At 67.7% G+C, this 56,554-nt stretch carries 58 protein-coding genes and 1 pseudogene (1 of these 59 cut by a window edge); 36 read left to right on the top strand and 23 right to left on the bottom strand.

Going from position 1 to position 56,554, the window contains the following annotated elements; translation table 11 throughout:
• The 3 genes in view from N536_RS0135545 to N536_RS0135535 are tightly spaced (at most 1 nt apart) and all read right to left on the bottom strand, a layout consistent with a single transcriptional unit that may run on beyond the window.
• Positions 1–782, bottom strand: partial view of an antibiotic biosynthesis monooxygenase gene (locus tag N536_RS0135545; RefSeq protein WP_231514734.1) — the 5' portion only. Its footprint begins 208 nt before the window's first position; only the first 782 of its 990 coding nucleotides appear in the window; its start codon is at positions 780–782; the stop codon falls past the left edge of the window.
• A gap of 1 nt (position 783) precedes the next feature.
• Positions 784–3,507: a molybdopterin-dependent oxidoreductase gene (locus N536_RS0135540; protein ID WP_029117961.1), complete on the bottom strand. Its 2,724-nt coding sequence runs from the start codon at positions 3,505–3,507 to the stop codon at positions 784–786.
• Entirely contained in the window at positions 3,504–4,325 is an 822-nt protein-coding gene (locus N536_RS0135535) for a xanthine dehydrogenase family protein subunit M (protein WP_029117960.1), read from the bottom strand. The genes N536_RS0135540 and N536_RS0135535 overlap by 4 nt, the downstream gene beginning before the upstream one ends.
• Before the next feature lie 224 nt (positions 4,326–4,549).
• Between N536_RS0135535 and N536_RS0135530 the strand changes: the two genes are divergently transcribed.
• Together N536_RS0135530 and N536_RS0135525 are read left to right on the top strand one after the other, a co-directional pair.
• Positions 4,550–5,956, top strand: coding sequence for an amidohydrolase family protein (locus N536_RS0135530; RefSeq protein ID WP_029117959.1), 1,407 nt, complete (start codon positions 4,550–4,552; stop codon positions 5,954–5,956).
• An 8-nt stretch (positions 5,957–5,964) separates the two neighbouring features.
• Positions 5,965–6,927: an antibiotic biosynthesis monooxygenase gene (locus N536_RS0135525; protein WP_029117958.1), complete on the top strand. Its 963-nt coding sequence runs from the start codon at positions 5,965–5,967 to the stop codon at positions 6,925–6,927.
• 7 nt (positions 6,928–6,934) lie between these two features.
• Here N536_RS0135525 and N536_RS0135520 read toward each other — a convergent pair whose 3' ends face one another.
• Positions 6,935–7,339, bottom strand: coding sequence for a hypothetical protein (locus N536_RS0135520; protein WP_029117957.1), 405 nt, complete (start codon positions 7,337–7,339; stop codon positions 6,935–6,937).
• Positions 7,340–7,468: 129 nt separating this feature from the next.
• Here N536_RS0135520 and clpB point away from each other — a divergent pair, with 129 nt between their 5' ends.
• The 6 genes from clpB (at position 7,469) to N536_RS0135490 (ending at position 14,466) form a co-directional block, all read left to right on the top strand.
• Positions 7,469–10,015 (top strand): ATP-dependent chaperone ClpB, encoded by a 2,547-nt coding sequence (gene clpB / locus N536_RS0135515; RefSeq protein ID WP_029117956.1) that lies wholly within the window; start codon positions 7,469–7,471, stop codon positions 10,013–10,015.
• Positions 10,016–10,163: 148 nt separating this feature from the next.
• Positions 10,164–10,967 (top strand): trehalose monomycolate transport factor TtfA, encoded by an 804-nt coding sequence (gene ttfA / locus N536_RS0135510; protein WP_029117955.1) that lies wholly within the window; start codon positions 10,164–10,166, stop codon positions 10,965–10,967.
• 45 nt (positions 10,968–11,012) lie between these two features.
• Complete coding sequence (locus tag N536_RS0135505; protein ID WP_029117954.1) at positions 11,013–11,789, top strand: SDR family oxidoreductase; 777 nt, start codon at positions 11,013–11,015, stop codon at positions 11,787–11,789.
• Between the two features lie 12 nt (positions 11,790–11,801).
• A complete protein-coding gene (locus tag N536_RS0135500; RefSeq protein ID WP_029117953.1) occupies positions 11,802–12,695 on the top strand; it encodes a hypothetical protein in 894 nt (297 codons plus the stop codon).
• Entirely contained in the window at positions 12,688–13,332 is a 645-nt protein-coding gene (locus N536_RS0135495) for an RNA methyltransferase (protein WP_029117952.1), read from the top strand. The genes N536_RS0135500 and N536_RS0135495 overlap by 8 nt, the downstream gene beginning before the upstream one ends.
• Before the next feature lie 15 nt (positions 13,333–13,347).
• Complete coding sequence (locus N536_RS0135490) at positions 13,348–14,466, top strand: glycoside hydrolase family 76 protein (protein ID WP_029117951.1); 1,119 nt, start codon at positions 13,348–13,350, stop codon at positions 14,464–14,466.
• On the opposite strand, the gene N536_RS0135485 is transcribed toward N536_RS0135490, so the two are convergent.
• Both N536_RS0135485 and N536_RS0135480 read right to left on the bottom strand, forming a co-directional pair.
• A complete protein-coding gene (locus tag N536_RS0135485) occupies positions 14,463–15,113 on the bottom strand; it encodes a 3-oxoacid CoA-transferase subunit B (protein WP_029117950.1) in 651 nt (216 codons plus the stop codon). The genes N536_RS0135490 and N536_RS0135485 overlap by 4 nt on opposite strands.
• Positions 15,110–15,877 carry a CoA transferase subunit A gene (locus N536_RS0135480; protein ID WP_029117949.1) on the bottom strand — a complete coding sequence of 256 codons (768 nt, stop codon included), beginning with the start codon at positions 15,875–15,877 and terminating at the stop codon, positions 15,110–15,112. Before N536_RS0135480 ends, N536_RS0135485 begins: the two co-directional genes overlap by 4 nt.
• A gap of 206 nt (positions 15,878–16,083) precedes the next feature.
• Here N536_RS0135480 and N536_RS0135475 point away from each other — a divergent pair, with 206 nt between their 5' ends.
• From N536_RS0135475 to N536_RS0135465, 3 genes are read left to right on the top strand one after another with little or no spacing between them, the layout of a single operon-like run.
• On the top strand, positions 16,084–16,851 hold the full coding sequence (locus tag N536_RS0135475) for an IclR family transcriptional regulator (RefSeq protein ID WP_029117948.1): 768 nt from the start codon (positions 16,084–16,086) through the stop codon (positions 16,849–16,851).
• A 41-nt stretch (positions 16,852–16,892) separates the two neighbouring features.
• Entirely contained in the window at positions 16,893–18,719 is a 1,827-nt protein-coding gene (gene nhaA, locus N536_RS0135470; RefSeq protein ID WP_029117947.1) for a Na+/H+ antiporter NhaA, read from the top strand.
• A gap of 7 nt (positions 18,720–18,726) precedes the next feature.
• The gene (locus tag N536_RS0135465) at positions 18,727–19,422 is read left to right on the top strand and encodes a hypothetical protein (protein WP_155948877.1); all 696 of its coding nucleotides are present in this window, start codon (positions 18,727–18,729) and stop codon (positions 19,420–19,422) included.
• Here N536_RS0135465 and N536_RS41950 read toward each other — a convergent pair.
• On the bottom strand, positions 19,414–20,580 hold the full coding sequence (locus N536_RS41950; RefSeq protein ID WP_081809525.1) for a glycosyltransferase: 1,167 nt from the start codon (positions 20,578–20,580) through the stop codon (positions 19,414–19,416). The two genes, N536_RS0135465 and N536_RS41950, sit on opposite strands and share 9 nt — an antisense overlap.
• 200 nt (positions 20,581–20,780) lie before the next feature.
• On the opposite strand from N536_RS41950, the gene N536_RS41945 reads away from it, so the two are divergent.
• The gene (locus tag N536_RS41945) at positions 20,781–21,572 is read left to right on the top strand and encodes an alpha/beta fold hydrolase (protein ID WP_197040316.1); all 792 of its coding nucleotides are present in this window, start codon (positions 20,781–20,783) and stop codon (positions 21,570–21,572) included.
• Positions 21,573–21,722: 150 nt separating this feature from the next.
• On the top strand, positions 21,723–22,628 hold the full coding sequence (locus N536_RS0135455) for an LLM class F420-dependent oxidoreductase (protein WP_029117944.1): 906 nt from the start codon (positions 21,723–21,725) through the stop codon (positions 22,626–22,628).
• A 13-nt stretch (positions 22,629–22,641) separates the two neighbouring features.
• Here the strand turns inward: N536_RS0135455 and N536_RS0135450 are convergent, their stop codons facing one another.
• Both N536_RS0135450 and N536_RS0135445 read right to left on the bottom strand, forming a co-directional pair.
• Positions 22,642–23,433, bottom strand: coding sequence for a superoxide dismutase family protein (locus N536_RS0135450; RefSeq protein ID WP_064751624.1), 792 nt, complete (start codon positions 23,431–23,433; stop codon positions 22,642–22,644).
• A 56-nt stretch (positions 23,434–23,489) separates the two neighbouring features.
• Positions 23,490–24,170: a DedA family protein gene (locus tag N536_RS0135445; protein ID WP_029117942.1), complete on the bottom strand. Its 681-nt coding sequence runs from the start codon at positions 24,168–24,170 to the stop codon at positions 23,490–23,492.
• 98 nt (positions 24,171–24,268) lie between these two features.
• Between N536_RS0135445 and N536_RS0135440 the strand changes: the two genes are divergently transcribed.
• Positions 24,269–25,282, top strand: coding sequence for an alcohol dehydrogenase catalytic domain-containing protein (locus N536_RS0135440; RefSeq protein ID WP_029117941.1), 1,014 nt, complete (start codon positions 24,269–24,271; stop codon positions 25,280–25,282).
• Positions 25,283–25,294: 12 nt separating this feature from the next.
• Here the strand turns inward: N536_RS0135440 and N536_RS0135435 are convergent, their stop codons facing one another.
• Complete coding sequence (locus N536_RS0135435; protein WP_029117940.1) at positions 25,295–25,579, bottom strand: hypothetical protein; 285 nt, start codon at positions 25,577–25,579, stop codon at positions 25,295–25,297.
• 165 nt (positions 25,580–25,744) lie between these two features.
• Between N536_RS0135435 and fbaA the strand changes: the two genes are divergently transcribed.
• The gene (gene fbaA / locus N536_RS0135430; protein WP_029117939.1) at positions 25,745–26,782 is read left to right on the top strand and encodes a class II fructose-bisphosphate aldolase; all 1,038 of its coding nucleotides are present in this window, start codon (positions 25,745–25,747) and stop codon (positions 26,780–26,782) included.
• A gap of 69 nt (positions 26,783–26,851) precedes the next feature.
• On the opposite strand, the gene N536_RS0135425 is transcribed toward fbaA, so the two are convergent.
• A complete protein-coding gene (locus tag N536_RS0135425) occupies positions 26,852–27,589 on the bottom strand; it encodes a DUF4878 domain-containing protein (RefSeq protein ID WP_029117938.1) in 738 nt (245 codons plus the stop codon).
• A gap of 103 nt (positions 27,590–27,692) precedes the next feature.
• On the opposite strand from N536_RS0135425, the gene N536_RS0135420 reads away from it, so the two are divergent.
• Complete coding sequence (locus N536_RS0135420; RefSeq protein ID WP_029117937.1) at positions 27,693–28,109, top strand: DUF3151 domain-containing protein; 417 nt, start codon at positions 27,693–27,695, stop codon at positions 28,107–28,109.
• Here the strand turns inward: N536_RS0135420 and N536_RS40470 are convergent.
• From N536_RS40470 to N536_RS0135400, 4 genes are all read right to left on the bottom strand, one after another.
• Positions 28,106–29,860, bottom strand: a complete 1,755-nt coding sequence (locus tag N536_RS40470) for an FUSC family protein (RefSeq protein WP_155948876.1) — start codon at positions 29,858–29,860, stop codon at positions 28,106–28,108. The two genes, N536_RS0135420 and N536_RS40470, sit on opposite strands and share 4 nt — an antisense overlap.
• Complete coding sequence (locus N536_RS0135410; protein ID WP_029117936.1) at positions 29,857–30,753, bottom strand: cation diffusion facilitator family transporter; 897 nt, start codon at positions 30,751–30,753, stop codon at positions 29,857–29,859. Before N536_RS0135410 ends, N536_RS40470 begins: the two co-directional genes overlap by 4 nt.
• A gap of 70 nt (positions 30,754–30,823) precedes the next feature.
• Positions 30,824–31,615 carry a site-2 protease family protein gene (locus N536_RS0135405; protein ID WP_029117935.1) on the bottom strand — a complete coding sequence of 264 codons (792 nt, stop codon included), beginning with the start codon at positions 31,613–31,615 and terminating at the stop codon, positions 30,824–30,826.
• Positions 31,616–31,625: 10 nt separating this feature from the next.
• The gene (locus N536_RS0135400; protein WP_029117934.1) at positions 31,626–32,240 is read right to left on the bottom strand and encodes a hypothetical protein; all 615 of its coding nucleotides are present in this window, start codon (positions 32,238–32,240) and stop codon (positions 31,626–31,628) included.
• Positions 32,241–32,343: 103 nt separating this feature from the next.
• On the opposite strand from N536_RS0135400, the gene N536_RS0135395 reads away from it, so the two are divergent.
• The 3 genes from N536_RS0135395 (at position 32,344) to N536_RS0135385 (ending at position 35,058) form a co-directional block, all read left to right on the top strand.
• Entirely contained in the window at positions 32,344–33,639 is a 1,296-nt protein-coding gene (locus N536_RS0135395) for an adenylosuccinate synthase (protein WP_029117933.1), read from the top strand.
• The gene (locus N536_RS0135390; RefSeq protein ID WP_029117932.1) at positions 33,636–34,256 is read left to right on the top strand and encodes a PaaI family thioesterase; all 621 of its coding nucleotides are present in this window, start codon (positions 33,636–33,638) and stop codon (positions 34,254–34,256) included. Before N536_RS0135395 ends, N536_RS0135390 begins: the two co-directional genes overlap by 4 nt.
• Positions 34,257–34,371: 115 nt before the next feature.
• Positions 34,372–35,058, top strand: coding sequence for a hypothetical protein (locus N536_RS0135385; RefSeq protein ID WP_231514733.1), 687 nt, complete (start codon positions 34,372–34,374; stop codon positions 35,056–35,058).
• On the opposite strand, the gene N536_RS0135380 is transcribed toward N536_RS0135385, so the two are convergent.
• Both N536_RS0135380 and N536_RS0135375 read right to left on the bottom strand, forming a co-directional pair.
• Positions 35,021–35,209, bottom strand: coding sequence for a ferredoxin (locus N536_RS0135380; RefSeq protein ID WP_029117930.1), 189 nt, complete (start codon positions 35,207–35,209; stop codon positions 35,021–35,023). The genes N536_RS0135385 and N536_RS0135380 overlap by 38 nt on opposite strands.
• Before the next feature lie 5 nt (positions 35,210–35,214).
• Positions 35,215–36,420, bottom strand: coding sequence for a cytochrome P450 (locus N536_RS0135375; protein ID WP_029117929.1), 1,206 nt, complete (start codon positions 36,418–36,420; stop codon positions 35,215–35,217).
• Between the two features lie 83 nt (positions 36,421–36,503).
• Between N536_RS0135375 and N536_RS0135370 the strand changes: the two genes are divergently transcribed.
• Positions 36,504–36,758, top strand: coding sequence for a hypothetical protein (locus N536_RS0135370; RefSeq protein ID WP_036438831.1), 255 nt, complete (start codon positions 36,504–36,506; stop codon positions 36,756–36,758).
• A 3-nt stretch (positions 36,759–36,761) separates the two neighbouring features.
• Here the strand turns inward: N536_RS0135370 and N536_RS0135365 are convergent, their stop codons facing one another.
• Complete coding sequence (locus N536_RS0135365; protein ID WP_369798505.1) at positions 36,762–37,577, bottom strand: alpha/beta fold hydrolase; 816 nt, start codon at positions 37,575–37,577, stop codon at positions 36,762–36,764.
• 18 nt (positions 37,578–37,595) lie between these two features.
• Positions 37,596–39,191, bottom strand: a complete 1,596-nt coding sequence (locus N536_RS0135360; protein ID WP_029117926.1) for a Na+/H+ antiporter — start codon at positions 39,189–39,191, stop codon at positions 37,596–37,598.
• A gap of 42 nt (positions 39,192–39,233) precedes the next feature.
• On the opposite strand from N536_RS0135360, the gene N536_RS41940 reads away from it, so the two are divergent.
• The 9 genes from N536_RS41940 to N536_RS0135320 are packed head-to-tail and all read left to right on the top strand — an operon-like array spanning position 39,234 to position 46,535.
• Positions 39,234–39,542, top strand: coding sequence for a UBP-type zinc finger domain-containing protein (locus N536_RS41940; protein ID WP_081809522.1), 309 nt, complete (start codon positions 39,234–39,236; stop codon positions 39,540–39,542).
• 24 nt (positions 39,543–39,566) lie between these two features.
• A complete protein-coding gene (locus N536_RS40465; protein ID WP_036438827.1) occupies positions 39,567–40,664 on the top strand; it encodes an ATP-grasp domain-containing protein in 1,098 nt (365 codons plus the stop codon).
• A 38-nt stretch (positions 40,665–40,702) separates the two neighbouring features.
• On the top strand, positions 40,703–41,095 hold the full coding sequence (locus tag N536_RS0135350) for a nuclear transport factor 2 family protein (RefSeq protein ID WP_051575014.1): 393 nt from the start codon (positions 40,703–40,705) through the stop codon (positions 41,093–41,095).
• A gap of 31 nt (positions 41,096–41,126) precedes the next feature.
• Entirely contained in the window at positions 41,127–41,543 is a 417-nt protein-coding gene (locus N536_RS0135345; protein ID WP_029117924.1) for a rhodanese-like domain-containing protein, read from the top strand.
• Positions 41,540–42,763, top strand: a complete 1,224-nt coding sequence (locus tag N536_RS0135340; RefSeq protein ID WP_029117923.1) for an O-succinylhomoserine sulfhydrylase — start codon at positions 41,540–41,542, stop codon at positions 42,761–42,763. Before N536_RS0135345 ends, N536_RS0135340 begins: the two co-directional genes overlap by 4 nt.
• A 2-nt stretch (positions 42,764–42,765) precedes the next feature.
• Positions 42,766–43,161 (top strand): hypothetical protein, encoded by a 396-nt coding sequence (locus N536_RS0135335; protein WP_029117922.1) that lies wholly within the window; start codon positions 42,766–42,768, stop codon positions 43,159–43,161.
• An 18-nt stretch (positions 43,162–43,179) separates the two neighbouring features.
• Positions 43,180–45,828, top strand: coding sequence for a LuxR family transcriptional regulator (locus N536_RS0135330; protein WP_029117921.1), 2,649 nt, complete (start codon positions 43,180–43,182; stop codon positions 45,826–45,828).
• Between the two features lie 24 nt (positions 45,829–45,852).
• Positions 45,853–46,131: a type II toxin-antitoxin system Phd/YefM family antitoxin gene (locus tag N536_RS0135325; protein WP_029117920.1), complete on the top strand. Its 279-nt coding sequence runs from the start codon at positions 45,853–45,855 to the stop codon at positions 46,129–46,131.
• Positions 46,128–46,535 carry a type II toxin-antitoxin system VapC family toxin gene (locus N536_RS0135320; RefSeq protein WP_029117919.1) on the top strand — a complete coding sequence of 136 codons (408 nt, stop codon included), beginning with the start codon at positions 46,128–46,130 and terminating at the stop codon, positions 46,533–46,535. Before N536_RS0135325 ends, N536_RS0135320 begins: the two co-directional genes overlap by 4 nt.
• On the opposite strand, the gene N536_RS0135315 is transcribed toward N536_RS0135320, so the two are convergent.
• Entirely contained in the window at positions 46,532–47,383 is an 852-nt protein-coding gene (locus N536_RS0135315) for an SDR family oxidoreductase (protein ID WP_029117918.1), read from the bottom strand. The two genes, N536_RS0135320 and N536_RS0135315, sit on opposite strands and share 4 nt — an antisense overlap.
• A 130-nt stretch (positions 47,384–47,513) precedes the next feature.
• Between N536_RS0135315 and N536_RS0135310 the strand changes: the two genes are divergently transcribed.
• Together N536_RS0135310 and N536_RS0135305 are read left to right on the top strand one after the other, a co-directional pair.
• Positions 47,514–48,008: a GNAT family N-acetyltransferase gene (locus N536_RS0135310; protein ID WP_029117917.1), complete on the top strand. Its 495-nt coding sequence runs from the start codon at positions 47,514–47,516 to the stop codon at positions 48,006–48,008.
• Positions 48,005–49,120, top strand: a complete 1,116-nt coding sequence (locus N536_RS0135305) for an LLM class flavin-dependent oxidoreductase (protein ID WP_029117916.1) — start codon at positions 48,005–48,007, stop codon at positions 49,118–49,120. Before N536_RS0135310 ends, N536_RS0135305 begins: the two co-directional genes overlap by 4 nt.
• Positions 49,121–49,125: 5 nt before the next feature.
• Here N536_RS0135305 and N536_RS40460 read toward each other — a convergent pair whose 3' ends face one another.
• Positions 49,126–49,776, bottom strand: coding sequence for a DUF998 domain-containing protein (locus tag N536_RS40460; protein ID WP_081809521.1), 651 nt, complete (start codon positions 49,774–49,776; stop codon positions 49,126–49,128).
• 150 nt (positions 49,777–49,926) lie between these two features.
• On the opposite strand from N536_RS40460, the gene N536_RS0135295 reads away from it, so the two are divergent.
• On the top strand, positions 49,927–50,217 hold the full coding sequence (locus N536_RS0135295; protein ID WP_029117915.1) for a hypothetical protein: 291 nt from the start codon (positions 49,927–49,929) through the stop codon (positions 50,215–50,217).
• A 4-nt stretch (positions 50,218–50,221) separates the two neighbouring features.
• Here the strand turns inward: N536_RS0135295 and N536_RS0135290 are convergent, their stop codons facing one another.
• Positions 50,222–50,950: an MBL fold metallo-hydrolase gene (locus N536_RS0135290; RefSeq protein ID WP_029117914.1), complete on the bottom strand. Its 729-nt coding sequence runs from the start codon at positions 50,948–50,950 to the stop codon at positions 50,222–50,224.
• A 60-nt stretch (positions 50,951–51,010) separates the two neighbouring features.
• On the opposite strand from N536_RS0135290, the gene fgd reads away from it, so the two are divergent.
• Genes fgd through N536_RS0135270 form a run of 4 tightly spaced genes read left to right on the top strand, consistent with a single transcriptional unit; the run spans position 51,011 to position 56,206 of the window.
• On the top strand, positions 51,011–52,021 hold the full coding sequence (gene fgd / locus N536_RS0135285) for a glucose-6-phosphate dehydrogenase (coenzyme-F420) (RefSeq protein WP_029117913.1): 1,011 nt from the start codon (positions 51,011–51,013) through the stop codon (positions 52,019–52,021).
• An 18-nt stretch (positions 52,022–52,039) separates the two neighbouring features.
• Positions 52,040–54,106 (top strand): phosphate acetyltransferase, encoded by a 2,067-nt coding sequence (gene pta / locus N536_RS0135280; RefSeq protein ID WP_029117912.1) that lies wholly within the window; start codon positions 52,040–52,042, stop codon positions 54,104–54,106.
• Positions 54,103–55,245 (top strand): acetate kinase, encoded by a 1,143-nt coding sequence (locus N536_RS0135275; protein ID WP_029117911.1) that lies wholly within the window; start codon positions 54,103–54,105, stop codon positions 55,243–55,245. Before pta ends, N536_RS0135275 begins: the two co-directional genes overlap by 4 nt.
• A 58-nt stretch (positions 55,246–55,303) precedes the next feature.
• Positions 55,304–56,206 carry a cytochrome c oxidase assembly protein gene (locus tag N536_RS0135270; protein ID WP_051575010.1) on the top strand — a complete coding sequence of 301 codons (903 nt, stop codon included), beginning with the start codon at positions 55,304–55,306 and terminating at the stop codon, positions 56,204–56,206.
• A gap of 79 nt (positions 56,207–56,285) precedes the next feature.
• On the opposite strand, the pseudogene N536_RS42755 reads toward N536_RS0135270, so the two are convergent.
• A pseudogene (locus N536_RS42755) lies at positions 56,286–56,554 on the bottom strand (IS481 family transposase); the annotation flags it as partial.

Below are 56,554 nucleotides of genomic sequence, written 5' to 3'. Positions count from 1 at the left end.
AGCATGCCGAGCCACAGCGGCATCTTCAGCGGTGACAGGACCAGGGTGAGGATCACGACGGTCGGGTAGAGACCCACCCACACCGCGATGGACGACTTGGTGTCCGACGGCGGTGCAGCCACGTTCCCCTTGTCGTCGAAGGCGAACCAGTTGCCGAACGAATTGTCCACCGTGCGCAATACGAAGTCGTGGAACTTCTTGCCATCCTCGAGCAGGACCTTCCGCTCCTCGGAGGTCAGCCACGTGTCGAGCGCGGCCGCGTTGTCATAGCGGTACATCGCCGTCCACTCGTCCTGTACGCCCTCGATGGGCCGGAACAGCTCGGAGCCGCGGTACCCGTCGAACTGGCTCTCGGCCAGTCGAAGTCGGTCCTGCCACGCCAGGAATTCGTCCACCTGATCCGGCTTGACGCGGTGCGTCACCACGACCGTGACCAGCTGATCGGTCGGCTTCGCGGCGCCGCCGACGACCTGTTGTGTGGCCGGGCCGTCGAGGTACTGGCTGCCGACAACGAGCCGGTCCTGCCGGGTGGCGCTGTTGATCCAGGCTTGGACGTTCGCGACCGAATCGAACCGGTACACCACCACCCAATCCGGTTGCACCGCCGTCGGCGCGCTGACTTCGGCGCCGAGGAAACCGGGGTAATGCGTTGCGGCGTCGTTCAATTCGTGTTGCCAGGTGACGAAGTCCTCGACGCATTCCGGTCGGACGCGCTGGCCGATGATCACCGTGGCGGCGTCGGTGGTGACGGGTTCGCCGTTGAGGGACACGTCCTTGGTCACGTCAGGTTGCCGGGATCAGTCGGCTGGCGGCGAGCCTGGCGTAGATGCGTTCGGGCGTCAGCGGCAGCTCGCGGAACCGCACCCCGGTGGCGTCTTCCAGAGCGTTCGCCAGCGCCGGCGCGACCGGATTGATGCAGCACTCCGCCATTCCCTTGGCGGCCATCGGGCCCACCGAATCCGTCGAGTCGACCAGCAGCAGCTCGGTGCGGGGCACGTCGGCATACGTGGGAATGCGGTAGTTGCGCAGGTTAGGGTTCGTCATGACGCCGTTCTCGTCGACGTGGAAGTTCTCCGTCAACGCGAAGCCGACGCCCATGGCCACGCCGCCGTCGACCTGACCACGCACCTGGGCGGGGTTGATCACCACCCCCGCGTCGGTGGCCTGCACGCTGTAGAGGATGCGAATCTCACCGGTCACCTGGTGCACCGCGATCCGGAAGCCCTGCGCGTTCGACGTGACGCTGCGCGGGGAGCCGTAGGCCTTGCGCGACTCCGTGAACCGGATTCCGCGCGCGCGTCCGGCCGCGAGGAGATCAGCGAGGGACAGGCGCGTGTCACCGCACACGATCCCGTCGTCGTCCATCGCGCAGTCGGCGACGTCGACGCCGACGTGGGCGGCGGCGAACCGCAGGATGCGGTCGCGCAGCGCCCTCGACGCATAGTTCACCGCGTTGCCCGCGACGAACATGCCGGCACTGGCGAAGGCACCGGTGTCGAAGCCCGTTCTGTCGGTGTCCGACTGCACCAGGTGTATCCGCGACGGTGTGGTCCCCAGGTTCGTCGCCGCGATCTGGACGTGGACGGTCGACGTTCCCTCGCCGAACTCGACCGTGCCGACGGCGATCTCGTACGTCCCGTCGTCGCGCAGCGTCGCCCACGCGTCCGAGATGTGATCGGTCGGCGGCGCGGTCTCGTGCAGGGAGCTTGCGGCGCCGACACCGATCAGCCAGTCGTCGCCGAGCGCTTCGCCGTTCGACGCCGCACTGCTGCGCAATGCCGCGTCGACGAGGTCGATGCATTCGGTCACACCGTCCTCGGTGAACGACACGTCGTCGGGGTGATCGCCGATGCCCAGCAGCGAGTCACCGGGCTTGACCACGTTGCGCCGTCGCAGCTTGAGCGGATCCATGCCCAGCTTGACCGCCAACTCGTGGATGGCCGACTCCACCGCGAACGCCGGCTGAGTCATGCCATAACCACGCAAGGCACCGCTGGGCACGGTGTTGGTGTACACCGACCAGCCGTCGAATTTCTTGTTCGCACAACGGTATAGCGCGATCGCCGCGCCGGCCGCGAACAGCGTCTCGCCGCCGTGATTGCCGTAGGCGCCGGTGTTGGAGACGTTGTGAAACGCGAACGCCGTCAGGGTTCCGTCGGCCTTGGCGCCGAGTCGGACCGTGCACTTCATCGGATGCCGCGGTGAGGCCGTGGTGAATTCCTCTTCGCGGGTGTACTCCCAGCTGACCGGGCGGCCGGTGTCGATGGTGGCCAGCGCGGCCAGGTCCTCGGAGATGAGTTCCTGCTTGCCACCGAAACCGCCGCCGACGCGCGTGCAGAACACCCGTAGCTGATCGGGACGCAGGTCGAACAGATGGGACAGCTTCACCTTGGCGATGGACGGTGACTGCGAACTGGTGCGCACGTTGAGGCGACCGTCGTCCATCCAGGCGATGGTCCCGTGCGTCTCGAGGTGCGCATGCTGCACCCGCGGCGAGAAGTAGGTGCCCTCGTGGATCACGTCCGCCTGGTCGAAACCGGCTTGGACGTCGCCGATTTCGGCGTGCAGCTCGAACAGCACGTTGTGGTGCTTGTCGTGTGCGAAGGGGTCTTCGTAGCTGTGCAGTTGCGGGGCGCCGTCGGCCATCGCCTCCTCGGGATCGAAGACCGCAGGCAGTACTTCGTACTCCACGACGACCTTGCCGCATCCCTCGTCGGCGGCGTGCACCGAGTCGGCGAGCACCGCCACCACCCGTTGGCCCGCGAAGCGCACGACGTTGTCCAGCACGTAGGTGTCGTCGGGGTCGACCAGGTGGTCGGTGTGGATCGCGGTGCTGAACCGCTTCCTCGGCACGTCCTCCCAGGTGTACACCCGGTGCACACCGGGGACGGCCAGCGCGGCGGACTTGTCGATCGAGACGATCCGGGCGTGGGCGTGCGGCGAGTGCAGCACCTTGAGGTGCAGCATGCCCTCCATCTCGGTGTCCATGGTGAACTCGACGGTGCCGGTCACGACACCCGTTGCCGCCGGTGCGCCGACACTGGTGCCGACGGCCTGCCCGGGCTTGGCCTCCTCGATCGACGCGACGCCGTTGATGGCGTCCTCGATGGCGCGGTAACCGGTGCAGCGGCACAGGTTTCCCTTCAGCGCGCGCGGCAGGTCCTTCTTCTGGTCCTCGGTGAACGTCGCCGAGGTCATGATCATGCCTGCCGTGCAGAAGCCGCACTGGAAGCCGGGCGCGTCGCGGAACTGCCGCTGCATCGGGTGCAGGTTCTCGGGTGTGCCGAGACCTTCGATGGTCGTGACCTCGTGGCCGTCGGCGCGGAACGCCGGAGTGATGCAGCTGTGCACGGGCTTGCCGTCCAACCACACCGTGCAGGCACCGCAATCGCCTGCGTCGCAACCCTTCTTGACCCCGTACCAGCCGAGTGACCGAAGATGGGTGCGCAGGCACTGGCCCGGCCGCGGCTCCTGATCGAATGTCTCACCGTTCACGGTGAAGGTCATGACGGGCTCCCCAGCTCGGCGCGGATCTCTTCGGCGTAGTACGCGGCCAGGTGGCGGCGGTGGTCTGGTGCGCCGTTCGGGTCGTCGAACCAGACGTCGTCGCCCAGTGCGTCGATGGCGTCCTGCAGCGTGCCTGCATCGGGAACGGTGTCGAACGCCAGCCGTATCGGGTGGGTGGTGCCCGCGGTGATCGTCAGCAGCAGGTCCCTCCCGCCGGGTTCCTGGGTGGCGATCATGAAGATGGTGGAGCGCCCCAGGTGCGTCAACGTGAACCGGCGGTGCGTGTATCGCTTGCGCAAGGCGCTGGCGGGGACGCGGATTCGACGCAACACCTCGCCGGGATGCAGCGCGTTCGCGTGGTTTCCGGTGACGAAGTCGACGGCGTCCAGCACGCGTTCCGATCCGTCCGGTGCCAGCAGGGTGTAGGCGGCTTCGAGCGCGACCGTCATCGTGATCATCGGGCCCGCGGGCAGCGCCATGCAGATGTTGCCGCCCACCGTGGCGGAGTTCCACACCTTGAACGACGCGAGGAACGCCTCACAACTCGTCCGCAGCAGCGGCGCGACCGGCCAGTCCGAAGTCGCCGCGAACTCGTACAGGTCGGCGATGGTGCACATGGCACCGATGTCGATGCCCTCCGCACCGGTGGCCAGGGAATTCCAGCCCAGCGGCATCAGGTCGATCAGTCGGCGCAGCTCGGGTTGGCGGTCGGAGAACAGCCACGTCCCTCCGGCGAGCCACGCGTCACCCGGCTGCCACTGCGCGCCGGGAGGGTCGCTCGGGTGGCGGACGACATCGGTGATCGTGGTGATGTCCATGTCGCTGGTCCTTCGGGTTGCGCCGCGATCCGGCGCAGCGGACCCGCGTCGACAGCCCGACTGTAGGGCACCGCCACGTTTGCCGGTGCCGATTCTCCCAACTGCCATGACACCGCGGTAAATTGTTTGCGTTGTCACCCATCGAACTTCCGCGTCGGTGAAATGATCTTGTGCTGCAGCCGATCTGACCTGGGTCGTCACGATCCCTGAACGAGGAGAATTCGATGGCCAGTCAGGTTCATCTCGGTCACGTCCACCACATCGCGGGCAGTCCGACGGTCACCGGCGCGGCGGGGGCACTGGTCTCGATTCCCGACGGCGCGGTGGTGGTCGACGACGCGGGCGTCATCACCTACTGCGGTGAGCGGGAGGCGCTTCCGGCAGGTGCCGAGTCGGCGACCGTCGTCGACCATCGGCCCGGTTTCCTGTTGCCGGGTTTCGTCGACACCCACGTCCACTTTCCGCAGACCTACGCGGGCGACTCCTACGGTGGCGGGCAGCTTCTCGAGTGGCTGAACCTGTGCATCTTCCCGTCCGAATCGCGTTTCGCCGATCCCGAATTCGCGCAGCGGGCTGCCGTCGAGTTCTGTGGTCGCCGCATCGCCGCGGGCACCACCGCCGCCATGGTCTTCGGTTCGGCCTTTCCCGACGCCCAGGACGCGTTGTTCACCGAAACGCAGCGCCGGGGTCTGCGGTTGGTCAGCGGCCGCGGGATCCAGACCGTCGGTGGTGAGACCGCGCAGCCGCTGCTGACGTCGGAGGACGACGCCATCCGACTGACCCGCGAGGAAATCGACAAGTGGCACGGCGCCGACACCGGAAACCCCGACACCGCACTGCTGCACGTGGCGATCGTGCCCCGGTTCTCGCTGTCGGTCACGCCGGAGACGCTGAAAAACCTTGGCGAACTCTATGATTCGGTGCAGAGCCGCGGGGTTTTCGTACACAGCCACCTCAACGAGAACAACCGCCCCGGCACCGGCGAGGTCGACTCGACCAAGCAGGCGTACCAGGTGAATTCCTACCTCGACACCTACGACGGCAAGTTCCTGCCCGGTTCCCGGGTCGGTGGCAAGAGCCTGCTGGGCAGGCGCACCATCCTGGCGCACGGCGTGCACTGCCAGGACGTCGAATTGGCGCGAATGGCGGAGACGGGCACGTCCATCGCGCACTGTCCCATCTCCCAGCTGTTCCTCGGTTCGGGCACGATGCCGTGGAAGCGGACGGTGGCCTCGGGTGTGAACGTCGCCGCGGGAACGGATTTCGGCGGCGGCGACGAGTGGCTGATCCCGCGCGTGCTCGGCGATGCGTTCAAGGTGCACATCAGCGAACCGGGCGACGACGGCGTGAGCATGCACCCGGCCGAGATGTTGTTCCTCGGCACCCTGGCCGGCGCGCGTGCACTGGACATGGAGAACAGGTTCGGCAACTTCGACGTCGGCAAGGAGGCCGACTTCGTCGTCGTCGACCCGTCGGCCACCCCGGCGCTGCACGCCACGCTCACCCACGCGGTCCGCGCGGCCGACCCCAAGCTGGCGACGGAGCAGGGCCTGTTCGCGCTGTTGATGGGAATCCGAGAATCGTCGATCGCCCGGGTGTACGTCCAGGGCCGCAACGTCACGGGAAGCTGAGGCACGTCATGGCGTCGACCACTGTCGCCACAACCACAGCCGTCACGGTCTTCCATCCGGCGCGGGACGCGGCGGGCTTCGATGCGTGGTTGGCCGAGTTGCGGGCGTCCGCGCGCGCTGACGGTGCGGTGGCCACCAGCGTGTCGGTCCACGACGAACCCGACCTCGACTGGGGCTTCGCCGCCACCTTCTCCTCCGAGCAGCGTCTGCACGACTGGCTCGACAGCCCCGGTCGCCGGTCGGTGCTCCAGGCGGGACAAGATCGTGGATTCTATTCCTGCTCAGGCGATTTGGTGCTCGCCGACGGCAGCGAAGCGCCTCCGGGCACGAGTGCATTCCGGCACGACGTGGCTGTTGGCAAGGAGTCCGACTTCAGGGCCGTCCAGGCTCGACTGGTCGCGGCGAGCTCTCGGTTCCCCGGCTACGAGGGCACCGTTCTGCTGCCTGCCGAATCCGGCGGCGAATGGCTGTCGGTCCTTAGGTTCAGGACGGCCGCCCAGCTGTCGGCGTGGTTGGGGTCGAAGGAGCGGGACGAGGCGCTACCGGGTTTGCGGTCGAGCCTGACCAAGGGCTTCTCGGCCGTGTCGAGCACCACCCCGTTCGGCACGACCGTGCGGGTGCAGGACGGCCGGACGTTGATGACGCCGAACTGGAAGTCGGCGATGGTGGTGCTGCTGGTGCTCTATCCGACGGTGATGATCCTGTCGCGCTTCGTCGGGCCGGTTCTGGACGGCTGGGGCGCCCAACCGTGGTTGGCGTTGTGGCTCAGCCAGGTGGTCAGTGTCTCGCTGTTGCAGTGGTGGCTGATGCCGCAGGTGTCGCGATGGTTCGGGCGCTGGCTGGATCCGGTCGACGGCGCGGGACTGCGGACCAGTGCGGTGGGTGCGGCCGTGGTCGTGGCGCTCTACGTCGTGACCTTGACGGCGTTCGCGACGGTGACATGGCTGCAGTACTGGGACTTCGCCGACTGAGCGGCACTCAGTATTCACACCACTTCCAGTCGCCGTCCTCGCGGGCGAACTCGATGTCGTCGGGGTCTTCACCGTCATTCAGGATCGTGGCGGTCGCCCCGTCGCCGTCGATGACGAGATCGGCGATCGTGAGGGTCAACGTGCCAGCCATCTCCCGCATCTCCTTCATCTCGCTCGGACCGAACTCGGCATCGTTGCGCATGTCCTCGCACAGGATCTCGGACATCGCGTCGAAGTCCGCGTCGTTCCATGACTGCTCGAAGCGGTCGACGACGTCGCGCACCTGATCCTCGTCGGAGAATCCCAGCGCGCCCGCCGGCGCCATTGCCACCCCAGGGGTTTCCCGGGAGCACCCGACGACCATCGCCGCGAGCACCGCTATGAGCAGGACGATCTTGTAATTGACGCGCACCGCAACAGTGTGGCCGAAACCACGTCCCTACCGATCCCAAATTGGCTAGAGTTGAGCGGAACAGACTCAACCTTGACGACGTTGTTCATCACGACGAGCATTTTTCCCAAGAAAGAGAACGGAGGCGTCGTGGACTCGTTCAACCCGACCACGAAGACCCAGGCGGCACTGACGTCGGCATTGCAGGCGGCCACGGCCGCAGGCAACCCGGAGATCCGTCCTGCCCACTTACTGATGGCGCTGCTGACGCAGAACGACGGCATCGCCGTCCCGCTACTCGAGGCGGTCGGCGTCGATCCCGCGACGGTTCGGGCCGAGGCCCAGGGCCTCGTCGACCGACTGCCGTCGGCGACCGGCGCCAACTCGACACCACAACTATCCCGTGAGTCGCTCGCGGCGATCACCGCGGCCCAGCACCTCGCCACGGAGATGGACGACGAATACGTCTCCACCGAGCACCTGATGGTCGGCCTGGCCACCGGCAGCTCCGACGTCGCCAAGCTGCTGACCGGCCACGGCGCCTCACCACAGGCGCTGCGCGAGGCGTTCACCAAGGTCCGCGGCAGCGCCCGCGTGACGAGCCCCGATCCCGAGGGCACCTATCAAGCGTTGGAGAAGTACTCCACCGACCTGACCGCCGCCGCGCGTGAAGGCAAGCTCGACCCGGTCATCGGTCGTGACAACGAGATTCGTCGCGTCGTACAGGTGCTGAGCCGGCGCACCAAGAACAACCCGGTGCTGATCGGCGAGCCCGGCGTCGGCAAGACCGCGATCGTCGAGGGCCTGGCCCAGCGCATCATCGCCGGCGACGTCCCCGAGAGCCTGCGCGACAAGACCGTCGTCTCTCTCGACCTCGGCTCGATGGTGGCAGGCGCGAAGTACCGCGGCGAGTTCGAGGAACGGCTCAAGGCCGTCCTCGACGACATCAAGAACTCCGCCGGTCAGGTCATCACGTTCATCGACGAACTGCACACCATCGTGGGTGCCGGCGCGACCGGCGAGTCCGCGATGGACGCGGGCAACATGATCAAGCCGATGCTGGCCCGTGGCGAGCTGCGGATGGTCGGCGCCACCACGCTCGACGAGTACCGCAAGTACATCGAGAAGGACGCGGCCCTGGAGCGCCGGTTCCAGCAGGTGCTGGTGGGGGAGCCGTCGGTGGAGGACACCGTCGGCATCCTGCGCGGTCTGAAGGACCGCTACGAGGTGCACCACGGCGTGCGCATCACCGACTCCGCACTGGTCGCGGCGGCCACGCTGTCCGACCGCTACATCGCCGCACGCTTCCTGCCGGACAAGGCCATCGACCTCGTCGACGAGTCGGCGTCGCGGCTGCGGATGGAGATCGACTCCCGGCCCGTCGAAATCGACGAGGTCGAACGCCTCGTGCGTCGCCTCGAAATCGAGGAGATGGCACTGGCCAAGGAAGAGGACGCCGCGTCGAAGGACCGGTTGGAGAAGCTGCGCGCCGAACTGGCCGACAAGAAGGAGCAGCTGGCCGAGCTGACCACCCGGTGGCAGAACGAGAAGAACGTCATCGACGTCGTCCGCGACCTCAAGGAACAGCTGGACACGATGCGCGGTGAGGCCGACAGGGCCGAACGCGACGGCGACCTGGCCAAGGCCGCCGAGCTGCGCTACGGGCGCATCCCCGAGGTGGAGAAGAAGCTCGACGCGGCGCTGCCCGTGGCCGAAGCCCGCGAGAACGTCATGCTCAAGGAGGAGGTCGGCCCCGACGACATCGCCGAGGTGGTGTCGGCGTGGACCGGTATCCCCGCCGGGCGGATGCTCGAGGGCGAGACCGCGAAGCTGCTGCGCATGGAGACCGAACTGGGCAAGCGCGTCGTCGGCCAGAAGCGGGCCGTGCAGGCGGTGTCGGATGCGGTCCGCCGCACCCGCGCCGGTGTCGCCGACCCGAACCGGCCGACCGGGTCGTTCATGTTCCTCGGGCCCACCGGCGTCGGCAAGACCGAGCTGGCCAAGGCGCTGGCGGAATTCCTGTTCGACGACGAGCGCGCGATGGTCCGCATCGACATGAGCGAGTACGGCGAGAAGCACTCCGTGGCCCGCCTCGTCGGTGCCCCTCCCGGTTACATCGGTTACGACCAGGGCGGTCAGCTGACCGAAGCGGTGCGGCGTCGTCCGTACACCGTGGTGCTGTTCGACGAGATCGAGAAGGCCCACCCGGACGTGTTCGACGTACTGCTGCAGGTGCTCGACGAGGGTCGGCTGACCGACGGTCAGGGCCGCACGGTCGACTTCCGCAACACCATCCTCATCCTGACGTCGAACCTCGGCGCCGGGGGCTCGGAGGAGATGGTGATGGCGGCGGTGCGCTCGGCGTTCAAGCCGGAGTTCATCAACCGGCTCGACGACGTGATCATCTTCGACGGGCTCAATCCCGAGGAGCTGGTGTCGATCGTCGACATCCAGCTGGCCCAGCTGCAGAAGCGGCTGAGTCAGCGTCGGCTGCAGCTCGAGGTGTCGCTGCCCGCGAAGCGCTGGCTCGCCCAGCGCGGCTTCGACCCCGTGTACGGCGCGCGGCCGCTGCGCAGGCTGATCCAGCAGGCCATCGGCGACCAGCTCGCCAAGCTGCTGCTGGCCGGTGACGTGCACGACGGCGACGTGGTGCCCGTCAACGTCGCCCCGGACGGCGAAGGCCTGGTCCTGGGCTGACACAACCCGCGTCGACACTGCTGCCAGATCGCGAATCCTCGCCGAAACGCGATCTGGCAGCAGTCTCGCCGGGCCATGTCGCTTGGTGATGAGGTTGTGATCCATTCGAGTTCGAGCGAAAGCGGTACCAGCCAGTAGGCTGGGGGCAATGGTCCCGCTCTGGTTCACGCTGTCCGCACTCTGTTTCACAGGTGCGGCGGTGTTGTTGTACGTCGACATCGACAAGCGCCGTGGCCTGGGCCGTCGGCGCAAGTCGTGGGCCAAGTCGCACGGCTTCGACTACGAACACGAATCGGCCGACATCGTAAAGCGCTGGAAGCGCGGCGTGATGTCCACGGTCGGCGACGTGACCGCCAAGAACGTGGTGCTCGGCCAGATCCGCGGTGAAGCGGTGTTCATCTTCGACCTCGAGGACGTGGCGACGGTCATCGCGCTGCACCGCAAGGTCGGCACCAACGTCGTCGTCGACGTGCGCCTCAAGGACATCAAGGAACCACGCGAGAGCGACATCTGGCTGCTGGGCGCCATCGGCCCGCGGATGGTCTACTCGACCAATCTCGACGCCGCCCGCCGCGCCTGCGACCGGCGCATGGTGACGTTCGCGCACGCGGCGCCCGACTGCGCCGAGATCATGTGGAACGAGCAGAACTGGACGCTGGTCAGCATGCCGGTGACCAGCACCAGGGCGCAGTGGGACGAGGGTCTGCTCACCGTCCGTCAGTTCAACGATCTGCTGCGTGTCCTGCCGCCTACTCCGCAGACCGGCCCGAGTGGCAGCGCAGGCCCGGCCGTGGCCCGGCGCGGCGGATCTCCTGGCCGTCCGGTCGCCCCACCCCGTGAGCTGCCCGCCGGTCGGACCGACCAGCCCGCCGGCCGCGCCGACGTCGGCCGCTACACGCAGCCGCGCCCGCCAGCGCGCAACGGCCGTCAGTCCCCGCACTATCAGCGCTAGCTGACGCCTCGCCTGCGCCCGATGGGCGCCAAGTAACCTGTCGGCATGTCCCGCCCCGTCGCAATGATCACCGGACCGACGTCGGGTCTCGGGACGGGATTCGCCCGCCGCTATGCCATCGACGGTCACGACCTGGTGTTGGTGGCCCGTGACGTCGACCGGCTGCAGAGCCTTGCCGCCGAGCTGCACGACGAAGCCGGCGCCGAGGTCGAGGTGCTGCCCGCCGACCTGGCCGTCGCCGCCGATCGCGAGAGGGTGGCGGAGCGCCTGACCAAGGGCGTGCGAATCCTGGTCAACAACGCGGGATTCGGCACCTCAGGCGAGTTCTGGACCGCCGACTTCGCCTCACTGCAATCCCAGCTCGACGTCAACGTGACCGCGGTGATGCAGCTGACGCACGCCGCTCTGCCGCCCATGTTGGCGGCAGGCGCGGGCACCGTCATCAACGTCGCCAGCGTCGCGGGGCTGCTTCCCGGCCGCGGCTCGACCTACTCGGCGTCGAAGGCCTGGGTGGTCGCGTTCTCCGAGGGTCTGGCCAACGGGCTCGGCGGCACCGGTGTCGGCGTGCACGCGCTGTGCCCCGGCTTCGTGCGCACCGAATTCCACGAGCGGGCGGGCATCGACATGGCGGGCACGCCGTCGTTCCTGTGGCTCGAGGTGGCCGACGTGGTCCGCGACTGCCTAGCCGACGTGGCGAAGGGTCACGTCGTCATCGTGCCCGGGCTGCAATACAAGGTGCTGACCACCGGTGGCCGCATGGTGCCGCGAAACCTGGTGCGCGCCATGACGAAGGTCGTTGGCCGCGGCCGTGGACGGACATAGACCAGCGTGTCGGTGCGCGCAGTAGTCGCGGGGCTGCTCGCGGCGACCCTGCTTGCGGCCTGTTCCAGCAGCACCGACGACGGCGGTCCGTACGGCACGCAGGCCGCGAAGATCGGTGAATCCCTTGCGACGCTGGGCTGGAACATGTCGGTGTCCAATCTGCGGTTCGACGGCGACTATGTCCTGGTCGACGTCGACGCCGCCGCGTCGACGCCCGGCGGGCCGCACGCCAAGCCGGAGTCGCTGCGGTTCGGTCTGTACGGTGCGCTCGCCCATCCGATCGAGTCCAACGCGGTGGGCGGCTGCTCGGGGGTGACCAGTCTGAACCTTCAGCCCGCGTCCGCGCCGAACCCCGAGAAGCTCACCGGCACAGTGTGTTTGGGCCCGCTGCGGGATCAGACCCAGGTGCGGGGCGTATATGCCTACTCGCCGCAGGACCGGATGCCGGGCACGACGGTGGCCTATCCGGCCGCCTTCCCCGTCGGCCTGCTGCCCACCAACGAGAACGACACCGGCATGGTGCTGCAGACCACCAGCGTCGACGCCTTCCACGGTGACGGCGCCCAACTCGATCCGACTGCGCTCGGCGACCAGGCCGCCTTCACCGGTTCCGGCTACATGCTGCTGGGTCTCCAGATCGACGGCGCCGCAGCGCGATACCGCGAGGACTCGGCACGCCGCGGTGGCCCGTTGATGGTCGTGGTGGCGCCGACGCTGCCGGGTGCGGGGCTGTCCTACTCGTGCTCGGTGTACGGGGCGTCGATGCTGGTGCTGCCGGACTCGTCGCTGGAGGCGGTGTCGGTGCGGGCGTCGCTGTGCACCCAGGGCGAGATCAACGCGGCGCTGCTCTATGCCACGGTCTCGGTGATCGGAACGCACGCGGCGCTGTGGACCAAGGGTGAGTGAGATACCAGGCCCCACCGAATGGGGTGAGGCGCCCGGCGTCGGCCCATGGGAGGGGCCGCTGCCGGACGACCCCCGATACGACAGGGATCTGTTGCGTGACGGGGACACCCGCAACGTCGTCGACGCGTATCGGTACTGGACGCGGGAGGCCATCGTGGCCGACATCGACACGCGCCGCCACGCGCTGCACGTGGCGATCGAGAACTTCGGCAACGACGCCAACATCGGCAGCGTGGTTCGGACGGCCAACGCGTTCGCCGTCGATACCGTGCACATCGTCGGTCGTCGCCGCTGGAACCGGCGCGGCGCCATGGTGACCGACCGCTACCAGCGACTGCGCCACCACGACACCACCGCCGAGTTGCTGGCGTTCGCCACCGACGCGGGCCTTGAGGTGATCGCCGTCGACAACGTCCCCGGCGCGGTCCGCATCGAACGCGTCGCCCTGCCGCGCGACTTACTGCTGATCTTCGGTCAGGAGGGGCCCGGCATCACCGACGACGCCAGGGCGGGCGCCGCACGGACCGTGTCGATCGCGCAGTTCGGCTCCACGCGCAGCATGAACGCCGCCGTCGCCGCGGGCATCGCGATGCACACCTGGATCGAGCAACACGGCGACCTCGACGCGGCCTGGTAGGGCAGGATCAACAGGATGGACCAGCTATGGGGCAACCGCGCGGCCAGCGCCGAGGCCGCCGTCGTCAAGCGGCACCTGCGGCGGTTGTGGCAGTTTCCGGGGACCCAGCTCGGCGTCGTCGCGTGGCCGGCCACGCGCAAGCAGCTCCTGTTCGGCACCTGGCACTACTGGTGGCAGGCCCATCTGCTGGATTGTCTGGTCGACGCCCAGGTGCGCGACCCGCAGCCCGACCGCAAGCAGCGCATCGAGCGGCAGGTCCGCTCACACCGGTTGCGCAACAACATGTCCTGGGTCAACGACTACTACGACGACATGGCGTGGCTGGCTCTTGCGCTGGAGCGCGCGGCCCGGCTCGTCGGCGTGGAACGGCCGAAGGCGCTGCACAAGCTGGCCGACCAGTTCCTCAACGCGTGGGTGCCCGAGGACGGCGGCGGCATCCCGTGGCGCAAGCAGGACCAGTTCTTCAACGCCCCGGCCAACGGTCCTGCGGGCATCTTTCTGGCCCGCTACGAGGAGCGGCTCCGCCGCGCCCAGCAGATGGCCGACTGGATCGACGAGAACCTGATCGACCCCGAGACCCATCTGGTGTTCGACGGAATCAAGGCCGGTTCGCTGGTTCGCGCGCAGTACACCTATTGCCAGGGCGTCGTGCTCGGCCTCGAGGTCGAGTTGGCCGCCAGGACCGAGGACCCCGACCATGCGCTACGCGTGCATCGCCTGGTAGACGCAGTCCGGGACAACATGGCCCCCGACGGCGTCATCCAGGGCGCAGGCGGTGGTGACGGCGGACTGTTCAACGGCATCCTCGCGCGCTACCTTGCGCTGGTCGCCACGACGCTGCCGGAGAACACGCCGCAAGACACCTCCGCCCGCGCCACCGCCAAGGAGCTGGTGCTGAAGTCCGCGCAGTCGGCGTGGGACTACCGGCAGAACGTCGACGGACTGCCGCTGTTCGGGGCGTTCTGGGATCGCAACGCCGAACTGCCGAAGGCCGGCGGCAACGACGCCCAGTTCGTCGAGGGCGCCGTGAACGCCTCCGCGATCCCCGAGCGGGATCTGTCGGTACAGCTGTCCGGATGGATGCTCATGGAGGCAGCCCACACGCTCAGCGACGAGGACGACGAACCCAGTTAGGCCAGCTCGATCACCAGGTCGACGCCGGTCGCGGCGACGATGTCCTCCTCGGTGACGCCGGGGGCGAGTTCACGCAGCACCAGGGTTCCGTCGCCCGGTACGTCGATGACGCCCAGGTTGGTGATGATGCGATCGACGACGCCCTGGCCGGTGAGCGGCAGGGTGCAGGTCTGGACGATCTTCGGGTTGCCCGCGCGATCGGTGTGCTCCATCACGACGATGACGCGGGCCGCACCGTGCACCAGGTCCATGGCACCGCCCATGCCCTTGACCATCTTTCCCGGCACCATCCAATTGGCCAGGTCGCCGTTCTTGGAGACCTCCATCCCGCCCAGCACGGCGGTGTCGATGTGCCCACCGCGGATCATGCCGAATGACAGCGCCGAATCGAAGTACGCCGCACCAGGATTGACGGTCACCGTCTCCTTGCCCGCATTGATCAGGTCGGGGTCGACGTCGTCCTCGTCTGGATACGGACCCGTCCCGAGGATGCCGTTCTCGGAGTGCAGGGTGACGTGCACGTCGCCGGTGAGGTAACCCGGGATGAGTGTCGGGAGCCCGATGCCGAGGTTGACGTACTCGCCGTCGATCATCTCCGCGGCCGCACGCGCGGCCATCTCGTTGCGGTTCCAGCCTGGGCTGCTCACTGGGCCGTTCCCTTCGATTCGCTGACGGTACGTTTCTCGATCTTCTTGTCCTGCGGACCGGTGTGCACGATGCGTTGGACGAAGACGCCCGCGAGATGCACTGCGGCCGGGTCGATTTCGCCGGGCTCGACCAACTCCTCGACCTGCGCGATGGTGATGCGGCCGGCCATGGCGGCGAGGGGGTTGAAGTTCATCGCCGTCTTGTTGAAGACGAGATTGCCGCTGGTGTCACCGAGTTTGGCGTGCACCAGCGCGAAGTCGGCGTTGATCGACTCCTCCAGCACGTAGCGCTTGCCCTTGAACACCCGGATCTCCTTGGGCGGTGACGCGACGGCGATCGAACCGTCGGGTGCGTACCGCCACGGCAGACCGCCGTCGGACACCGGGCTGCCGACGCCGGCGGGGGTGAAGAACGCGGGGATGCCGGCACCGCCCGCGCGCATGCGTTCGGCGAGGGTGCCCTGCGGCGTGAGTTCGACCTCGAGTTCACCGGCGAGGTACTGGCGCGCGAATTCCTTGTTCTCGCCGACGTAGGACGCCGTGACTCGACGCACGCGGCCGAGCCCCAGCAGCACGCCGAGCCCGACGCCGTCGACGCCGCAATTGTTCGAGAACACCTCGAGATCGGTCGCCGACGTTTGCGCGATGGCCTCGATCAACTGGTCCGGGATGCCGCACAGGCCGAAGCCGCCGACGGCCAGCGTGGCGCCGTCACCGATGTCGGCGACGGCGTCGGCCGCCGATTGAAAGACCTTCGAGGACATGGCTCTCCTTCGTCCGGGACGTTCATTCTGCAAACGCCGGGATTTTCATGGCGCGGGCGTTGCATCGCCAGTTGATTTGCCTGATACCTACTGAACATCGAACGTTTGGGTCGAATCAACCCTATCCGAGTACCGATGGCAAATTGTTCGCAGAGTGAGCACTGAAGGTCTTGGTGTTCACTGTGTGAACGTCTACGCTTGACTCCGTGGTGGCACAGGTGCCCGGGGCGAACGTCGTCGCGCGGGTCGGCGCGGTGTTGCGGGCGGTCGCCGCCGCGGAGCCCGACGGCGCGTCGACCACCGATCTCGGGAAGGCTGCGGGGCTGGCCCGGCCGACCGCGCATCGGCTGCTCGCGTCGCTGGCCGCCGAGCACCTGGTGGCGCGCGACTCGAAGACGGGGCGATGGTCGCTGGGGCCGGAGCTCTATCTCCTCGGGGTGGGCGCCGCATACCGCTACGACGTCACCGACCAGGCGCGTGCTGTGGTCACCCGGTTGGCCCGCGACACCGGCGAGAGCGCGTTCTTCTCGACCCGCCGAGGCGACGAGACGGTCTGCGTCCTCGCCGAGGAGGGCAGCTTCCCGCTGCGTTCGCACGTGCTGCACGTCGGGATCCGATTTCCGCTCGGCGTGGCCAGTGCAGGTCTGGCGATCCTCAGCCACCTGTCCAACCGCGACATCGACGACTACTTCAGCCGGGTTCGGCCGGAGTCGGAGTGGGGCCCCGAGCACTCCGAGGCGTCGATTCGCGCGCGCATCGAATCCACCCGGCGCACAGGCTATGCGGTGAATCCAGCGTTGATCGTTGACGGGAGCTGGGGAATCGGCGCGGCCGTGTTCGACCGGACCGGGCGGCCGGCATGGGCGCTCAGCCTCACCGGTGTCGAGACCCGCTTCAGGCCGGAGCGTCACCTCGAGTTGGGCACGCTGCTGCTCGAGCAGGCTCACCAGTTGTCGGGACGACTGCGGTCCTGACACGTTTAAGGTGAAGTCGTGTCCGACCGATCCACGCGCACGTGACCTCGCAGGCCCCGCACGCGCCGAGCAGGCTCGGGCGCGATCCGACGGCCGCCCGCAGCGGCGAGAACACCGCAGCGGCGCTGCTGCTGATATTCACCGTCGTGGCCATCCTCTGGGCCAATTCACCGTGGGCGCAAAGCTATTCGGACTTCTGGAGCACCCACGTCGGGCTGACCTTCGGAGACATTCACGCCGAGTTGACCGTCAAACACCTGGTCAACGACGGCCTGATGACGTTCTTCTTCTTCGTCGTTGGGCTGGAGGTGAAGAGCCAGTTCACCATCGGTGAGCTCACCGACCGCGCCCGCGCCGCAGTGCCCGTCATCGCCGCATTCGCCGGGCTGATCCTGCCGGCGATCATCTTCCTGCTGCTCAACCCGTCGGGTGACGACGCGCGTGCGTGGGGCGTGGTGATCTCCACGGACACCGCGTTCCTGGTGGGCGCGTTGGCGATCATCGGCCCGAAGTACCCGGCCCGGTTGCGCACCTTCCTGCTCACTCTTGCCGTCGTCGACGACGTCGGGGCGCTGCTGGCGATCGCGTTGTTCTACGCCGACGAGGTGCGGTTCGTGCCGCTGCTCGTTGCGCTGGTGCTGGTCGGGGCCATCGCCGCGGTTCGCCTCCTGCCCGTCGCTCGTGGCCTGGCGTATTCGGTGTTGGGGTTCGGGTTGTGGCTGGCTCTGTTCATGGGCGGAGTGCACCCCACGCTGGCCGGTGTTGCGGTGGCCCTTCTCATCCCGGTGTTCACGCCGGAACGCCAGCGGGTGGAGGAGGCCGTTGAGGTGATCCGCGCCTTCCGGCAGTCGCCGAACTCGAACTACGTGCGGGCCGCGACTCGCAGTCTGCGCGAGTCGATCTCGATCAACGAACGGCTGCAGACGGCGTTCGGGCCCTACGTCTCGTTCGTCGTGCTCCCGTTGTTCGCGTTGGCCAACGCGGGTGTGCACCTCGACCGTGACACGATGACCGCAGCTGCGCACTCACCGCTGACGTGGGGTGTGATCGTGGGTTTGGTGCTCGGCAAGTTCGTCGGCATCACCGCCGCCACCGCCGTGGTGCGCGCCACCGGCATCGGGCAACTGGCCCCTGGTTTGACGTTGCGGCGCGTCGCGGGCGGCGCCGCACTGTCCGGAATCGGTTTCACCATCTCGCTGTTCATCATCGACCTGGCCATCGAGGATCCGGCCAAGCAGGACCAGGCGCGCGTCGGCGTGCTGGCCGCATCGGTGCTCGCGTTCGTCCTCGGCTGGGTCACCTTCCGCATCACCGACTGGCTCAGCCCCCCGATTGCGGTGGGCGCGAAGCTGATTCGCGACGTCGACCCGGACCGCGACCACATCCGGGGCAATCCCAACGCCCCGCTCACGCTCGTCGAGTACGGCGACTTCGAGTGCCCGTTCTGCAGCAGGGCGACCGGAGGCATCGACGAGATCCGCGCCTACTTCGGTGACGAACTGCGGTACGTGTGGCGGCATCTGCCGCTGGAGCGCGTGCACCCGCACGCGATGGACGCTGCGCGCGCCAGCGAGGCCGCCGCGTTGCAGGGCCGGTTCTTCGAGATGGCCACCCGGATGTTCGAGTTCCAGGACTACCTCGAGTGGGAGCACATGTACCGCTACGCCGACGGTGTCGGTGTGGACATCAACAAGTTCGACGAGGACCTGCACTCGCCGAAGGTGCTGCACCGGGTGCAGGACGACGCCCAGGACGCCGAGCTGATGGATCTCAATTCGACGCCGACCTTCTTCGTCAACGGGCGGCGGCACGAGGGCCCGTGGGATGCGGCCAGTTTGATCCGCGCGCTGGAGGCGGCGCGGGCATAGTTGGCTGGTGGCGGGGTTCGCACACTGGTTATTTGGTCAAGTACGATCGACGACACTGTGGCTGTGGAACATTCGCAGAGGGGTGGCTGTGTCGGATCGATCACATGCTGACTTTCCTCTTGCGGATCTCTACGCCGTGGAACGCGAAGCTGGGTCGGCAGTACAGACAAACCTTGTCGTAATCTGGGTGGCTGCAACGACATATCTGATCGCTGCAGCAAGCGCCCTTTCGGTGTTGGCGGACGATAAATCACGGCTAGACGAATTTTGGATCGTCCTGTATCTGTTGCCCTTTCCGGCGTGTGCTCTTGCCGGCTATCACTTGATCTTGTTCGGTACTGGTGTCGTAAGGTCGAAATCCATCGAAATGGTCGAGGCTGAACTGAAGAGACGCGTCACTCTAAGCAGTTCGAGGCACAGTGAAATCGATTTCGACTGGAAGAAGTACGGGTCGGCGGCGGAAACTGGTTGGAACGATCCAGGCAAAGGTCCCGCAGCGATGCTGCCCGTTTCATTCGGTGCGTTACTTGTCCCATACCTTTCTGCCATAGCGCTGGTGGTGTATTGCTTTGTTTTGCTCACTGCGCATATCAGCCGGATGAGTTGTGCTTTCATCATACCTTTATTGGCGTACAGCTCGTACGGATTCTTCATCGCGTGGCTGGCCGTGGAGACATTTAGAAAGCAGGGCGATTCACGTTGATCGGCGAATTTCGGATCCGGTGGCAGCTTCTTCGTAAAGCGACTCAAAGGCGTTTAGCGTATTTTTGATATCGTGCGTCCGGACGCGGTTGAGGCTGGCAACTCCGTAGGCTCGGGCACGGTCTGCATCCGTCAGGACCTTCTGCAATCCCATTGCGAGACCGTTGATATCTCCTGGTCGGAATAGTTCACCGTTTCTGCCAGGCGTTACGAGTAAGGGCAGGGCATGAGCATTGGCAGCGACGACGGGAAGGCCGGATGCCATGGCTTCGAGCGTTGCGATGCTCTGCAGCTCTGCGGTTCCGGGCATACAGAACACGTCAGCCTGGGCATATTCGTCACGGACTTCGTCATCGCTGAGCTGGCCCAGGAAATCGATGCGAGTGTCGACGCCGCGGCTGACAGCGTGGCGCCGTAGAGCACCTTCGGTCGACCCTTGCCCGACTATTCGCAATCGTGTGGCCGCGTCAAGCATCGGTAATGCGTCGATGATGTCGTCGACGTGCTTCTCGCGGTCGAGTCGGCCGACGAACAGAACTGTTGGAACCGGATGATGGCCAGTTTGACCTGTTGGCCGGTAAGCCTCAATGTCAACACCGCATGAGATCGCTTGCGCTCGTTCAATCCCTGTTTTCCGGCGTAGTAAATCGACCGCATAAGGGGTCGGGGCAGTAATAAAGTCAGCGCGCTGGAGGACGTTGCCGAGGTCCCGCCAAGCGAGTGCTGCTGCAGCGCGGTACACATGCTCGGGCAGTGGCATTGGGGAGTAGCTTCGGAGATTCTCGGGCATGAAGTGGTTAGTCGCGACCACTGGAATGCCTAGCGTTTGGGACTCGCTGGACACACGGCGACCCACAACGAGATGTGCTTGTAGGTGCACGATGTCGGGCCGGACATCCCGCATGATACCGGCGACTGCGCTCGAGACCTTTCGAAAATCGGCGATGTGGAATGTCGCGTGCCACGGGTACTTGTATGAAGGCACACGGTGCAGGCGGACGCCCGCCAAGTCTTCCTGATAGGAGTGGCCGAGCGGAGACGGGCTGATGACATGGGTCTCATGCCCTCGGTAAGCCAAGCCTTCTGCCAACCGGCGCGCGAAAACGGCGGCGCCGTTAACGTCGGGGCTGTATGTCTCGCATGCCATGACGATTCTCATCGGTATGTCTCTTGCCCTGCCCCCGGCTTAAACTCCATACAACGGGTCGCCATCTGATAGAGCCTAATCGCGTACTGCGCGGGCCCGATCTCACAGAGGGGTGCTATCTGAGCCGCTACCGAAGCTTGACGCTTCTGGATGGGTCGGCCGTGGTAATTGCCGACACAGGTCCTACGGCCGAGCCAGTTACGGTGCTCGCCGTGCCCGGGTGGAAGGGTTCGGACATCGGATTGCGAGGACTGATCGCCGGTACAGTCGATATGGGCTTTCGGGTAGTGACCGTGAACCTGCCCGGGGCAGGGATATCGCCGAGTTCTCCAGGCGGCCAACGCGGCCTCAATGAGCTTGTGCACACGATCGAACAGATCCTCTTCGCGATTGCCCCAATGGATACGCCGATCTTGCTTGGCCATTCGTTCGGCGCCACGGTTGCTGCTGCGGTGGCGGCCCGACGCAAGTTCGCGGTTGCGGGCGTACTGCTTGTTTCACCAGTCGTGGTGAGCAGTCCATCTCGACCGACGGGGTTGGTGGGCAGAATGCGCGCACTTGTGGTGGAGGCGACGAGCAAAAGCCTGCGGTCGCTTCCTCGTGGGCTCGCCGATGCTGCGATTCGATCCAGGTTGGCTGAAGGTCTGGTCAACACCACGCTGGCCCGGCGGGGCGTTCGCGGAGTAACCCGGATCCATGTTCGGTCCAAGGCGGAACGGAGTCTTGCTGCCGATCCTCGCGCGATGGGTAGTCAGTTCCTGATCGCGGCGAGGCATGGTTGTTTGGAATCAGCGGCCAATCTACTCGCGCCCACAATCATTATCGCCGGGGACCGAGACCAGTTTTCGACCGTCGACGAACTCCGAAAACTCTGCGCGGCGCTGTCCCACGGGCATCTCGTCCTAGTTCCTGGAGCGGGACATCTAGCCCACCACGAAGACACCGAAACCTTAAGTCGCTTTGTCGCCGAACAAGTTTCGGAACTGACCATGAGTCGCGGGTAAGTCGCGACCTGCAGGGGGGAGATGCCGGGGCTCAAGCCGACACACCGGCCCCCGAACTATCGCCTCGACGCACTGCGGCGTCGTGATGGACTGGACCAGACGCCAGGTTCCGCGAACTGTCGACATGCAGGCGGCATTAGCATCGAGGCCGTGACCGACACCCAACGCCCCCGCATCGACTTCCCCGGCCGAATCGGCGTCTGGTGGGCCAGCGACAGCTGGTCGACACCGAAGGCGCAAGACGTGGCGCGCGAGATCGAAGCCCTCGGGTATGGGTCGCTGTTCCTCCCCGAGGCGATGGGCAAGGAGTGCCTGTCGCAGTCCATGGCGTTCCTGTCGGTCACCGAACGACTCGTGGTCGGCACCGGCATTGCCAACATCCACGTCCGGATTCCGCTGGCGGCGGAGAGCGGCGGCCGGCTGCTCAATGCGTTGTTCCCCGGCCGGTTCGTCCTCGGCCTCGGCGTGAGTCACGGGCCGCTCGTCGAGCGCGCGCTGGGCGGCAGCTACGCCAAGCCCCTGGCCACCATGCGCGACTATTTGGAGCGGATGGCCGCCGTCCCCGAGATCATCGAGCCGGGTGCGGCCCGCCCGGTCCGGCTGCTGGCCGCGCTGGGTCCCAAGATGATCGAGCTGTCCGGTACGCACGCCGACGGCGCGCATCCCTACCTGGTGGTGCCCGACCAGACCGCTGCCACGCGCGCGATCCTCGGCCCGGACAAGTGGATCGTGTCCGAGCAGGCCGTCACCGTCGGCGGTACTGCCGACGAACAACTGCAATGGGCGCACGGGCATCTCGACGGCTATTCCGGTCTCCCGAACTACCGGAACTCGTGGCTGCGTCAGGGCTTCGACGAATCCGACCTGGTGCGCGGCGGTTCCGACCGGCTGGCCCGCGCACTGGTGGGGATGGGGTCGGTCGACGACGCGGCGGCGTCGGTGCGCGCGCACCTCGACGCGGGCGCCGACCACGTCGTGGTTCAGGTGCTCGGCGACGATCGGACGGGCGATCCACGGCCGGCGTTGCGCACCCTGGCGAAGGCGCTGGAGCTGTAGGGCTCGTGTGACGTCAGCCGCCGTTGGGGCTGGGCGGCAGATTTCCGGGCACCGTGATGGGCGGCAGGCTCGGTTGGATCACGGTGACGGTGCTGGTGCTCGTGCTGACGCTGCTGCTCGAGGTCGGCGACGTCGGTGAGGGCGTCTCGGTGATGGTGGCGGGCGGGACCGAGGTGCTGGCGGTGGTGGTGATGGTGGACGTCGAAATCGACGTAGAGACAGACGTGGAGACAGTTGTGCTCGCGGTGCTCGCCGGACTGAGCACCCCGCAGGCGATGCGCTTGTCGACGTCGGCTGAGCCTTGGCCGGCGATGTCGGTGCCTTCGTGCACGACGATCGACGAACCTTCGGAGCCCTTGAGCTGATCCTCGGTGAAGGCGTCGCTGGTGGCGACGAGTTTCCCGGCGCCATCTGAGCGCACGAGCAGTGGCGGCAGGTCTCCGCTGGCCGGCTCCCCGGTATGCCCCGGGGCCTGGAAGTGGTCGCCTGCCGAGGCAAAGTCAGCGGATGCACCGCCGGTGGGCGGGACGGAGTTGGCCTCGCAGCTGCCAATCGCGTGAATGTGCAAACCGTGGAAACCCGGGGCGAGGATGCCGCCGGAGACCGTCTCGACGGTGACCGTGGCGTACCCACTGCTGAAGTCGACGGTGGCATCGGCGACGTGCGTGCCGTCGGCGGTGTTCAGCTGTGCCGTCAGGGTTTGTGCGCTGGGCGAGGTCGTCGGCGTCGAGGAGTCGTTCGAAGCCTGGCCCGAGCAACCGCCCATCGTGACGACGGCCAGGGCGAGCAAAGCCGCGCGCTTCATCATGGACCCGGGCGTACCCTCGTGATCCGCGCCACAAACGCGGAACCGTCGCCCTGCTAGGTCTGTTCGACCGGGCCGGCGGCGCGCTTGGCTGCCTTGCGCCGCTTGTACCACTCGATGAAGATCGGGGTCACCGACGCCAGCGCGATGAAGATGAAGATCGGTTCGATCAGTTTCTGGATGATCTCGAACTGCCCGAGCCAGTACCCGAGCAGCGTCAGCCCGACGCCCCACGCGACGGCACCGATGACGTTGAACAGGGTGAACACCGCGTAGTTCATCCGGGCGGCGCCTGCGGTGATCGGCGCCAAGGTGCGCACGATCGGCACGAAGCGGGCAAGCACGATCGCGAAGGGTCCGCGCGCCTCGAAGAACGCGTGCGCCTCGTCGAGGTAGCGCTGCTTGAGGAACCGGGCGTTCGGCTTGAACATCGACGTGCCGATGCTGCGACCGATCCAGTACCCGACCTGGCTGCCGAGGACCGCGGCGATGGGGATGAACAGCAGCAGCTGCCACAGCTTGAAGTTGGCGTCGACGGTGTCGGCCTGGGCGGCCGTTCCCGCGGCCAACATGCCCCCGACGAACAGCAGCGTGTCGCCGGGTAGCACCGGGAACAGGACGCCCGACTCGACGAAGACGACGATCAGCAGCCCCACCAACGCCCAGGTACCGAAGTACCCGATGAGCGTCACCGGATCCAGGAAGTCCGGCATGAGCGCAAGGGTCGTGGTGGTCATGGCACACCAAGATACCGGCGTCACCTGCGCGTGCCGGACGGCGAGCAAGATCAAGCCAGACATTCCCTGGTAGGTGCCGACGTGGTTAGGGTCGTGGAATGCCTACTCACAAAGCCGTTCACGTCGAAGCGGCCGGTCAGCCCCTGACGCTCACCGACGTCGAAACCACGTCGCCGCCACGCGACCACGTCCGCATCGCCGTCGCCGCGTCCGGCGTGTGCGGCACCGATCACGCCGTCGTCAACGGCGGCTTTCCCGGGCTGTCGTGGCCCGTGACGCCCGGCCACGAGGCCGCGGGAACCATCGCCGAGATCGGCGACGGCGTCGAGGGCTTCGCGGTGGGCGATCGGGTCGCGGTCGGCTGGTTCGGCGGGAACTGCAACCGGTGCGTGCCCTGCCGCAAGGGGTTCTTCATGCAGTGCGAGCGAGCGCAGGTGCCGAGCCTGCACTACCCGGGCGGTTACGCGGAGTCCCTCGTCGCGCCCGCGACTGCGTTGGCGCGGATACCGGACGAGCTGTCATTCGTCGAGGCGGCCCCGATGGGCTGCGCCGGCGTGACGACGTTCAACGGGCTGCGCAATACGCGGGCCAAGGCCGGCGACCTGGTGGCCGTGCTCGGCATCGGCGGACTGGGGCATCTGGGCGTGCAGTTCTCCAGGGCCATGGGCTTCGAGACGGTGGCGATCGCGCGCGGCGCGGCGAAGGCCAACGACGCCCGCGAGCTCGGCGCGCACCACTACATCGACTCCAACGAGGCTGATGTCGCGTCGGCCCTGCGTGACCTGGGTGGCGCGGTCGTCGTGCTGGCGACGGCGGCGAACTCCGAGGCGATGGCGGCGACCGTCGGCGGCCTCGGACCGCAGGGTGAACTCGTCGTCATCGGCGTCACGCCGGACAACCTTCCGATCAGCCCGCTGGACCTGATCACCGGTGGCCTTTCGGTGACGGGACACCCGTCGGGCACGTCCCGCGACGTCGAGGAGACCATGCACTTCGCGGTGCAGACGGGGGTGCGCGCGGTGGTCCAGGAACGCCCGCTGGCGGAGGCCGCCGAGGCTTACGAAGCCATGGACACCGGCAAGGCGCGCTACCGGATGGTGCTGACCGTTTAGCCCTGAGGCCGCTCAGACCTTGATCGTTCCGTTCTGACCGTCCAACCGGCAGCCGACGACGCGGCCGGCCTTGTCGACCTTGACGGTCCCATTGACGACGAGGCAGCAGTCGAGCATGCTGCCCGCGCCGCGGTTCCTGTAGCAGTGCCCGAAGGTCGTGCCGTCGTCGGTGGCCTGGGCCACGGCTGTCGAGCCGAGCGTCACGCCGACGACGGTGGCGGTGACGAACAGGATTCGCCGTGCGGTGCGGCCGATCGAACGGATCGACGCGGTGTTGTTCGTAGGTCTGGCGTTCATGGTGTGCTCCTCGGTGTTCGTCGCGGCCAGTCGCCGCGTTCACCGGTGGGAGTTCTCCGAGCCGCCGAATCCCTCACTTTTCCGTTCGATCCGCACCACGGGTATCGGGCCGTATGGCTTCTTGCGATACTGGGCGCGATAGCCGAAACGCCGAGAGGAATCCCCATGCCCATCGCCACGCCCGAGATCTACGCCGAGATGCTGGGCCGTGCCAAGGAGCACTCCTTCGCGTTCCCCGCCATCAACTGCGTCGGGTCGGAGAGCGTCAACGCCGCCATCAAGGGCTTCGCGGACGCCGGCAGCGACGGCATCATCCAGTTCTCCACGGGCGGAGCGGAATTCGCGTCGGGCCTGGGGATCAAGGAGATGGTCACCGGTGCGGTGGCGCTCGCCGAGTTCGCCCACGTCGTCGCGGCCAAGTACGACATCACCGTCGCGCTGCACACCGACCACTGCCCGAAGGACAAGCTGGACACCTACGTCCGGCCGCTGCTGGCCATCTCGGCCGAGCGCGTTGCCAAGGGCGGCAACCCGCTGTTCCAGTCGCACATGTGGGACGGCTCCGCGGTACCGATCGACGAGAACCTCGAAATCGGCAAGGAATTGCTCAAGCTTGCCGCCGAGGCCAAGATCATCCTCGAAGTCGAGATCGGCGTGGTCGGTGGCGAGGAAGACGGCGTCGAGGCCGAGATCAACGAGAAGCTCTACACCTCGGCCGAGGACTTCGAGAAGACCATCGAGGCGCTAGGCGCCGGTGAGCACGGCAAGTACCTGCTGGCCGCGACGTTCGGCAACGTGCACGGCGTCTACAAGCCGGGCAACGTCAAACTGAAGCCCGAGGTGCTGGCCGAGGGCCAGGCCGTCGCGGCGAAGAAGCTCGGCCTGCCCGAGGGCTCCAAGCCGTTCGACTTCGTGTTCCACGGCGGCTCCGGATCGCTGAAGTCCGAGATCGAGGACTCGCTAAAGTACGGCGTGGTCAAGATGAACGTCGACACCGACACCCAGTACGCCTTCACCCGCCCGCTCGCCGGCCACATGTTCGCCAACTACGACGGCGTGCTCAAGATCGACGGCGAGGTCGGCAACAAGAAGGTCTACGACCCCCGCAGCTACCTGAAGAAGGCCGAGGCGTCGATGTCCGAGCGCGTCGTCGAGGCCTGCAACGACCTGCACAGCACCGGCCGCAGCGTCACCGCGGGCTAGCTGCCCAACGTCCGGCGGTTTCGGCGTGTTGTGTTTCGGTCAGCGTGACGGAACACGCCGAAATCGCTGTTACTGGGGCGCCTGGCAGATCTTCCACTGCTCGTCGCGGAACTCCAGGTCGAAGCTGCGCGTGGACCGCGTGGACGGGTCGAACGCCATGAACGACGTGACGTTGGCCTCGGCGTGGCCGTCGTTGACCACCACCTGATCGATGCTGGCCACCACCGGGTACTGCCGGGCCGCCGCGACGCGGGCGTGGATGTCCTTCCACCGCGCGTCGTCGTACTTGACGTAGCTGTCGGCCGTCTCGCCGCACGTGATGCTGCGCAGCGTGGCGAGGTCGCCCTTCTGGATCGCGGTGTCGAAGTTCTGGATCGTGGTGCGGACGCGGTCCTCCTGCGAGACCTTCGGCGCGTCGTCCCGGGTGAGTAACACGGTGCCGAGGATCGCCACGGCGACCAGCGCCGCGATCACCAGCACCAGTGCGATCACCCAACCCCAGCTTCGGCGCTTTCGCGGCGGTGCGGGCGCGTCGCCCCTCGGCGGAATGATCTGCGGCGCAGCGATATTGGCCTGCGGGAACTGTTCGGTGGGCGCACCCGACGCGGCCATGCCCGCGGGCGCGTCCGATACTGACAGGATCTCGGTGGGCGGCCCGGTCTCGATGATCTGGGTGGAGCCGGCGTCCGATGGCGACGGCGCGGTGAACCGACGCTCGGGCTCGTTCGGCTCGGCCTGCTCCGTCGAACCGGGCCCCTCGTTCGGAGCGGGCTGCGGGTTCTCGTCGGGCCCTGATGGGTTCGACATCTCTAGTCTCAGTCCTCCCTCGACACGGTCTTCACGAGCTTATCCATCGCCGCCCGGCCATGCCCCGGGCCGTCGTGCAGGATCCGCACGGCACAATAGGCCCATGACGCGTATGGGTGATCTTCTGGGGCCGGATCCGGTGTTCTTGCCTGGCGATACCGAAGCAGAGGCAGCGCTTGCCGCGGGTGAGAATCCGACCACCGTCGCGGCGTCGCATCCATCCGCGTCGGTGGCATGGGGGACCTTGGCCGAGGAGGCCCTCGACGACGACCGGGCCGTCACGGCCTACGCCTACGCCAGGACGGGCTATCACCGGGGCCTGGATCAGCTCCGGCGCAACGGCTGGAAGGGCTTCGGCCCGGTGCCCTACGCGCACGAACCGAACCGTGGCTTCCTGCGCTGCGTGGCCGCGCTGGCCCGCGCCGCCGACTCCATCGGTGAGACCGACGAATTTCAGCGGTGCCTGGATCTGCTCGACGATTGCGATCCCTCCGCACGCGTGCAGCTCGGCCTCGGCTAGGTAGCCGGCACGATCTGCTGCACGGCCCTGCCGAGGGCTGTGACCTCCGTAGCGACGAAGCCCGGCGCATCGCCGATCTCGGGCGGGGCGGTGCCCGCGCGCAGGGCGGCAGCCAGCGCGTGCAGCCGCGCCCGGTAGGCCTCCGCGGCCTCGGGCGAACACAACGGACTCGACGTGGTGGTCTCGAGTGCCCAGCAGCCAGCAATGGTGCGGTAGGCGAGGTGCTCGGTCGCCTCCACCACGGGCCGCAGGTGCGCCTCGGCGACGCGCTGTGCCCGCGAGCCGGCAGAGGCGGCATCGGCCGCGTCGCGCATCTCGATCGCGGCGATCTGCAGGTCCCGACGGGCTGCCCGGGCCGGCAGCGCGGAGGCGTCGGTGCCCGCAAGATGAGCCGAGGTAACCGCTATGGCGTCGATCGAGTCGGCGATGGCCTCCACCAACCTCGTCGATTCCTGAAATCGGCTGGTGACGAGGAAGACCGCGACACCCACCGCGCATCCGACCAGCGTGTCGCTGCCGCGGGCGCGGAGTAGCTCCGGTATGTCCACCTGCCGAGTGCCGGTGGCGATCGTCAGCGCGGCCGCGGTGATGAAGACCGACGCCAACCCGTAGTTGCGGACGACGAGCATCTCGATGACGAACTGAAGGCCTGCCAGAACCGCCGCAAGCCACACACCCTGGGGATGCAACGACAGGATGCCCGCGGCGAGAACCAACCCAACCCACGTCCCCGACAGGCGTTCGATGCCACGGCGCAACGTATGGCTTCGGTCGGCGCCTTGGTGGAGCACCAGCACCGCAGCGGCGATCGCCCAATAGGGGTGACCGATGCCCAGCAGCATCGCGCCGGCTCCGGCCAGTGGTGCGGCGAGCGCAACCCGCACCATGACGTGGCGGACGTGCGAGCCCGGCGCAAGCGCACGTTGCAGCAGGAGCGCCACGGCCGGTCGGCCCAGCGGTATCCGTTCGGGATCGCGGGCCGAGACCGTCTCGGGCGCCGCCTGAAGATCACCGATCCGGCGCGCCGTCGAGGCGGCCGCCGGGCCGCCGCCCGTGGTGCTCGCCGACATCGAGTCGGCGAACAAGACGTGCAACGCGTGGTTCGCGGCGCGGAGTCGATCGAGTGTGCCGCCCACTCGGCGGTCGAAGGGTTGAAAGCTGATCAGCACGTTCCACGATCGATGCAATGCGGTCGCCGCGCGGTGTCTGGCGACGTCTTCCCCTGGCGATCCGAGCGCTTCGAGATAGTCGGCGACGGCCACGCCGGCAGCCGAAACTGCCGCCCGCTCAGGCTGTCTCACACCACCTAGGGCGCCGGCCATTTGCACCAGCCACGCCACGGCGCCTCCTGCCAGCACCAGTGCGAAGAGCTGCCACGGCGCCAGATGTGCGGCCGACACGCCCAAGCCCGCGGCGCACGCCAAGACGAATACGTATGCACCGGGCGGTCCGACGGCCAGCGCGTTGCAGAGCCACACGGCGTTGACCGCGACCATGGAGACGACCGTGACTCCGAACCAGGGGACTGCGGCCGCCCACGAACCCAGTGCGACGGCGCCGGCCAGTGTCACTGCGACCACGGCCAGCTGCACGCCGCGGTTGACGTAGGGCCTGCCGGTCCCGAACCGCGAGGTGAACGCGCCGAGCGTGGCGATCAGGCCTGCCCCGACCTGCCCGGCGGCCGATCCCACGACAACCGGAATCGAAGTGCTGACGGCCGCGCGAAGCGCGATCGGCCAGCGGGAGTTCACCAGGTGGTCTGCTTCTCGCAGTCGCCGCTGCCGTCCGGCGGTTCCACCTGGACCGTGGCGTGCTCGAGGCCGCGGGCGGCCAGCACCGCCCGCGCGTCCTCAAGCACCTGGACCGAGTCGCCGCGGCACGTGACGTGCGCGGTGGCCATGTCCTTGCCGGGCACTAGCGTCCAGACGTGCAGATCGTGGACGCCGGTCACGCCGTTCACGGCGGCCAGCGCCGAGCGCAACTCGTCGACGTCGACGTGGCTGGGTGACGACTCGGACAGGATGCGCAGGGCGGAGCGGGCCAGGGCGATCGCCCGCGGCAGCACCCACAGTGCGACGAGGACGGCGACCACGACGTCGGCGTAAGGCCAGCTCGTCGTGACCGTGACGATGCCGGCGATCAGCACGCCGACGCTCCCGACGGTGTCGGCGACGACCTCCATGTAGGCGCCCTTGACGGCGAGGCTGTGCTCGGACTGCGACCGCAACAGCAGCACGACGACGAGGTTGGCGAGCAGGCCGGCGAGTGCGACGGCGATCATCGGGACGCCTGGCACGTCGGGCGCGTTCCCGAGCCGCTCGAACGCCTCGTAGAGGATGAACGCGGCGACGCCGAGGAGCAGCACCGCGTTGGCGACGGCGGTGAACACCTCGGCGCGGTGCCAGCCGTAGGTCCGCGCGGCCGAATCCGGTCCGTGCCTGGCCAGCAGGACCGCCGTCAACCCCATGAACATGGCCACCAGGTCGGTCAACATGTGGCCGGCATCGGCCAGCAGCGCGATCGACCCGATCCACAGTGCGGTCGTCAGTTCGATGCCGAAGAACACCGTGAGGATCGCCGCGGCGATCAGCATCCGGCTTACGCGCGTGTCGCCGCCATGCCCGTGATCGTGACCCGCACCCATGCCAGCAATATATGCGGAAGAACGCATATATCGCAAGCGGTCCGTGCGCGGGAAGCGCGCGAGCGCGAGATCAGATCCAGGCCGACCAGAACCGCGTCAGCTGGCTGCCCACCGACACCAGGGCGCTCGGCACGCCGGACAGATCGAAGAACCAGAACACCACCGAGAAGAACCACTGGTTCAATGCAGGCGCGATGAGCAGGAGCAGCAGGATCATGAACCCCCACTGCTTGAACGGCTGCAGGGAGCGTTGCGTTTCGGGGCTCAGATGCGGCTCCAGCGCGGCGTAACCGTCCAACCCCGGGATCGGCAGCATGTTCAGCAGCAGTGCCGTCACCTGGAGGAAGGCCAGGAACGCCATGCCAGCCCAGAACACCGCGTGGTCGGGGTCCCACAGAGCCCGCGTCACCACTAGCAGCAAGACCGCGAGAACGAGGTTCGCGAACGGGCCCGCCAGGCTGACCGTCGAGCGCTGCCGCGGCGTCATCCACGACGTGCGGACGTACACCGCCCCACCCGGCAGGCCGATGCCGCCCAACGCGATGAACAGCACGGGCAACCCGAGTGACAGCAGGGGATTGGAGTACTTCAACGGGTTCAGGGTCAGATAGCCGCGCACCTCGACGTCCCGATCGCCGAAGCGCCACGCGGTGAAGGCGTGGCAGAACTCGTGCAGGCACAGCGACACCAGCCAGCCGAACACCACGAACGTGAACACCCCGACGTAGGCCAGCGCCGTCGGTCGGCCCGTCGCCGAGAGGGGAGACAGCCAGGCGATCACACCGCCGGCGCCCGTGATCGCGACGATGGCCCAGAAGATCAGGCTCGGGCGCACCGATTGGCGCAGCGGACGGATGCTCACCCGGTCGAAACTACCGTGACCGAACGGCCAACCAGCCCTGAGTGTGGCGGTAGAAGGCGGCTCGACGGACTGGTCGCGGCGCAGGCACCCCGTCGCGGACCACCAGCGCACCCGTCGTGCCGAGCTGGACGGCACGCCCCGCGACCCAGCGGCGTGGCCGCATCCGGCCCGTCAGCACGCTCGCCCGCAGCCCTGGCATCTCGGCAGTGGGTTCGACGCGGATCCCCGTCACCGCCCCGTCGAACAACACCGTGTCGTCGACGACGCACTCCCCGGCGATGGTCCGTGCGGTCTCCTCCGGCGGCAGCCAGTAGGCGGCCCCGGTGACGACCGTGCCCGTCTCGTCCCGGATCAACGGAATGCGTCTCGCCTCGGCTGTGCGCACCCTTCTGGCCTGCCACTTTCGGTCGACGAGGCCCACCTCGACGTCCAGCCGGTCGGTGCGCAGCAGCCGGGTGAGCACGGTCCCGAGGTCGGCGTTTCCGCCGACGACGATGATCCGGCGCACTTCGGCATGGGGGTCGACGTCGGTCGGCGCGGCGACGTCGTGGACCGGCAGGTCCGCCAACGCCCGGGGTACGCGCCGCCCGTCGAAGCGCAGCACCACGACTTCTGCGGTGGTCAACTCAGCTCCTCGCAAACGGCAAGGGATCAGGTCGGATAAGGTAGCTCACCGGCTGCACACAGTACTGATCCAGTACGTGCGGAAGACACCGGGAGACAACGCCATGCCGGCAATCGTCCTCATCGGCGCCCAATGGGGCGACGAGGGCAAGGGAAAGGCCACCGACCTACTCGGTGGGCGTGTGCAGTGGGTCGTCCGATACCAGGGCGGCAACAACGCGGGTCACACCGTGGTCCTGCCCACGGGGGAGAACTTCGCGCTGCACCTCATTCCGTCGGGCATCCTCACGCCCGGCGTCACCAACGTCATCGGCAACGGCGTCGTGGTGGACCCGGGGGTGCTGCTCGCCGAACTGGCAGGCCTCGACGAGCGCGGTGTCGACACGTCGCGACTGCTGATCTCCGCCGACGCACACCTGCTGATGCCCTATCACGTGGCAATCGACAAGGTCACCGAGCGCTACATGGGCAGCAAGAAGATCGGCACCACCGGGCGCGGCATCGGGCCGTGCTACCAGGACAAGATCGCCCGCATCGGGATCCGCGTCGCCGACGTCCTCGATCCGGAGTCGCTGACCCAAAAGATCGAAGCCGCACTGGAATTCAAGAACCAGGTGCTGGTGAAGATCTACAACCGCAAGGCGCTCGACCCCGACGAGGTGGTGACCAACCTGCTGGCCCAGGCCGAGGGTTTCAAGCACCGCATCGCCGACGCGCGCCTGCTGCTCAACGCCGCTCTGGAGGGCGGCGAGACGGTGCTGCTGGAGGGCTCGCAGGGCACGCTGCTCGACGTCGACCACGGCACGTATCCCTATGTGACGTCGTCCAATCCGACCGCGGGCGGTGCGTCCGTCGGCTCCGGCATCGGCCCGACGCAGATCACCACCGTGTTGGGGATCCTGAAGGCGTACACCACCCGGGTGGGTTCCGGCCCGTTCCCCACCGAACTCTTCGACGAGTTCGGTGCGTACCTCTCGAAGACCGGCGGCGAGGTCGGCGTCACCACCGGACGGGCCCGCCGCTGCGGATGGTTCGACGCCGTGATCGCGCGCTATGCCACCCGCGTCAACGGCATCACCGACTACTTCTTGACCAAGCTCGACGTGCTGTCCAGTCTTGAGACGGTGCCGGTCTGCGTCGGTTACTCGGTAGACGGCAAGCGCACCAACGAGATGCCGATGACGCAGAGCGACATCGCCCGCGCCCAGCCCATCTACGAGGAGCTGCCCGGTTGGTGGGAGGACATCTCCACCGCCAGGGAGTTCGACGACCTTCCCGCCAAGGCGCGTGACTACGTGCTGCGGCTGGAAGAGCTTGCCGGCGCACATGTTTCGTGCATTGGCGTGGGCCCGGGCCGCGACCAGACGATCGTGCGGCGTGACATCCTGGCTCCTCGATGAGTGAGGATCCCGAGTACGACCGGCACGGCGGCTTCCCACTCTTCAAGCCCGCGCAGCCGGGCCCGGGATTCGGCCCCTTCCTCGCATCGATGCGGCGGCTGCAGGATCTCGCGGTGTCGGCCAATCCGGACAGCGACACCTGGGTGGATGCGGCCGCGCGAGTCGACGAATTGGTCTCGCTGCTCGAGCCGTTCCAAGCGGCCGAGGGTGTCGGCCCCGCCAACCGCGTCCCCGATCTGCCCGGCGCGGGCAGTCTGCTGATGCCGCCCTACAAGATGGGCAAGTTCGAACCCGACGGCGTCGAACTGCACGTCGAGTTCAGCCGCTTTCACGTCGGCGGCAACTCCGCGGTGCACGGCGGCGTGCTGCCGCTGCTGTTCGACTCGGTGTTCGGCATGGTCATCCATGCCGCGGGCCGGCCGATCAGCCGCACCGGCTTCCTGCACGTCGACTACCGCAAGGTGACGCCGATCGACACCCCGTTGACCGCCCGCGGGTGGATCGGCTCGACGGAGGGGCGCAAGGCGTTCGTCAACGCCGAACTGCGTGATCCCGACGAGAATCTGCTCGCCGAGGCGAACGGCCTGATGATCCGATTGCTGCCCGGCCAGCCCTGAGCCTCTGTCACCCTTCCTCCCGCCGAGTCTGCTGGGAGATCGCGATTCGGCGCGAAATTTCGACCTGACAGCAGTTTCGAGCGGGTTGGCGTCGTGACTCTGTCACCATGAGCCGGTGACCGAACATCGCGCCGACCGCAACATCCGCAGACTGTCGACGCCGCGGGCCGCCGCCGTCGCGGGCGTGCTCTTCGCGCTGCTGTTCGGCACCGCGCTGACCTTGATCCGTACCGCCCTGCCGGAGGGCGCTGCGCCGGGCACCCAATGGGTCGACACGGGAAGTCACCAGATCAGGGTGGCGTCGATCCTGTTGCCGTTCGCCGGCATCGCCTTCCTGTGGTTCATCGGGGTGGTGCGCGACGGCTTCGGCGGATTCGAGGACAAGTTCTTCTCGTCGGTGTTCGTCGGTAGCGGATTGCTGTTCCTGGCAATGATTTTCACCACGTCGGCCGTCGGTGTGGCATTGGCCCACACCACCGGGGAGACCGCCGACTTCGGGCGGGTTCTGCTGCTGACGCTCAGCAAGACCTACGCGCTGCGGATGGGTGCGGTCTTCATGATGTCGCTGGCCACCATCTGGCTGAAGACCGGCTTGATGCCGCGCTGGCTGGTCGGCGTGACTTACCTTGTCGCAGTGAGCCTTCTGCTGGCCAGCGACATCACCATGTGGCTGGTGCTGGCGTTCCCCATCTGGGTCTTGGTCGTCAGCGTGCTGCTGTTGATCCGCTCAGGCGTCATCGACCTGGACTTCGACGACGACGACGTCACACCAGGCGCAGCACCGACGCCGGACAGATCTTGACGGCCTCCCGCGCGTGGTCCTCCTCCGACGACGGCACGTCCTCGGTCAGCAGCACCACGATGCCGTCGTCGTCCTGATCGAACAACTCCGCCGAGATCATCACGCAGTTGCCCGACGCGATGCAGTTCTCACGGTCGGCTTCCAGCTTCATTCCGATCACCACCTCACTGCCAACGACCGTAGCCCGTAGATGAAGTGAAACGAGCGGAACTCGACGTCTTCGAAGTCCTCGGCGAGTGACAGGTTCGGGAACCGACGGAACAGCGCGGGCCACGCGATCCGCATCTCCATGCGCGCCAACGGGGCGCCGAGGCAGTGGTGCACGCCGTGGCCGAACGCCAGATGACCCGGCGCGCCGCGTCGGATGTCCAGAACGTCTGGCGACAACGTGAACTCTGGATCCCGGTTGCCCGCAGGCAGCGAGGCGAAGACCAGTTTTCCGGCCGGGATCCGCACCCCGGCGACCTCGACGTCGGCGGTCGTGATTCGCGGTATCGCGGACTGCACGATGGACAGCCACCGCAGCAGCTCCTCGACGGCAGGGCCGACGGCATCCGGGTCGTCGCGGACGGCGGCGAGTTGCTCGGGGTGACGCAGCAGCGCGAGGGTGCCAAGCCCCAACATGTTCGACGTGGTCTCGTGCCCGGCGAGCAGGAGGAGGCCGGCGATGCCGACCAGTTCGTCATCGGTCAGCTCGGCGCCGTGCTCGCGGATCAGCATGCCGATGATGTCGTCGCCGGGGTGCGTTCGGGCACGGGCCACCAACGACCGCATGTACTCGCGGCCCTGCCGCTGCATCTCGACGCGCTCGGGGATGGGCAGCGACAGGTCCAGTTGACGCCCGGAGCGTCGTTGGAAGTCGGCCCTGTCCTCATACGGCACGCCGAGCAGCTCGCAGATCACCAGCGACGGGATGGGCAGCGCGAACGACTCGACGAGATCGACGGGCGCCCCGGCGGCCTGCATCGCATCGAGGTGCTCGTCGACGATCTCGACGATGCGCGGTTCCAGGCGCTTGATCCGTCGGATGGTGAACTCCGGGGTGAGCATGCGGCGCAGGCGCTGATGCTCGGGCGGATCGAGGCCCAGCAGGTTTCCCGCCCGCGACCTGGCGAGGTCCTCCTCCGGCATCGCAGGCGCGCCGGGCACCACGAATCCGGGCGGCCGCCCGTTGGAGAAGTGCTCGTAGTCGGACAGCACCATCTTGACGTCGTCGTGCCTGGTGACCAGGTAGACCGGCATGTTGAACGCGCTCATCACCGTGCGGACGCCGGTGCCCTCCCGGATCTCGCCGAGTTCGGGGACGGGATCGAACGCATTGCGGCGCATGTGCACCGGGGGCAGCTCGGGAGCCTGGGTCATCACTCGACGGTACCGACGGTTCCGGATAAGCGCCGCGACGTTGCGCTTTCGGCGTATCGTCGCGTTTGGTGAGGTGAGGCGCGATGACGAACGCATACCGACGACTCGCGGGAATCCTGGTGGCCGGCGGCGCAGTCCTGCTCGCCGTCGCGCCGGCGGCTGGCGCGGACGGTTACAACGGCGCGCCCACGGTGGTTTCCGGAGGGCCCGTGCCGACGATGAACGGAGTCCCTTGCGTCGCTGGACATTTGGGCACGTGCATCGGCTTCGCGCAGAACTCGCCGGCGCGCAAGGTGCCGCGCGCGACGGTGGGCCACAGCCCGACCGTCGGCCGCTAGCCCTCAGCGCGCCAGGAAGTCGTCCACCAACTCGTTGACCAACGGCGGATTCTCGAGTCCTGCCAGATGTGCGACACCGTCGAGTACCACGAACGACGCCCCGGGGATCGCGTCGGCCATGGCCTTCGTCTCGGCGTTGGGGAACGTCGCGTCCTCGATTCCCGCGACGACGAGCACCGGCGCCTGCACCCGCGCCAGCAGGGCGCGCTGATCGGGGCGCCGCGGCACGACGCTGCGCACCGCCCACTTGCTCGACTCGACGTCGACGGCCGCAGCGACGTCGCGCACGTAGGCGACGACGTCGGGGCGTTCGCGGAACGTCGTCGGACCGAGGAACGCCTTGAGGACCGAACGGGTCAGCGGCGGCCGAAACCCGCCGAGCCACCCCGCCATTCGCAACAGGAAGCCGTACTCGAGCTTCTGCCGTGCCCCCGCTGCGGACGCCGTGCAGTTCATCAGGACGGCCTTGCCGACGCGGTCGGGATGCAGGGCGGCGAACGTGCCGCCGATCATGCCGCCCCAGGAGTTGCCGACGAAGTGTGCGCGGTCGATGCCCAGGCCGTCGAGCAGGTCGACGATGGTGCGTGCGCACTCCTCGAACGTGAAGAGGTCCGTCAGCGGCTGGCTTGCGCCGTGTCCGGGTGGATCGATGAGCACGACGCGATGGCGCGCGGCGAAGTGTGCGGCCTGAGCGCGCCACATGTCGCCGGTCATCAGCAGGCTGGGCCAGAACAGGATCGCGTCGCCGGTGCCGCCCGTGCGCACCGAGATCCTGCCAAGTGCGGTGTCGACGGTGACCTGATCCAAGTTGAGCTCCACGCCACCAGACGCTAGCGGTCAATCGCGGTTGAGCGTGGCCTCCTCGAGGTCCAATCCGTTGAGCACGTGGCGAAGCACCTCGTCGTCGATGTGCCCGGCGTCGCGTTCGGCGATGAACGTCGCGCGTTCGGCGGCCAGCATCTCCAGCCGCAGCCGCTTGAACGCCGAGGTCGGACTCTCGCCGATCTCGTCGTCACTGCGTCCGAGCCGCCGCTCCCAGGTGGCGTTCTGCCTGCGGGCGTTCCACCCGCGCAGGATGGTCGCCGCGCGCTGGTGCACGTCGGTCTGCGCGCGCTCCTCGGCCAGCAGTTCGTCGAGCCGGTCGGACGCCGCCTTGGCCGCCCTGGTCTGGGCGGCGGCTTCTTCCATCGCGTCGCGTGCGGCGTCCTCGTTCTGCACGTCGAGCACCTTGATGAGCCAGGGCAGCGTCAGCCCGTGCAGCAGCAGGGTGCCGATCACCACGACGAACGTGAGGAACACCAGCTGCGGGCGCCCGGGGAATTCGGCGCCCGACACCGTCGTGAGTGGCACGGCGAAGGCTGCGGCCAGGGACACCACGCCGCGCATGCCCGCCCACGCCACGATGAACACCTGGGAGGGAGTCGGCTTCGGCTCGTTGGTGCGGATGCGTGCCGACAGCAACCTCGGTAGGTAGGCGAAGGCGAACACCCACACGATGCGGACGACGATCACCGTCGCGAGCACCGCCGCCGACGCGGTCACCAGCACCACCGCCGAGATCCCGACGAGCTCGCCGACCACCGTCGGTAGTTGCAGCCCGATCAGCAGGAACGCAAACGACTCCAGCACGAACTGCCCGGCCCGCCACACCGCGCCGTCCTGCAGCCGGGTGGCGTAACTCGCGCGCGTCGACCGCTGTCCGATGATGAGCGCGGCGACCACCACGGCGATCACGCCGGAGCCGTGCACCTGCTCGGCCAGCAGGTAGATGATGAACGGCGCCGTCAGTCCGATCGCGCTCTCCACGAGGGCGTCCTCGAACCACGACCGGATGGCGACGATCAACCAGCCCATCGCGCCGCCGACCACCACTCCGCCTGCGGCGGCCAGTGCGAACGTGCCGAGACCGGAGCCCCAACTCGCTGCGCCACCGATCGCCGCCGCCAGCGCGACCTTGTAGGCGGTCAGCGCCGTCGCGTCGTTGAGCAGGCTCTCCCCGCCCAGCAAGGTCATGATCTGGCGGGGCAGGCCGAGTCGGCGGCCGATCGCCGCGGCGGACACCGCATCCGGCGGCGCGACGATGGCGCCAAGCGTGAGCGCCGCGGCGACGGTCAGTTCCGGGACGGTGTGATAGGCCACCAACCCGACGGCGAACGTCGTCGCCAGTGGAAGCCCCACCGCGAGCAGGGCAATCGGCCGGACGTTGCGGCGCAGAGCGACGTAGCTGCTCTCCAGGCCTGCCGACCACAGCAGCGGCGGCAGGATCACGAACAGCACCAGCTCCGGCTCGAGCTCGATGCCGTGCAGGCCGGGGATCAGGCCGGCCAGCAGCCCCGCGACCACCAGCGCCAGGGGTGCCGACACGTCGAACCGGCGGGCAACGCCGGCCAGCAGCACCGCTACCACGAGCACCGCGACCAGTGGTGTACCCATGTCGCCGACCTCCTCGCCTCGAACCGACATATCCTGTGCAGCATGCGGAGGAGAACGCGGCGACGCGACGTTGATTCCCCGCCTCGGACGTGCGAGCACCTGTCGGCCGTCGCCGACGCTCCTGAGCCGGAACCCCTCACCCCGGGCCGGTGCCAGGGCTGCAGCGAACTCGGCGAGAGTACCTGGGCGCACCTGCGGATGTGTCTGACGTGCGGGCACGTGGGCTGCTGCGACTCGAGCGTGCATCAACATGCGGGCGCCCACTTCCGTGCGACCGGTCATCCCGTCATGCGCTCGGTGGAGCCCGGCGAAAAGTGGCGCTGGTGCTATGTCGACATCCGGCTCGATTGACGGCTCTGGCAGGCTGGTCTACCGATGACTGAACCGACCGACAGCCGACCCGTGGTGATGCTGCTGAGCTCCGGCTCCGGGCAGGCGGGCCGCGATCTGGCACTGGCCTTCGAGCGGCTGGGCGCCGTCGTGCACACCGTCAATCAAGGTGCCGACGTCTCCGTCCTGAAATCGTGGATGGCAGAGGAGAAGCCGGCGTACGTGGTCGCCGAGTCGGGGGAGATCACCGCCGAGGTGCTCATCGCCGCCGCCGAGCATGACGCGGTCGAGGTGTTTCCGACCCCGCGCGCGGCTCGGCTCAGCCTCGATCGCGAGGGGTTGCGACGGTTGGCCGCCGACGAGCTCGGCCTGCCGACCGTGCCGTTCTGGTTCGCGGGTTCGGAAGCCGAACTCGACGTGGTCGCCAAGCATGCGGGCTTCCCGCTGGTCGTCACACCGGTGTCGGGCATCGCCGCCGACGGGCAGTCCGTGCTGACCCGACCGGATGACGTCGAGGCGGCCTGGCATCGCGCGATCGCCGCGGGCCATGCGCCGCACCGGGTGATGGCGGAGACCGTCGTCGAGGTCGACGACGAGGTCACCATGCTCACCGTCCGCAGCGTCGGGACTGCGGGGCCGACGGTGCAGTTCTGCGAACCGATCGGGCACCGGCGGACCGACGGGGGACCGCTCGAAACGTGGCAACCGCACCAGATGTCACCCGCCGCACTGGACGCGGCGCGGTCGATCGCCGCGCGCATCGTCAACTCCCTCGGCGGGCGGGGCGTGTTCGGCGTCGAACTTCTCGTCCGTGGCGACGAGGTCTACTTCACGTCGGTGCGTCCACGGCCGGACGACGCCGGTCTGGTGACGCTGCGGTCGCAGCGCCTTTCGCAGTTCGAACTGCACGCCCGCTCGATCCTCGGGTTGTCGATCGACACCATCATGATCTCGCCCGCCGCGGCCGAAGTCGTGCACGGCGAGGCGGGCGCCGGTGTGCTGGCCGACGCGCTCGCCGTACCCGAGAGCGACGTGCGCCTGCTCGCTGAGGGGTCCGTTGCATTGGCCACCGCGCCCGACGTAGTCCGCGCGCGTGACCGCGCCCATCAGGTGTCGGCCGCCCTGCGCAAGTCCGGGTCGTGACCGAACCGGTCCCCGAGTACCCGCCCGACCGGCCCACGATGGCGCCGTTTCTGGGTGCGCTGGTGATCATCGTGCTCGTCGTGATCGGAATCGTGGTGTTCAACCGCTCCGATGGCGACGCCGGCCCGGACCAGGACGTGAGCCGGGCGGTCGTCGGCCAGAACGACGCGCTGCAACGCCAGAGCTACGCGGACTTCCGGGACTACACCTGCCGCGCCAAGCAGGGCAGTGAAGCGGAGTTCCTTGCCCGCCAACGGGATTCGGTTGCCAAGGACGGTGAACGCTACGTCGACGGCGTCCGGGACGTGCGGATCGACGGTGACCGTGCCATCGTCAACGTGACGTACCACTTCGACAAGACGGCCGACCGTCCGTTCGGGTCCGAATTGACCGTCGTGCGTGAGGACGGAACCTGGAAGGTGTGCTCGTGACCGTCCAGATTGGTGTGGAAGACTCGCGGGCGTGAGCAGTTACGCGGGAGACATAACGCCGCAGCAGGCCTGGGACCTGCTGAGCGACGATCCCGAGGCCGTGCTCGTGGACTGCCGGACGTCCGCCGAATGGCGCTTCGTCGGCGTGCCCGACATCTCGAGCCTCGGGCGTGACGTGGTGTACATCGAATGGAACACCACCGACGGCGTGCACAACGACGGCTTCGTCGACGAGCTGAAGGCCGCGGGCGTGACGCCCGGCGAACGGCCCGTAGTCTTCCTGTGCCGTTCCGGCAACCGCTCGATCGGTGCGGCCGAGGCCGCCACCGAGGCGGGGATCGGGCCCTCCTACAACGTGCTCGACGGCTTCGAGGGCAACCTCGACGAGAACAAGCATCGCGGCTCCACGGGGTGGCGAGCCCTCGGATTGCCATGGACCCAGTCATGACCGGGCCCGATCAGCCGGTGCCGTCGGTCCGGATTCCCGCCGAACTGCCCGAGGGCGTCAGCCAGGCCACGATAGGGGTGAGGGGCGGCCTGCTGCGGTCCGGTTTCGAGGAGACCGCAGAGGCGATGTACCTCACGTCGGGATACGTCTACGAGACGGCCGCCGACGCGGAGAAGGCCTTCACCGGCGAGATCGACCGCTACGTCTACTCGCGCTACGGCAACCCCACCATCTCGATGTTCGAGGAGCGGCTGCGGCTGATGGAGGGCGCGCCCGCGGCGTTCGCGACGGCGACCGGCATGGCCGCCGTGTTCACGTCGCTCGGCGCGTTGCTCGGTGCGGGCGACCGGCTGGTCGCGGCGCGCAGCCTGTTCGGTTCGTGCTTCGTGGTGTGCAACGAGATCCTGCCCCGGTGGGGTGTGGAGACCGTGTTCGTCGACGGTGAGGACCTCGCCCAGTGGGAAGAGGCACTGTCGGTGCCGACGACGGCGGTGTTCTTCGAGACGCCGTCCAACCCGATGCAGTCGCTGGTCGACATCGCCGCGGTCTGCGACCTCGCGCACGCCGCCGGCGCAAAGGTGGTGCTGGACAACGTCTTCGCCACCCCGCTGCTGCAGCAGGGCATGCCGCTGGGGGCTGACGTGGTCGTCTACTCGGGGACCAAGCACATCGACGGGCAGGGCCGCGTGCTCGGCGGGGCGATCCTCGGCGACAAGGAGTACATCGACGGGCCGGTGCAGAAGCTGATGCGCCACACCGGGCCGGCGATCAGTGCATTCAACGCCTGGACGTTGCTCAAAGGCCTTGAGACGCTTGCCGTCCGGGTCGACTACTCCAACGCCTCGGCGCACCGCGTCGCCGAGTTCCTGGAGGGCCATCCGTCGGTATCGTGGGTGAAGTATCCGTTCCTGGAATCGCATCCGCAGTACGACCTGGCCAAGCGTCAGATGCGGGGCGGCGGCACCGTCGTCACGTTCGAGTTGGCAGGCGGCACCAAGCAGCGGGCGTTCGAGGTGCTCGACAAATTGCGGCTGATCGACATCTCCAACAACCTCGGCGACGCGAAGTCCCTCATCACGCACCCCGCCACCACCACGCACCGCGCGATGGGGCCGGAGGGCCGGGCGGCGATCGGGCTCGGTGACGGTGTGGTGCGCGTGTCGGTGGGTCTCGAGGGCACCGAGGACCTGATCACCGATCTCGACCAGGCGCTCGGCTAGCCATGTCCCGGTCGAGTGCGGCCAAGAAGGCGCGGCGCAAGAAGCGCCAGGTCGCGCGCAACGACCGGTGGCTGCCCGCCGAGGTGCATGCCGACGTCGAGGGCGTGGCCCGCATCGCCAACGAGATCGTCCCTCGCGGTTGGGAATTCGATCGCGAGTTCTCCAGCGAAAGTTTCATCACCTGGTTCTATCCGCCGTCAGGGGTGGAGGTGGACGACGAGTCGGTGGAACCGGTCACCCGGATCTGGCTCAGCGATCCGGAGGAACCCCACGTGATCCTGGTGGGCTCTGGTCAGGACGACGGGGTCGATTACCGGTTCACGGTCGAGGAGCTGTTCGCCAGCCTCGACGAGATCGAGGGACACCGGCTCGGCGATCCCCCGCCCGCAGTGGGCTGACCACGTTATAGTCGGCCCGTGATCAGCGGTGATGCGCTGACCGGGCGGGACAGCGAACTCGTGACCCTGCGCCGGGCGCTGAGCGGGGTCGGCAACTTCGCAGGGGTGGTGATCGCCGGTGCGGCCGGCGTGGGCAAGACGCGGCTTGCCCGCGAGCTGCTCGGGCAGGTCGCCTCCTCCGGCATGCGCACGAACTGGGTGGTCGGAACGGCGTCGGCGCGTCCGATTCCGTTGGGCGCCTTCACCGCGACCCTGGCCGACGAGGCCCTCGCCGACGACGGCAACCCCGTGCCGAGCGTGCGGCGGGTGATCGATTCACTGCTCGGGCAGCACCGTGGCGGGCGGTTCGTCCTCGGCGTCGACGACGCGCACCTGCTCGACGGGTTCTCCGCGCACGTCGTGCATCAGCTCGCGCAGACGCGGGAGGCCCGCCTCGTCGTGACCGTCCGCACGGGAGCTCCCGAGCCCGACGCGGTGCGGGCGTTGTGGAAGGACGGCCTGCTTGCCCGCCTCGACTTGGAGCCGCTGTCGGCCGACTCGACGCGCACCATGGTCGAGGCCACCCTGGGTGGACCGGTGGACGCGCGCAGTGCGCAACGGTTCTGGCGGCTCACCGGTGGCAACGCCCTGTTCCTGCAGCGGCTCGTCAAGGATCAGGTGACCGCGGGCCGGATCCGTGAGATGGCCGGGGTGTGGATCTGGGACGGCGACGTCGCGGTCACGCAGAGCATGAGCGACTTGGTGGGCAACCAGCTGGATCGGTTGGCACCCGAGGTGGCGCTCGTCGTGGACACCCTGTCGCAATACGAGCCGATCGACGTGAACCTGCTGGCGGAATTGGTTGGCCGTGAGCACCTGGCCACCGCGGAACAGCTGCGCCTGGTGACCGTCGAGCGCACCGCGGACACGTTGATGGCCCGACTGGCGCATCCGCTCTACGGCGAACTTCGCCGCGCGACGGTCGGCGAGATGTACCTGTCCAAGGTGCGCGGCGAGCTGGCCCGGCGGCTGTCCGTGCAAGGCGACGGCGATCCCCGGACCACGGTGCGCCGCGCGCTGCTGACGCTGGAATCCGACCTGCCGCCCGACCCGGACCTGTACCTGGACGCCGCCCGTCACACCATGAAGCTGTTGGACCTCGACCTCGCGGAGCGGCTGGCCACGGCGGCCGCGGCATCCGGCATGGGCGCGGCGATCGAACTTCAGGCCGTGAACCGCGTCGCGGCCGGACGCGGTGAGGTGGCCGAGGAATTCCTGCGCAACCTCGCCGCCCGGCCGGGCGCCGACCGGCACCGCTGGGCGACGCTGCGCGCCGCCAACCTGATCTGGATGCTCGGTCGTCCCGCCGAGGCGGCCGCCGTCCTTGCCGAGCTCGCCGACGGGCCGGAGGACGACGCCCAGCAGGCGGCTCGGCTAGCCGTCGAGGCGTGCGTCGACGCGGTGTTCGCCCGAAGCGCCGATGCCGAGAAGAAGGCAAGTGCGGCACTCGAATCGGGGTCGCTGGCCGACATCAACGCCATGATGGCGTCGGTCGCGCTGACGATGGCATCGGGCGCGCTCGGACATGCCGACGCCATCACGCCCGTGGCCGGCGCCGCGCTCGAGCGGGCGACCAACTCCTTCGAGACGTCGCACATGCGGTTCTGGTTCGGCGGCGTGTATGCCAGGGCGTGCAGGTTGACCGGCCGCATCGAAGAGTGCCACCAGGTGGCCACGCACCTGTTCGGGATGGCGAGCGACATGCCGGGTCTGGCGTACGCCAATCTGGTCTTCCTGATGGGCAATGCAGAACTGATGCGCGGCGATCTGCGTGCCGCCGAGAAGCTGCTGCACGAGGCGCTGGCCCGCGTCGAGAATCACGGCATCACAACGGGTTTGCGTCCCGCCTGCATGTTCGCGCTGGCCGAGACGCACGCCAAGCTGGGGGAGGCGGACGCCGCCGCGGCAGCTCTGGAAGAGGCGCGGGCGTCAGTGAAACCGGACTTTCTGTTCATGCAGACCGGACTGGTCACGGCGACCGGGTGGACGCTGGCGGCCGCCGGGTCGTTGACCCGCGCCATCGAAACGGTGCTCGCCGAGGCGTCGGTCGCCCGCGACAGGGGACAACCCACCCACGAGCTGTCCTGCCTGCAGGCGGCGGTGCAGTGGGGCGTGGCCGACGAACTCCCCGGCGTGGCCGCCCGCGCCCGTGAGCTGGCGGGTGAACTGTCCCTTCCATTGGCGGATACCGTTGCGGCGCATGCCGAGTCGCTGCTGACCCGCGACGGCAATGGGTTGTTGGCGGCGTCGGAGGCCTACCAGGCCATCGGCGACCGGTGCACGGCCGCGGACGCCGCGGCGCAGGCCGCCGTCGCGTTCACGGGTTCGCAGTCACGCAGCCGCGGGTTGTTCGCCGCATCGCTGTCCGCTCAGTTGGCCGCCGATTGCGGCGGTCTCTGCACGCCGGCCACGCGCAGCCCGGCGTCGCCGACCCCGCTGACCGGACGGCAGCGCGAGGTCGCCGAGCTGGTGGCAGCGGGCCTGTCCAACAAGGAGATCGCCGATCAGCTGTTCACGTCGGTGCGGACCGTGGAGGGTCACGTGCTGCGGGCGTGCCAGCGGGTGGGCGCCACCTCGCGCGCCGACCTCGCGGCCATCATGCGCGCAGGCGGTGCCGGGGGGCCGTAGCACAGTAAGTGCTACTCTGACGGTATGGACGTGATCGGAGTCCGAGAACTGCGGCAGCACGCATCGCGATATCTCGCTCGGGTTGAAGCCGGCGAGGAGCTCGGCGTCACGAACAACGGGCGGCTGGTTGCCCGGCTCGTCCCCGTGCAGGCTGCCGCCCGTTCCCGTGAAGCCTTGATCGACGCCGGTGCCCTCGTGCCGGCTCGTCGTCCACGGAACCTTTTCGAGACCGCCGCCGCACCCGCGCGAGATCGCAAGAGGAATCTGTCGGACGTCCTCAACGAGATGCGCAACGAGCAGTGATCTACATGGACACCTCGGCCCTGACGAAGCTGCTCATTGCCGAGGCGGAGACGCCCGACCTTCAGGCGTGGCTAGCTGTGCAGAGTGAGCAGGGCGAGTATGCGGCGACGAGCGCGCTCGGTCGGGTTGAGTTGATGAGAGTGGTTGCGCGATACGGGGACCCAGGGCAATCGGAGCGGGCTCGTTATCTGCTCGATGGGCTGGACATTCTTCCGCTCACTGAACCGGTGATCGCTCTGGCCGAAACGATCGGCCCTCCGAGCCTACGGTCTCTCGACGCGATACACCTCGCTGCCGCAGCTCAGATGGAACGGGAACTGTCAGCGTTCGTCACCTATGACCACCGCTTGTTGGACGCATGCCGCGAGATCGGCCTGGCGGCGGCATCTCCCGGCTTGACCTAGTCCTCCACGACACCGGTCGCGTGCTGCGCCCGGTTCTCGTAATCCGCTCGCGCGCGAGTGTCGAAGTCGAGGAAGACCCTGTCGTTGCCCATCTGCTTGGACAGCCAGCGCCGCCCGCGCGGACCGAGCATCGAGGTGGCCGCGCCGATGAACCGAAGCGGACCCGGTACGGACACATGGGTTTTCGGCTTGTCCAGCGCCTTGACGATGGCGGCGGCGATGTCCTCCGGCTGCACCGGCTTGTTAGCGCCCGTCGCCTTGGTGCCCGCGATCAGTTCGGTGTTGGTGAACGTCGGCAGGATCACCGTCACCTCCACGCCCTGCGGGGCGAACTCGTCGGCCAGCGCGGTCGAGAGACCAACCACCGCGAACTTCGTGCCTGCGTAGACCACCTGTCCCGGCACGGCGACCATGCCGGCCATCGACGCGACATTGATGATGTGGCCGCTGCGCCGTTTCACCATGTCCGGCAGCGCCAGCTGACAGCCGGTCAGCACGCCGTACAGGTTCACCTCGATGGCCGACCGGATGGCCTGCTCGGACTGCTCGAGGAATGCGCCGACGGGCATCACGCCCGCGTTGTTGATCAGCACGTCGAGGTGACCGGCACCGTCGCTGCGCGCCTTGTCGACGAACGTCGCGAACGACTCCTTGTTCGTGACGTCGAGCGGATAGCCCGATACCTGGCCCAGCGAGCTCAGCCCCGCGACCGCCGATTCGAGGACCGCCACGTCACGGTCGCCGATGACCACGCGTGCACCGCGGGCCAGCAATGCCTTGGCGGTGGCAAGACCGATGCCGCGCGCGGCGCCGGTGATCGCGATGGTCTTACCCCTGATGTTGTCCATGCGGCCAAACTTTACACGTGTCAACTTTTACTGAGAAGTGGTCTTGGAAACGGATCGGGATTTCAATCACCACGAGGCGAAAGGGGCACCCCGGAATGCGGTCGACCGTCGCGCGTTGGACCCTTAGGTGATGTCCGTGCCAGCCGTGAACCGCCTGCGCTTCGTGGCGGTCGGCCAGGACGATCCTCTGGCCGAGCCGCTGCTAGCCGAGCTCGCCGTCGAGTACGCCACCCGCTATGGCAGCACCACCGACGCGGTCGGCGCCTGGCTGCGCCAGTATCCGGCCGGAGAATTCGCGCCACCGGCGGGCGGCATGCTGATCGGCCTGCGCGACGGGCGGCCCGTCACCGGTGGCGCCTTCCGCCGATTCGACCCCGAGACGGCCGAACTGAAACGCATCTGGACCGACAGCGCACACCGCCGCCAGGGCCACGGGAAGGCGCTGCTCACCGAGCTGGAGAAGGCGATCGCAGCAGCCGGCTACCGCCGTATCTACCTGACCACCGGCGACCGCCAACCCGAGGCCGAGGCGTTGTATCTGGCCACCGGGTACCGGCGGCTGCCCGAACCGTTGCCCGCCGATGGCGAGGTCTATCCCGTCGCGTTCAGCAAGGAGCTTCCGTGAGCGTCCCCCTCTCGATTCTCGATCTGGCGCCCATCAGCGCCGGAAGCGACGCGGCAACCGCGTTGCGCAACACCGTCGATCTCGCCCAGCACGCCGAACAGTGGGGATACCGCCGCTACTGGATCGCCGAGCACCACTTCGTCGCGGTGGCCAGTTCCTCGCCTGCCGTGCTGATCGGTCAGATCGCGGCGGCGACCAAGGACATCAGGGTCGGATCGGCGGCCGTGCAACTGGGCTTCACCACCGCCGTCGCGGTCGTCGAGAGCTTCGGCATGCTCGACGCGTTCTACCCCGGCCGGATCGACCTTGGGGTGGGTCGGTCAGGGCAGCGTCGGCGGGAGGCGGCCAAGCAGCCGAGCGGCGACCGGCCGAAGCCGCCGCGGGAATGGCGGGAAGTCGACGGCGTCGTGGTGCCACCACCGTTCGACGTGAGCGCGCTGATGCGCAACCCGCGGCTGAAGGCACGAATGTCGGTGCTGCAGCAGCCCGAAGCGCAGTCTCCCGACTTCGGCGATCAGGTCGCCGACATCCTGGCAATGTTGGACGGCAGCTATCACGCCGACGGCGTCGAGTCGCACGTGGTGCCGGGAGACCGAGCTGCCTTGTCCCCGTGGGTATTCGGCAGCAGCAAGGGGCAAAGCGCGCAAGTAGCCGGCGCACATGGGCTTCCGTTCGTGGCGAGCTACCACATCACCCCGGCAACCGCGTTGGAGGCGATCGACGTGTATCGCGATGCCTTCCACCCGTCGGCGACGCTGCGTGAACCGTACGTCGTGGTGTCCGCCGACGTCGTCGTCGCCGACGACACCGACGCCGCGCGAGAGTTGGCCTCCAGCTATGGGCACTGGGTGTACGCGATCCGCGCAGGCGACGGCGCGGTGCCGTATCCGGACCCCGCTTCGTGCGAGCCGCTCACCGCCGACCAGCTGGCCGTCGTGGAGGACCGGCTTGCAACGCAATTCGTGGGGGATGCGGATGAGGTCGCGCACCGTCTGGACGCCCTTCAGCGCTTGACGGCCGCCGACGAGCTCGTCGTCACCTCGGTCACGCACCGCCACGCCGACCGGATTCGTTCCCACGAGCTGCTCGCCAAACGGTGGGGTCTGAACTGAGGCGGCTAGCGAGATAACCCGCGAAGCGACAACGAGCTCAGCCAGCCGAGGCCGGCTGCAAGCGAAATCCGTTGGAATAGGCCGCCTTTGCCGCTGAGGCCGGACCGGCCTCGCATTGCTGCGACGACGAGAAGGAAACTGCCCGCCATCACCGTGCTCGATCCTGCCGAATAGCAGGCCCAGCGGTAGTCCCCGTTCCGCACGGCCGTGGCCGCGCTGGCCAAGCCGGCGACGGGTATGCCCGCGAAGACCGGGATGCCGCACAAGTCGTGCAGCTGCCCCGCACGAGTGGGCCGGGCGGAGCCCTGCCTCACAGGACCACCAACGTAGTCGGTGACGAACACGCCCGAGCCGATCAACCCGATGCCCACTCCTGCGACGAGGGCCGGGACCGCGCGGGGCCCGATGCGCCGCGCATCGGAGCGCCCGAGACCCGCAGCGGCACATGAGTAGAGAACTCCGGCAAGGACGAAGTTGGCGCGCTGTTGCCAACCGCGACGACCGACGGCAAGCGCACTGACCGGAGCGCGTCGCCAGTCGTACCCGCGACGCGTGGCTCCGATCGCGGTGAAGGCAGTGACGAAGAGCGGCCCGGCGAGGGCGCCGCAGAGGATTTGAGCAGAACGCTTCGCCGGTGTTCGGCCGCCAACTGACACCTGGCCAGCCTATCCAAACGATGGGCCACCTACTCGTATAGGCATGGGCGGGGCTCCTTTTCGCACCGAATACCGCGGGTTCACGCTGCGTCGGCGGCTGGGCCTCTAAGCTCGCCGCAAACGGGTATTGCCGAGACCCGGGGGTGAATCGTGTCGCAGACGGTCGTGGGATGGCTGCTGCTGTTGGCCGCCGTCCTGACGTTCGTCGCAGGATTCGCGCTGCGGACCCTGATCGGCCGCAAGCGCGACGTCAACGCCGTGCGCAGAGTCGTACGGGCATTGCGGGACAACGTCGTGGGGCGGGTGTTGTTCGGGCCCGTGGTCAGTGACGCGCTGGACGACGAGGAACTCGACCAGATGATCCTGATGCCCGCCATTCTGGTGTCGTGCGGGCTGTGCCTGACGGCGATCTTCCTGTTGGGCTACGACGTCCTGACCTGAGCTCTCACCGCGCGGCCTGCTCGACGGCGTCGCGGATCGATCCCCGCCATACCGGCCCGTGGCCGGGCAGACACACCTCGGTGTCGAGCAGTCCCAGTGCGGCGAGGCTGCGCACGCATGCGTCCTGATCGTGGTTGAACAGGCTCGGCAGCAGTTGTGGTCCGCGCCGCGTCGACACCGGATGGCCGGTGACCAGAGCGTCACCGCTGACCAACACGCCGTCGACCACGAACGAGCAGTGCCCGCCGGTGTGGCCGGGGGTGGGGATCGCCATCGGCGTGCCCGGCAGGGCTGCCGCCACCTCCTCGGTGAGGGCGTGTGCGGTGGGGATGCCGTCGTGGACCAGTGCACCCTTGCGGGTGATGTCGAGGGTCCACTTCAGGTAGCGCGGCTGCCACAGTTTCGTGGCCAGGTCGGTGATCGACACCTGTTCGAGGTACTCGCGGTGGGCATGGCCGACTTCGTCGGCGTGGCAGAAGACCGGCGTGCCATGGGTTTTGGCGAACCAGATTGCCGTGCCGAAGTGATCGACGTGTGCGTGGGTGAGCAGGAACGCGTGGATGTCGTCGATGCCGAATCCGAGCTGGCGCACCGAATCCAGCACCTCGTCGCGCTGGCCGGGAAACCCGGAATCGATGATCAGGACGCCCGTGTCGTCGGCGACGAGGGTCCAGTTCACCAGGTCGGTCTGAGCGAAGTGGACGGTGTCGGTGATCGCCGTGATGGCCGCCATGTGCCGAGTTTATGCGGGCGCACGGTCGCTGCCATTGGCGGCAGGAGTAGAAACGACTACGTGGCTGAACTGAAACTTGGATACAAGGCGTCGGCGGAGCAGTTCGCCCCGCGTGAGCTCGTCGAGCTGGCCGTGGAGGCCGAAGCGCACGGCATGGACAGCGCGACGGTCAGCGATCACTTCCAGCCGTGGCGCCACGAGGGCGGTCACGCCCCGTGGTCGCTGGCCTGGATGACCGCCGTGGGCGAGCGCACCAAGCGCATGGTCCTCGGCACGTCGGTGCTGACTCCGACGTTCCGCTACAACCCGGCGGTCATCGCGCAGGCGTTCGCCACCATGGGCTGTCTGTACCCGGACCGGATCTTCCTGGGCGTGGGCACCGGTGAGGCGCTCAACGAAATCGCGACCGGCTATGAGGGCGAGTGGCCCGAGTTCAAGGAGCGCTACGCGCGGCTGCGCGAGTCGGTCAAGCTGATGCGCGAGCTGTGGCTGGGCGACCGGGTCGACTTCGACGGCGAGTACTACAAGACGAAGGGCGCCTCGATCTACGACGTGCCCGAGGGTGGCATCCCGATCTACATCGCCGCCGGCGGCCCGCAGGTGGCCAAGTACGCCGGGCGTGCGGGTGACGGTTTCATCTGCACGTCGGGCAAGGGTGAGGAGCTCTACAAGGACAAGCTCATCCCCGCCATGCGGGAGGGTGCGGAGGCCGCGGGCAAGAACCCCGACGACGTCGACCGGATGATCGAGATCAAGATCTCCTATGACACCGATCCCGAACTGGCGCTGGAGAACACCCGGTTCTGGGCGCCGCTGTCGCTGACTGCCGAGCAGAAGCACAGCATCGACGATCCGATCGAGATGGAGAAGGCCGCCGACGCGCTGCCCATCGAGCAGGTGGCCAAGCGCTGGATCGTGGCGTCCGATCCCGACGAGGCCGTGGAGAAGGTCGGCCAGTACGTCGGCTGGGGTCTCAACCACCTCGTCTTCCACGCACCCGGCCACGATCAGCGCCGCTTCCTCGAACTCTTCCAGCGTGATCTGGAGCCGCGGCTGCGCCGGCTGGGCTGATACGGCAGGCTTCCAGGGGTGCCGAGCGTCTCTGCCATCTATGTCGCTTCGCCAGAAGGCGATACCGGGAAGTCCACCATCGCGCTCGGAATCCTGCACCGGTTGACGGCCACGGTCGCGAAGGTGGGGGTGTTCCGGCCGATCACGCGCTTGGGCGAGGACCGCGACTACATCCTCGAGCTGCTGCTGGCGCACACCACGGCCGGCCTGTCCTATGACGAGTGCGTCGGCGTCGGCTATGCGCAGTTGCACGAAGACCCGGACACCGCGCTCGCCGACATCGTCGACCGCTTCCACCGGGTGGCCGAGCAATGCGATGCGGTGGTCATCGTCGGCAGCGATTACACCGACGTTGCCGCGCCGAGCGAGCTGAGCGTCAACGCACGCATCGCGGTCAACCTCGGCGCGCCGGTGGTGCTGGCAGTGCGGGCCAAGGACCGCACACCCGACGAGGTGGTCCACGTCGTCGACTTGTGCCTTGCCGAGATCGCGGGCCAGCACGCCCATACCGCGGCGGTGGTGGCCAACCGCTGCGACCCCGACGAATTGACAGCCGTCTCCGAGGCGTTGCAGCGCGTCGGCGTCAAGAGTTACGTGCTGCCGGAGGAGCCGCTTCTCGTCGCGCCCTCGGTGGGGGAGCTGCGCGACGCCGTTGCGGGCACGCTGATCAGCGGCGACGAAGAGCTGCTGAGCCGGGAGGCGATGGGCGTTCTGGTGGCGGGCATGACCGCCGAACACGTACTGGAACGGCTGCACGACGGGATGGCCGTGATCACGCCGGGCGATCGCTCCGACGTCGTGCTCGCCATGGCCAGTGCCCATGCGGCCGAAGGCTTTCCGTCGCTGTCCTGCATCATCCTCAACGGCGGTTTGCCGTTGCACCCGTCGATCGCCGCGCTGGTGGCAGGCCTTGGGCTGCGGCTGCCGATCGTTGCGACCGAGCTCGGCACCTACGACACGGCGCGGGCCGTCGCCCAGGCGCGGGGACGGGTGACCGCCGACTCGCAGCGCAAGGTCGACACCGCGCTGGCGCTGATGGACGCCTACGTCGACACCGCGGATCTGATTGCGCAACTGTCGATTCCGATCCCGTCGGTGACGACGCCGCAGATGTTCACCTACCAGTTGCTCGACCGGGCGCGGTCGAACCGCAAACGGATCGTGCTGCCAGAAGGCGACGACGACCGCATCCTCCGTGCGGCGGGTCGGCTGTTGAAGCGGTCGGTGGCGGAGTTGACCATCCTCGGCGACGAGCCCGTGGTGCGGGGCCGCGCGGCCGAACTCGGCGTGGACCTGTCGGCGGCCACCGTGCTGGATCCGCGTACCAGTGAACTGTGTGACCAGTTCGCCGAGCAGTATGCCGAGATGCGCAAGCGCAAGGGTGTCACGGTGGAGCAGGCGCGCGAGATCATCCACGACGTCTCGTATTTCGGCACGATGCTGGTGCACAACGACATGGTCGACGGCATGGTCTCCGGTGCGACGCACACCACGGCGCACACCGTCCGGCCTGCCTTCGAGATCATCAAGACCACGCCCGGAGTCTCCACGGTGTCGAGCATCTTCCTAATGTGTCTGGCCGACGAGGTGCTGGCCTACGGTGACTGCGCGATCGTGCCCGACCCCACGTCGGAGCAACTCGCCGACATCGCGATCTCCTCGGCCCGGACGGCGGCACAGTTCGGCATCGAACCGAGGGTGGCCATGCTGTCGTATTCGACCGGCACATCGGGAACCGGTGCCGACGTCGAAAAGGTGAGGATTGCAACGGAATTGGTACGGCGGCGCGAACCCGAACTGCTCGTCGAGGGGCCCATCCAGTATGACGCCGCGGTCGAGCCGTCGGTGGCGGTCACCAAGATGCCCGACTCCAAGGTTGCAGGCCGTGCGACCGTGTTGATCTTCCCCGACCTCAACACGGGCAACAACACCTACAAGGCCGTGCAGCGCAGCGCGGGGGCCATCGCGATCGGACCGGTCCTGCAGGGTCTCAACAAGCCGGTCAACGACCTGTCGCGGGGAGCGCTCGTCGAGGACATCGTGAACACGGTGGCCATCACCGCGATTCAGGCGCAGGGCAAGTGAGCTCCGCCCGCACCGTGCTGGTGCTCAACTGCGGCTCATCGTCGCTGAAGTATGCGGTGGTCGAGCCAGATTCGGGTCGGCAACTCGCCGACGGCATCGTGGAGCGCATCGGCCAAGGAGAGATCGCCGACCACGCCGCGGCGTTGCGTGCGGCGTTCGACGAGCTGGCCGAATCCGGCCGCGACCTCGACGACCTCGGTCTGGTCGCAGTGGGTCATCGCGTCGTGCACGGCGGCCCCGATCTGTACCGACCGACGTTGGTCGACGACGGACTGATCGCCACGCTCGAGTCCCTGGCCCCACTGGCCCCGCTGCACAACCCGCCCGCCGTGCTCGGCATTCGGGTCGCGCGCCGGGCGCTACCGGACCTTCCGCACATCGCCGTGTTCGATACCGCGTTCTTTCACGACCTGCCGCCAGCGGCACGGACGTACGCGATCGACCGGGACCTTGCCGAGCAGTGGCACATTCGCCGCTACGGCTTCCACGGCACGTCGCACCAGTACGTCAGCGAGCAGGCCGCGGAGTTTCTGCAGGCGCCGCTCGAGTCGCTGAACCAGATCGTGCTGCACCTCGGCAACGGTGCGTCGGCGTCGGCGATCGTCGGGGGACGTCCGTTGGACACGTCGATGGGGTTGACGCCGATGGAGGGGCTGGTGATGGGCACCCGCTCCGGCGACATCGACCCCGGCATCATCACGTATCTGTCGCGAACGGCAGGCATGAGCATCGAGGACATCGAAACCATGCTCAACCGCCGCTCCGGGGTGCTGGGCCTCGGCGGCGAGATCGATTTCCGCGTGCTGCACGAACGCATCGAATCCGGTGACGAGGCAGCGCGATTGGCTTACGACGTCTACATCCACCGGCTCCGCAAGTACATCGGCGCCTACCTGGCCCTGCTCGGCAACACCGACGTCATCACGTTCACCGCGGGCGTCGGGGAGAACGACGCCCTGGTGCGCCGCGATGCGCTCAGCGCCATGGCCACGCTCGGCATCGAACTCGACGAGCACCTCAACGACAGCCCCGCCAAGGGACCGCGCCGCATCACCGCCGAGATGTCGCCGACGACGGTGCTCGTCATCCCGACCGACGAGGAGCTGGCGATCGCCAGGGCGTGCGTTGGCGTGCTCTGAGGCGAACACCCAAGTCGTTGACTGAATCCTGCCAGGTTCGCGGCGTAGCTTTCGGCGGGTGCCGCCTCTGCACGCGCTCATCGGAGCGTGGTCACCGGACTTCCTCTCTCTGACACTGATCCTCGTCATCGGTGCCGAATATCAGCGGATGGCCCGGCGCAGCGGTGAGCCGACCGCAGCGCAAGCGTGGAGCTTCGGCACCGGACTGGCGGTATGGGCGTTGGCGACGCTGAGCGGCATCGCCGTCTATGCACCGGTGTTGTTCTGGATGCGGGCATTACAGGTGTTGTTGCTGCTGTTCGTCGTGCCGTTCCTCCTGGCGATCGGTCGGCCGGTGGCGACGCTGCGGGCTGGGTCGAGCCCGTCGGGCAGGCGTCGCATCGACGGGTTGTTGGCGTCCCGGCCGGCCCGGCTGTTGTGCTCGCCCGCGGTCACCTCGGCCATGATGCTGGCGACGCCGTGGTTGCTGTACCTGACACCGTGGTACGTGGCATCGCTGACCAACGGCGTCGTCGCCGCGCTGACGCGGATAGCCTTGCTGCTCATCGGCTTTGGTTACTTCTATGCGCGGCTGCAGTCCGATCCGGTGCCGCGCCGCTACTCGCCGCTGCTCTCGATCTTGATCAGTGTCGCCGAGACCCTCGGCGACGGCCTACTGGGGCTGGTGTTGTGGCTCGGCCCGCTGATCGCCCGCGATTACTACGCGGCGCTTGGCCGAAATTGGGGCCCGAGCATGCGGACCGATCAGACCGTCGGCGCGGGCATTCTGTGGATTCTCGGGGACATTGTCGGATTGCCGTTTCTGCTGATGCTCATGCGTGCGTTGGGGTCACACGAGAAGGCGGTCGCCGACGAGGCTGACGCAGCCGACCCTGCCGGACACGTCGAAGTTGGCTCGGATCGCCGAACCTTGTGGTGGGAGGAAGATCCGCAACTACGGGATCGGTTCCGTAGCCGTTAGTACGACATTCATGTCGGACTGTGATGTCTCGGGACATCGGTGACAGTTCTGTATCAGGACTTTGGTGACAGTAGGTGTGTCAGGACTTCGGTGACGCTTCGTCATCTTTGGCGCGTGGGCCGCGGGGTCGGCCGTTGCCGACGTATTTGACGCCGGGTGCGGGTCGGGTTCGTTCGGCGAGGACCTCGCCGTCCAGATCGGTGATGATGATGTTGTCGCCGTCACTGACGACGAGAACCTGTTGAAAGGCGTATTGGGCACCGACCTTGTAGGCGACTGAGTTCAGTCCGATGTTGCCCACCGCGCTGACCGTTCGGGCGCAGGTGTTGGCGGGCAGATCTGCGGGCG

This window comes from Mycobacterium sp. URHB0044, assembly GCF_000620625.1.
In the GTDB taxonomy this organism is placed as follows: domain Bacteria; phylum Actinomycetota; class Actinomycetes; order Mycobacteriales; family Mycobacteriaceae; genus Mycobacterium.
The sequence above is the reverse complement of the archived record's forward strand: the minus strand, read 5'-3'. Positions and strand labels throughout refer to the sequence as shown.

Excerpts from the sequence above, each read along its gene's own strand:
- N536_RS0135540 (WP_029117961.1), bottom strand. The coding sequence starts at position 3,507 with ATGACCTTCACCGTGAACGGTGAGACATTCGATCAGGAGCCGCGGCCG.
- N536_RS0135535 (WP_029117960.1), bottom strand. The coding sequence starts at position 4,325 with ATGGACATCACCACGATCACCGATGTCGTCCGCCACCCGAGCGACCCT.
- N536_RS0135530 (WP_029117959.1), top strand. The coding sequence starts at position 4,550 with ATGGCCAGTCAGGTTCATCTCGGTCACGTCCACCACATCGCGGGCAGT.
- N536_RS0135525 (WP_029117958.1), top strand. The coding sequence starts at position 5,965 with ATGGCGTCGACCACTGTCGCCACAACCACAGCCGTCACGGTCTTCCAT.
- ttfA (WP_029117955.1), top strand. The coding sequence starts at position 10,164 with ATGGTCCCGCTCTGGTTCACGCTGTCCGCACTCTGTTTCACAGGTGCG.
- N536_RS0135505 (WP_029117954.1), top strand. The coding sequence starts at position 11,013 with ATGTCCCGCCCCGTCGCAATGATCACCGGACCGACGTCGGGTCTCGGG.
- N536_RS0135490 (WP_029117951.1), top strand. The coding sequence starts at position 13,348 with ATGGACCAGCTATGGGGCAACCGCGCGGCCAGCGCCGAGGCCGCCGTC.
- N536_RS0135480 (WP_029117949.1), bottom strand. The coding sequence starts at position 15,877 with ATGTCCTCGAAGGTCTTTCAATCGGCGGCCGACGCCGTCGCCGACATC.
- N536_RS41950 (WP_081809525.1), bottom strand. The coding sequence starts at position 20,580 with ATGAGAATCGTCATGGCATGCGAGACATACAGCCCCGACGTTAACGGC.
- N536_RS0135450 (WP_064751624.1), bottom strand. The coding sequence starts at position 23,433 with ATGAAGCGCGCGGCTTTGCTCGCCCTGGCCGTCGTCACGATGGGCGGT.
- N536_RS0135445 (WP_029117942.1), bottom strand. The coding sequence starts at position 24,170 with ATGACCACCACGACCCTTGCGCTCATGCCGGACTTCCTGGATCCGGTG.
- N536_RS0135440 (WP_029117941.1), top strand. The coding sequence starts at position 24,269 with ATGCCTACTCACAAAGCCGTTCACGTCGAAGCGGCCGGTCAGCCCCTG.
- N536_RS0135435 (WP_029117940.1), bottom strand. The coding sequence starts at position 25,579 with ATGAACGCCAGACCTACGAACAACACCGCGTCGATCCGTTCGATCGGC.
- fbaA (WP_029117939.1), top strand. The coding sequence starts at position 25,745 with ATGCCCATCGCCACGCCCGAGATCTACGCCGAGATGCTGGGCCGTGCC.
- N536_RS0135425 (WP_029117938.1), bottom strand. The coding sequence starts at position 27,589 with ATGTCGAACCCATCAGGGCCCGACGAGAACCCGCAGCCCGCTCCGAAC.
- N536_RS0135420 (WP_029117937.1), top strand. The coding sequence starts at position 27,693 with ATGACGCGTATGGGTGATCTTCTGGGGCCGGATCCGGTGTTCTTGCCT.
- N536_RS0135410 (WP_029117936.1), bottom strand. The coding sequence starts at position 30,753 with ATGGGTGCGGGTCACGATCACGGGCATGGCGGCGACACGCGCGTAAGC.
- N536_RS0135395 (WP_029117933.1), top strand. The coding sequence starts at position 32,344 with ATGCCGGCAATCGTCCTCATCGGCGCCCAATGGGGCGACGAGGGCAAG.
- N536_RS0135390 (WP_029117932.1), top strand. The coding sequence starts at position 33,636 with ATGAGTGAGGATCCCGAGTACGACCGGCACGGCGGCTTCCCACTCTTC.
- N536_RS0135380 (WP_029117930.1), bottom strand. The coding sequence starts at position 35,209 with ATGAAGCTGGAAGCCGACCGTGAGAACTGCATCGCGTCGGGCAACTGC.
- N536_RS0135375 (WP_029117929.1), bottom strand. The coding sequence starts at position 36,420 with ATGACCCAGGCTCCCGAGCTGCCCCCGGTGCACATGCGCCGCAATGCG.
- N536_RS0135370 (WP_036438831.1), top strand. The coding sequence starts at position 36,504 with ATGACGAACGCATACCGACGACTCGCGGGAATCCTGGTGGCCGGCGGC.
- N536_RS0135360 (WP_029117926.1), bottom strand. The coding sequence starts at position 39,191 with ATGGGTACACCACTGGTCGCGGTGCTCGTGGTAGCGGTGCTGCTGGCC.
- N536_RS41940 (WP_081809522.1), top strand. The coding sequence starts at position 39,234 with ATGCGGAGGAGAACGCGGCGACGCGACGTTGATTCCCCGCCTCGGACG.
- N536_RS40465 (WP_036438827.1), top strand. The coding sequence starts at position 39,567 with ATGACTGAACCGACCGACAGCCGACCCGTGGTGATGCTGCTGAGCTCC.
- N536_RS0135350 (WP_051575014.1), top strand. The coding sequence starts at position 40,703 with ATGGCGCCGTTTCTGGGTGCGCTGGTGATCATCGTGCTCGTCGTGATC.
- N536_RS0135340 (WP_029117923.1), top strand. The coding sequence starts at position 41,540 with ATGACCGGGCCCGATCAGCCGGTGCCGTCGGTCCGGATTCCCGCCGAA.
- N536_RS0135335 (WP_029117922.1), top strand. The coding sequence starts at position 42,766 with ATGTCCCGGTCGAGTGCGGCCAAGAAGGCGCGGCGCAAGAAGCGCCAG.
- N536_RS0135325 (WP_029117920.1), top strand. The coding sequence starts at position 45,853 with ATGGACGTGATCGGAGTCCGAGAACTGCGGCAGCACGCATCGCGATAT.
- N536_RS0135315 (WP_029117918.1), bottom strand. The coding sequence starts at position 47,383 with ATGGACAACATCAGGGGTAAGACCATCGCGATCACCGGCGCCGCGCGC.
- N536_RS0135310 (WP_029117917.1), top strand. The coding sequence starts at position 47,514 with ATGTCCGTGCCAGCCGTGAACCGCCTGCGCTTCGTGGCGGTCGGCCAG.
- N536_RS0135290 (WP_029117914.1), bottom strand. The coding sequence starts at position 50,950 with ATGGCGGCCATCACGGCGATCACCGACACCGTCCACTTCGCTCAGACC.